Origin of the sequence: Micromonospora sp. DT41 (genome assembly GCF_049841715.1) — a bacterium.
GTDB lineage: Bacteria > Actinomycetota > Actinomycetes > Mycobacteriales > Micromonosporaceae > Micromonospora > Micromonospora profundi.
In genome coordinates this window covers 1-57,671 of sequence record NZ_JBNCKU010000015.1, presented here as the reverse complement: position 1 = coordinate 57,671, position 57,671 = coordinate 1, and the positions used below count along the sequence as shown (strand labels likewise).

Here is a 57,671-nt window from a genome sequence, read left to right as displayed (position 1 = left end):
TGCGACGCCGACGGTGAGGTCTACATCGGCGGCGTGATGGAGCACATCGAGGAGGCCGGCATCCATTCCGGCGACTCGTCGTGCGCGCTGCCGCCGATCACCCTCGCCGGGTCGCACCTGGCCGAGGTCCGCCGCTACACCGAGGCCATCGCCCGTGGCGTCGGCGTCCGGGGCCTGCTCAACGTGCAGTACGCGCTCAAGGACGACGTGCTCTACGTCCTGGAGGCCAACCCGCGCGCCTCGCGGACAGTTCCGTTCGTCTCGAAGGCGACGGCGGTGCCGCTGGCCAAGGCGGCGGCCCGCATCGCGCTCGGCGCGAGCATCGCCGAGCTGCGCGCCGAGGGAATGCTCCCGGCGACCGGCGACGGCGGCACGATGCCCGCCGACGCGCCGATCGCGGTCAAGGAGGCGGTGCTGCCGTTCAAGCGTTTCCGGACCCGCGCCGGCAAGGGGATCGACTCGCTGCTCGGGCCGGAGATGAAGTCCACCGGCGAGGTGATGGGCATCGACACCAACTTCGGGCACGCGTTCGCCAAGAGCCAGTCAGCCGCGTACGGCTCGCTGCCGACCGCCGGGAAGATCTTCGTCTCGGTCGCCAACCGGGACAAGCGCGGCATGATCTTCCCGATCAAGCGGCTCGCCGATCTGGGCTTCGAGATCGTGGCGACCGCCGGCACTGCCGAGGTGTTGCGCCGGCACGGCATCGCCTGCGAGCAGGTCCGTAAGCACTACCAGGCCGGTGAGGGCGACGACGCGGTGTCGCTGATCCTCGGTGGCCACGTGGCCCTGGTGATCAACACGCCTCAGGGCTCGGGTGCCAGCGCCCGTTCCGACGGCTACGAGATCCGCAGCGCCGCCGTCACCGGTGACATCCCCTGCATCACCACGGTCCCCGGCGCTGCCGCCGCGGTGATGGGCATCGAGGCGCGGATCCGCGGCGACATGCAGGTACGCCCCCTGCAGGACCTGCACGCCACCCTGCGGGCCGCCCAGTGACGCTGTTCGAGCGGGCGGTACGGCCCTGGCTGTTCCGGCTCGGCGGTGGCGACGCGGAGGCCGCGCACGAGTGGACGCTGCGGCGGCTGGCCGCGCTGTCCCGGCGGCCCGCCGCGCTCGCTGCCCTGCGCACCCGGTACGCGGTGAACGCGCCGCGCACGGTCTTCGGAGTCCGGTTCCCGAACCCGGTCGGGCTGGCCGCCGGCATGGACAAGGACGGCGCGGCGCTGGCGGCCTGGCCGGCGCTCGGCTTCGGCTTCGTCGAGGTGGGCACTGTCACCGCACATGCGCAGCCGGGTAATCCCCGGCCCCGCCTGTTCCGGTTGCCGGCCAGCGAGGCGGTGGTCAACCGGATGGGCTTCAACAACGCCGGTGCCGCCGCGTTGGCCGCCCGGCTGGCCGCGCTGCCGCGCCCGATCGGTGTGCCGTTGGGCATCTCGCTCGGCAAGTCCAAGGTGACGCCGCTCGACGAGGCTGTCGAGGACTACCTCACCTCGTACCGTGCGCTGCGCGGGCACGGCGACTACTTCGCCGTGAACGTCTCCTCGCCGAACACGCCGGGCCTGCGCTCGCTGCAGGACCGTACGCACCTGGACGCGCTGCTCGCCGCCCTGGTGGGGGAGAAGCCGGTGCTGGTCAAGATCGCCCCTGATCTGACCGAGGCGGCCATCGCCGAACTGCTGGAGGTCTGCCTGGCCCGGGGTGCGGCAGGGGTGATCGCCACCAACACCACGCTCGGCCGTGACGGGCTTGCCCCGACGGACGCGCAGCGCGGCGCGGAGACCGGCGGGCTCTCCGGCCGTCCACTGACCGGTCGGGCCCGGGAGGTGGTCGCCTTCGTCCACCGGGAGACCGGTGGCCGGCTGCCGATCATCGGGGTCGGCGGAGTGCTGGACCCGGACGACGCCGCTCGCATGTTCGACGCCGGAGCCGCCCTGGTGCAGCTCTACACAGGCTTCATCTACCGGGGCCCCGCCCTGGTCCGGGCCGTCGCCCGCGCGAAGGCCACCACGGGAGCACCTGACCCGGTCGCCGGCCGGTGACCGCAGGGGCGGTCGAGCCGACTGCGGCCTCCGTTTCCGGTGGCCTGGTCGTGCGTCGTGCCGCCCCGGCTCTGGTGTCGGTTGGCGTGGTCGTGCGCCCTGCCGCGCCGGCCGCTGACCTGTCCCCGCGTCCTTTGCTCTGCTTCAACCCACGCAACGGCCAACGTCCGGTATCCGGACACCGGGTGTTGCGTCGGGTGAAGCAGAGCAAAGGACGCGCACAAGTGGTCCGGCACCGCGCAGCGGCGCGTGCCGTCGGCGGCGATCGAGCCGTCCCGGCCTGGAAGGAACGCGCGTGACACCCGAGGAGATCCTGGCCGCCGACCGGGCGCACGTCTGGCACCCGTACACGGCGCTGCCATCGGCGCACCAGCCGTACGTGGTGAGCAGCGCCGAGGGAGTGCGGCTGCGGCTTGCCGACGGCCGGGAACTGGTGGACGGGATGTCGTCCTGGTGGGCGGCGATCCACGGCTATCGGCACCCGGTGCTGGACGCGGCGGTTACCGACCAGCTCGGCCGGATGAGCCACGTGATGTTCGGCGGCCTCACCCACGAGCCGGCGGTCCAGCTCGCCCGGACCCTTGTCGAGCTGGCCCCGGAGGGTCTGGAGCACGTGTTCCTGGCCGACTCCGGCTCGGTGAGCGTCGAGGTGGCGATGAAGATGTGCCTGCAGTACCAGCGGGCGGTCGGCAGGCCGCAGCGGCGCCGGCTCGCGACGTGGCGGGGCGGCTACCACGGTGACACCTTCCACCCGATGAGCGTCTGCGACCCGGAAGGTGGGATGCATCACCTCTGGGGCGACATGCTGCCCCGGCAGGTCTTCGCCCCGGTCCCGCCGGGCGGGTTCGCCGATCCGCCGGACGAGGCGTACGTGGCCGCGTTGGTCGACGCCGTCGAACGGCACGCCGACGAGCTGGCCGCCGTGATCGTGGAGCCGGTGGTGCAGGGCGCCGGCGGGATGCGCTTCCACCATCCCGGGTACCTGCGGGTGCTGCGCGAGGTGACACGCGCGCACGGGGTGCTGCTGATCTTCGACGAGATCGCCACCGGCTTCGGCCGTACGGGCACGATGTTCGCCGCCGAGCACGCCGGGGTGTCCCCGGACGTGATGTGTGTGGGCAAGGCGCTCACCGGCGGATACCTGACGCTTGCCGCGGCCCTGTGCACCCCGGAGATCGCCCGGGGTATCTCCGCCGCGGGTGTCCTGGCGCACGGGCCCACCTTCATGGGCAACCCGCTGGCCTGTGCCGTCGCCAACGCCTCCCTCGGGCTGCTGCGGGAGGGGGACTGGGCGGGACAGGTCGCCAGGGTCGGCGCGGGCCTGCGCGCAGGTCTGGAGCCGCTGCGGGGCATGCCGGGCGTGGCCGACGTACGGGTGCTCGGCGCGATCGGGGTGGTCCAGCTCGATCACGAGGTGGACCTCGGTGCGGCCACCGCGGCGGCCGTCGACCGGGGCGTGTGGCTGCGACCGTTCCGCGACCTGATCTACACGATGCCGCCGTACGTCACCGACGACGCCGACCTGGCCCGAATCGCGGCCGGGGTGGCGGCGGCGGTGGCGGCCGGCTGAGAGGGCCCGTCACCGGGCCGACGGTGTGATCCGGGCGGGGCCGCCGCCCGGACGAGGAGAGGAGAACACTCCGATGGAGACCTTCGGCACCCGGCTGCACCGGGCGATCACCGAGCGGGGGCCGCTCTGTGTGGGCATCGATCCGCATCCCGGTCTGCTGGCCCGTTGGGGCCTCGCCGACGACGTCGACGGTCTTGACCGGTTCACCCGGACAGTCGTTGACGCCCTCGGTGACCGGGTTGCGGTGGTGAAGCCTCAGTCGGCCTTTTTCGAGCGGTTCGGGTCCCGCGGTGTGGCGATCCTTGAGTCAACTATCCGACAGTTACGGGAAGCCGGTTCGCTCGTTTTGTTGGACGTCAAGCGTGGCGACATCGGCTCAACGGTCAGCGCGTACGCCTCCGCGTACCTCGATCCATCCAGCCCCTTGTATGTCGACGCCGTCACCGCGAGCCCCTACCTGGGAGTAGGTTCGCTGGCCCCGATGTTCGACCTCGCTTCCCAGCACGGTGGCGGCGTCTTCGTGCTCGCCCTCACCTCGAACCCCGAGGGCGCCGCCGTCCAGCGCGCCCGTACGGCCGACGGGCGCACCGTCGCGCAGACCGTGATTGACGAGATTTCCCAGCTCAACAGGGGTGCAGACCCCCTCGGAAGCTTCGGTCTGGTGGTCGGCGCGACCATCGGCGACACCGGTCACGACCTCTCCGGCGTGGGGGGTCCGCTGCTCGCGCCGGGGCTCGGAGCACAGGGTGCCGGGGCTGCGGACCTACGGACCGTGTTCGGTTCGAGCCTCTCTGCGGTGCTCCCGTCGTACTCCCGGGAGGTGCTTTCGGCAGGCCCCGACGGCACTGCCCTGCGGGCCGCCGCGGACCGGGTGCTGGCCGAGTGCCGGGCCGTTCTGGCTGCCCGGTGACTGACTGACGGCTCGGTCACTCTCCGATGATCATCGCGTGCCCACGTTGCCGAAAGTTCCGTTGACCGCTAGTTTTCCCCGCGCTGGGAACCACGGACCCCTTGGTTCACAGCGACACCACGTTTCACAGATGCGGCGGTGCGCCCCGCCCGCCGCGATAGGGACCTGAGGAGAACTGGTGCCGCTCCCGTCACTGACCCCCGAACAGCGCGCTGCCGCGCTCGAGAAGGCTGCGGAGATCCGCAAGGCCCGTGCCGAGCTGAAGGAACAGCTCAAGCAGGGCAAGACCACCCTCGGTGCCGTCCTCGAACGGGCCGAGAGCGACGACGTCGTCGGCAAGCTCAAGGTTTCGGCCGTCCTCCAGGCGATGCCGGGCATTGGCAAGATCCGGGCTACCCAGATCATGGAGAAGCTCAAGATCGCCGACAGCCGTCGCCTGCGCGGCCTCGGTGAGCAGCAGCGCAAGGCACTGCTTGGAGAGTTCGCCGCCAACTGAACCTGGCAGCGTGTAGAAACAAGCAGTGAGCACGGATGACGAGGCGCGCCCGGCGGCTCGGCTCACTGTCCTGGCTGGACCTTCGGGTTCCGGCAGGGAGAGTGTCGTCGAGCTCGTCCGGGCGCGTTCTCCGTCCGTGTGGATCCCGGTGCCGGCAACTAGCAGGCCGCGCCGGGAGCCCGAGATCGACGGGGAGGACCGGGTCTTCCTCGCCGCCGCGGAGTTCGAGCGCCGGGCGGCCGCAGGCGACCTGCTCGAGTGGTCCCGGATCGGCCCGTACCGCCGGGGCACCCCGTACCCCCCGCTGCGCGCCCGGCTCGACGCCGGGCAACCGGTCCTGCTTCCGCTGGACGTGGCAGGCGCCCAGCTGGTCCGGGCGAGACTGCCCGACGCCCGGCTGGTGCTGCTGAGCCCGCCGGGGCACCGGCCCGACGCCGCCGTGGCGGCGGCCTTCGGCCACGCCCTGACGCACGACCACACCGGGCGGGTGGCTGACGAGCTGGTAGGCTTGCTCGGTTCTTCTTATCCGGATCCGGCCTGGTCGCGCGTGCGTGGCTGACGGCCGGCCGCCGTTGAGACTCAGCACCGCGTCCGCGCGGCTCGAAAGACGCAGAGGTTAATTCGTGGGATCCATCGCCAACCCCGAAGGCATCACCAACCCGCCGATCGACGAGCTCCTCGAGAAGACGACGTCGAAGTACGCGCTTGTGATCTTCGCCGCCAAGCGGGCGCGTCAGGTAAACGCCTACTACAGCCAGCTCGGTGAGGGCCTCCTGGAGTACGTCGGCCCGCTCGTCGAGACCACCCCGCAGGAGAAGCCCCTCTCCATCGCCATGCGTGAGATCAACGCGGGCCTGCTCACCGCCGAGCCGACCGACCAGCCGTAAGCGTCGGCACGTCGATGTCCGCCGGGATCGTCCTCGGGGTCGGCGGTGGCATCGCCGCCTACAAGGCGTGTGAGCTCCTGCGGCTCTTCACCGAATCAGGTCATCGGGTCCGCGTCGTACCGACCGCGTCGGCGCTCCGGTTCGTCGGAGCGCCGACCTGGGCGGCGCTGTCCGGCCAGCCGGTAGCCGACGACGTCTGGTCCGACGTCCACGAGGTGCCGCACGTCCGGCTCGGCCAGCAGGCCGACCTGGTGGTGGTCGCACCGACAACAGCGGACCTGCTCGCCAAGGCCGCCCACGGGCTCGCCGACGACCTGTTGACCAACACGCTGCTGACCGCGCGCTGCCCTGTGCTGCTGGCCCCGGCCATGCACACGGAGATGTGGGAGCACCCGGCCACTGTTGCCAACGTCGCCACGCTGCGCTCCCGGGGCGTCCGGGTCATCGAGCCGGCCGTCGGGCGGCTCACCGGCGTCGACACCGGCAAGGGCCGGCTGCCCGATCCGGCCGAGATCTTCGCCGTCGCCCGCCGGATCCTGGCCCGTGGCGGCACCACCCCTGCCGACCTGACCGGTCGCCGGGTGGTGGTCACCGCGGGCGGCACCCGGGAACCTCTGGACCCGGTCCGTTTCCTCGGCAACCGCTCGTCGGGCAAGCAGGGCTACGCGTTCGCCCGCGCGGCGGTCGCCCGTGGCGCCCGGGTCACGCTGATCGCGGCGAACGTCTCCCTCGCCGACCCGGCCGGGGTCGACCTGGTCCGGGTGGGCTCCACCGCCGAGCTGCGGGAGGCCACACTGAAGGCCTCCGTCGAGGCCGACGCTGTCGTGATGGCGGCGGCTCCTGCCGATTTCCGGCCGGCGACGTACGCGACTGGCAAAATCAAGAAGTCGGACGACGGTGTCGCGCCCACCATCGAGCTCGTCACGAACCCGGACATCGCGGCGGAGCTCGGCCAGCGCAAGCGACCGGACCAGGTGCTTGTGGTGTTCGCCGCCGAGACCGGCGACGCGGAGGCCAACGCGCGGGCGAAACTCGCCCGCAAGCGGGCCGACCTCATCGTGGTCAACGAGGTCGGGCCCGACAAGGTCTTCGGCGCCGACACCAACACGGTGACGGTCATCGGAGCGGACGGCTCGGTGAGCCGCCTGCCGGAGCAGGTCAAGGAGGCTGTGGCCGACACCGTGTGGGATCTCGTCGTGGCGCGGCTGGCCGACCGCTCCTGACGGGTGGAACAGGACGCGACCGATCCCGACACAGGCCGCAGTGGTGACTAGACTGCCGCGGAATGACTTCACACGCTTAGGAGTGCCGTGACACGCCGCCTCTTCACGTCCGAATCGGTCACGGAAGGCCACCCGGACAAGATCGCCGACCAGATCAGCGACGGCATCCTCGACGCGCTGCTCACCGAGGATCCGCACAGCCGGGTTGCGGTGGAGACCATGATCACCACCGGCCAGGTGCACATCGCCGGTGAGGTCACCACCAAGGCGTACGCCGACATCCCGACGATCGTGCGCCGGACGATCCTCGACATCGGCTACGACTCGTCGAAGAAGGGCTTCGACGGGGCGTCCTGCGGCGTCAGCGTCTCCATCGGGGCGCAGTCCGAGGACATCGCGCAGGGCGTGGACAACGCCTTCGAGCTGCGTACCGGGGCGTCGGAGAGCGCGTTGGACGCGCAGGGCGCCGGCGACCAGGGCATGATGTTCGGCTTCGCCTGCTCGGAGACCCCCGAGCTGATGCCGCTGCCCATCGCCCTCGCCCACCGGCTGGCCCGTCGCCTCGCCGCGGTGCGCAAGGACGGCACGATCCCGTACCTGCGCCCGGACGGCAAGACCCAGGTGACAATCGAGTACGAGGGGCTGCGCCCGGTCCGGCTGAACACCGTCGTCGTGTCCAGCCAGCACGCCGCGGACATCTCGCTGGAGTCGCTGCTCACCCCCGACGTGCGCGACCACGTCATCGCCCCGGAGCTGGAGAGCCTCGGTCTGGACACCGACGGCTACCGGCTGCTGGTCAACCCGACCGGCCGGTTCGAGATCGGCGGCCCGATGGGTGACGCCGGCCTGACCGGTCGCAAGATCATCGTCGACACCTACGGCGGGTACGCCCGGCACGGCGGCGGTGCCTTCTCCGGCAAGGACCCGTCCAAGGTGGACCGCTCCGCGGCGTACGCGATGCGGTGGGTGGCCAAGAACGTGGTAGCCGCCGGCCTGGCCGAGCGGTGCGAGGCGCAGGTCGCCTACGCCATCGGCAAGGCCCACCCGGTGAGCCTGTTCATCGAGACGTTCGGCACCGAGACCGTGCCGGTGGCCTCGATCGAGAAGGCCGTCGGCGAGGTGTTCGACCTGCGTCCGGCCGCGATCATCCGCGACCTCAACCTGCTCCGCCCGATCTACCAGCAGACCGCCGCGTACGGCCACTTCGGCCGGGAGCTGCCGGATCTGACCTGGGAGAGCACCGACCGGGCCGCCGACCTCAAGTCGGCCGCGGGAGCCTGACCGCCACCAGGCGTAGCGACCGGCGACCCGCAGAGGGGTCGCCGGTCGCGCGCGTCTGCGTGGACGTCGGCCTGGCGCACCTGGACCGGCCGTTCGACTATCTGGTGCCGGCCGACCTGGACGAGGTGGCGGTGCCCGGCACCCGGGTGAAGGTGCGCTTCGCGGGGCAGCTCGTCGACGGGTGGCTGCTGGCCCGCGCCGACGACTCCGGGCACACCGGCCGGCTCGCCTACCTGGAGAAGGTGGTCTCGCCGGAGCCGGTGCTGTCGCCCGAGGTCGCCCGGCTGGCGCGGGCGGTCGCCGACCGGTACGCGGGCAACCTCGCCGACGTGCTCCGGCTCGCCGTCCCGCCCCGGCACGCCCGCGTGGAGAAGGAAGCCCGCGCCGACCAACCTCCGCCCCCCGCCGATCCTGCGACCCCACCGACTGTGGATCCGCGCGGGTGGCGTGACTATCCGACCGGGCCGGCGCTGCTGGCGGCGCTCACCGACGGTCGGGCGCCCCGTGCGGTCTGGTCGGCGCTGCCCGGCGAGGACTGGGCCGCCCGCTACGCCGACGCGGTGGCCGCCACCGTCGCCGGGGGGCGCGGCGCGGTGGTCGTGGTGGCCGACGCCCGTGACCTCGACCGGCTGGACGCCGCGCTGACAAGCGTGCTCGGCCCGGGCCGGCACGTCAGCCTCTCCGCCGCGCTCGGGCCGGCCCGGCGCTACCGGGCGTTCCTCGCCGCCCGGCTGGGGGAGGTGCCGGTGGTGATCGGCACCCGCGCGGCAATGTTCGCCCCGGTGGACCGCCTCGGCCTGGTCGCTGTCTGGGACGACGGCGACGACCTGCACTCCGAGCCCCGGGCACCCTATCCGCACACCCGCGACGTGCTGCTCACCCGGGCCCAGCTGGCCGAGGCCGGCGCGCTTGTCGGCGGGTACACCCGCACCGCCGAGGCGCAGCTGCTGCTGGAGACCGGGTGGGCGCGGGAGGTGGTCGCCGACCGGGCGACCGTACGAGCACGGGTGCCGGCGATCGCGCCGACAGGTGACGACCCCCAGTTGGCCCGTGACCCGGGTGCGGCCACCGCGCGGCTGCCCAGCCTGGCGTGGACGGCTGCCCGCGACGCCGTCCGGGCGGATCTGCCGGTGCTGGTGCAGGTGCCCCGACGCGGCTATCTGCCATCGATCTCCTGCGCGGACTGCCGGACCCCGGCCCGCTGTGCGCACTGTGCCGGCCCGCTGGCGCTACCGTCGGCCGGTGGCACCCCGGCGTGCCGCTGGTGCGCCCGGGTGGCCGCCGCGTACGCCTGCCCGCAGTGCGGTGGGCGGCGGCTGCGCGCGGCGGTGACCGGCGCCCGGCGTACGGCCGAGGAGTTGGGGCGGGCGTTTCCCGGCGTGCCGGTGCGCACCTCGGGCCGGGAGGAGGTGCTGACCGACGTGCCGGGTGGCGCGTCCCTGGTGGTGGCCACGCCCGGGGCCGAGCCGGTCGCCGAGGGCGGCTACGGCGCGGTGCTGCTGCTCGACTCGTGGGCCCTGTTGACCCGGGCGGACCTGCGCGCCGGTGAGGAGGCGTTGCGTCGCTGGATGGCGGCGGCGGCTCTGGCCCGCCCGGCCCCGGCGGGACGGGTGGTGGTGGTCGCCGACGGCGCGCTCGCTCCGGTCCAGGCGCTGCTGCGGTGGGATGCGGCCTGGTTCGCCGGCCGGGAGTTGGCCGAGCGCCGGGAGCTGGGCTTTCCGCCTGCGGTGCGGATGGCGAGCGTCACCGGCCCGGCCGAGGCGGTGGCCGACCTGCTCGCCGCGGCCCGGCTGCCGGGCGACGCCGAGGTGCTCGGTCCGGTGCCGGCCGACGAGGGCCGGGAGAGGATGCTGGTCCGGGTGCCCCGTGCCCGGGCCGCAGCGCTCGCCGAGGCGCTGCACTCGGCCGCCGGTACGCGCGCCGCGCGTAAGGCCGCCGACCCGGTCCGTCTCCAGGTCGACCCGCTGAGCCTCTTCTGACCTTTTCCGGTGCGCGCCGAGGGCGCCGGGCCTGGCCCGGGAGCGTGTCTTCGCACACTGCGTCCGGCAAAGTGGTGGCGTCACAGTGGTAGCATCGCCCGTCATGCCATGGCGTACGACGGCTCCAGGTCGCGACGGGGCGTCAGACGCGCCGAGCTGGATCCTCGCCCGATGGTGGGAACGCGTCGGTCGGACGCGATGTCGATGATGTCTTTGAGCCGGTGATCAGGGGTGGACCAGTCGTGACCGTTCGACAATCGATCGTCTTCAACGGCGACCTCGGCAGCGGCAAGAGCACGGTTTCGGTGGAGATCGCCAAGCGGCTCGGGATGCGCCGGGTCAGTGTGGGCGACCTCTATCGGGAGATGGCCCAGCAGCGGCAGATGACCGCCCTGCAACTCAACCTGCACGCCGAGCTCGACCAGGCCGTCGACGGCTACGTCGACCAGCTCCAGCGGGACATCGCCGCCTCCGGCGAACACCTGATCATGGATTCCCGGCTGGCGTGGCACTTCTTCACCGACGCGCTCAAGGTGCACATGATCACCGAGCCGGGGGAGGCCGCCCGTCGGGTGCTGGCCCGGCCGTCCGGCCCGGCGGAGAGCTACGCCTCGCTGGAGGAGGCCAAGGCCAAGCTCCGGGAGCGCAGCGAGAGTGAGCGCAGCCGGTTCATCGTCCGCTACGGGGTGGACAAGGCCCGCCTGCGCAACTACGACCTGATCTGTGACACGACCCGGGCGTCCGCCGCCGACGTGGTCGAGCACATCATCGCCGCGTACGAGGGCACGCTCGGTGCGGACGTGCTGCGGGATGCCCCGCCGCTGCTGCTGCTGGACCCGGCTCGGGTCTACCCGACCGAGGACATCGCCACCCTGCGCGACCTGTGGGACAGCGAGTTCGTCGGTGACGTGGCCGAGGCCGGTGACGAGGCGCTGGAGCCTTTGAAGATCGGCTTCACCGGTGAGTACTTCTTCGTCGTCGACGGGCACCGCCGCCTCAGCGCCGCCCTCCAGAACGGCTTCTCCCTCGTTCCGGCCCAGCTCGTCGCGGAGGTCGACGAGCCGGTCGTGGGTGGGATGAGCGCCGTGGACTACTTCGCCGCGCAGGTGCGTCCCGGCCTGGTCTACGACTGGGAGTCCGCACACAAGATCCAGTTGCCGCTGCCGGAGCCCGCGCTGCTTCGCGGCACCGCTGTCCTCGCCGGGGAGCCGGGCGTCAGCGCCTGACGTCAGCGGGCGGCCGGGCCGGCGCACGGACTGCGCACCGACCCGGCCACCAGAGGTGAGACGGTCGCCTCAGCCGAGGATCACGCCCGAGGCGCCGACACCGGCCATGCCGGAGAAGATGTCCTCGTAGTACATCCGCCAGGCGCAGACCCGACCCGTTGTCACGTAGCCGGTGCACGTCGTCGCGGTGTTGGTGTCGTCGATGGCGGTGTTGGTGCCTGTCGCCCAGACCTGGAGCGTGTTCGCCGCGTTGACGATCTCCACGGGGCCGCCGCTGTCACCCTGACCGACGGCGTTGGTGCGGGTGGTGCTCTCGGCCTGCACCTGGCCGCAGACAGTGCCGAAGTTGCGCACGTTGATGCACAGGTTCCGGGCCTTCACCTGGATCGAGCACCGGGTGCCGGAGTACGCGCCGGAGGTGCACACGAAGTTGCCGACCTGGCTGGCCTGCGCGCCGATGACCTGGTTGCTGAACTCGCTTACCACCCCGCCGGCGGCGTTCGTGCTGTTGTTGAAGACCCGGCCGCCCGAGCTGCCCGCGATGAGCAGGGTGTCGGTGCCGGTGTTGCGGGTTCCGACGACGCCGATCGTCTGCCCGGTCGGGTCGGCCGCCACGACGTTGAGGTTGGCGCAGTGCGCGGCGGAGAGCATCCGCGCCACCCCGCCCTGGAAGACCCCGAAGCCGGTCGAGCAGCCGCCTCCGGTGGCGGTGTTGCGCCAGGCGGCGCCACCCCACCACGGCGCCGTGTCGTCCCACCGGGTTGCGGGTGCGGCGGCGACCCCGGTCTGCACTGTCACCGGAACGCCGGCGAGGCTCGTGGCGCCGAGCAGCCCGTCCTGCGTACCGACGAGCAGGCCGGCGCCGTCGGCACGCGGCCCGACTGTGGTGATCCTGTCGCCGGCCGCGGCGCGCAGCCGGGCGGCGGCGGCGACGAGTTCCCGCTGGGAGTACGGGGCGGGCAGCACCCGGGTCGCGACGGTGGCCCGGGCGGTGGCCACCAGGTTTGCCGGCGGCTCACCCTTCCAGTAGACCTGGAGTTGCCGGGTGGTGGGGTCGGCCACGACACCGGCGAAGCCGGAGCTGGCGCTGCGCTGGGCCGCGTTGGTGATCCGCGCGGCGGCGGTGTTCATGCGCTGCTGCAGCCGGAGCAGCTCCGTCCAGGAGGCGAAGCCGCCGGGCACCGGCGTGCTGTCGACGAACGATCCGGTGGTGGTTGCCTTTCCACCGGGTGCTGCGGCGGCCGGTGCGGCGTTCATGCCCGTGACGAGCAGCGCGAGGCCGCACGCGGTGACGGCGATGCGACGCAGCGTCGCCGAGGACCGTCGGGCGGTCTGTTGTGGACGGATCATCAGGTACCCCTTCCCCAGGGTTGGTGGTGCGGGCCGAACCCGCACCGGGACGGTGGCACGTGACGCCGGATCAACGCGGTGGATCCTGGACGCGACTGGACACCGCCGGACACCGCTGGACGGGCAATGGTCTGATGTGGATCTGTCAGACATCGGCGCGTACCTATCTCACAGCCCGAGGTCGGAACTAGCCTGCCCGTGTCGGCATCCGGGGCGGCCGGGTGACCGCGACGGGGGGTGGGTTGCCGCATGTCCGACCAACGGGTGCCACCTGGCGCGCGTCAGGCGTCGCAGGGATCGCCCGGAGCGTTCGAGGTGGCCCGCGGCGGCGCCGAGGCGCAGACACTGCACGACCTGGCCGGGCTGCTGCGCCAGCTGCGCCGCCGGGAGGCCCGTCAGCAGGGCGAAACCCGGCTGACGTACCGCCAGTTGGCGGCTAAGACCGGTTGGTCGCGGGGGATCATCGGGGAGTACTTCGCCGGCAACATCCTGCCTCCGCCGGAGCGGTTCGACGCCCTCATCCGACTGCTCGGGGCGACGCCGCCCGAGCAGGGCGTGCTGGCCACCGCTCGGGACCGCGTCGAGGAGTTGCGGCGACGCCCGAACCGGGATCCGGTGCCTACGGGGCGGCCGGGGGCCGGTACGACGTCCACCCGGTTTCCCGTGCCCCGCCAACTGCCCCCGGCGCTGCCCGGATTCGTCGGACGTATCGCCCAGCTCGCCCAGCTCGATGCCGCGTCCGGGGCCTGCGGCGACGCCGGGATCGCTCCGGTCACTGTGATGACGCTGTCCGGCACGGCAGGGGTCGGCAAGACGACGCTAGCCGTGTACTGGGCGCACCGGGTGGCCGACCGCTTCCCGGACGGCCAGCTCTACGTCGACCTGCGCGGGTTCGACTCCACCGGTTCGGTGACGACCCCCGTCGAGGCGGTACGCGGCTTCCTCGAAGCCCTCGAAGTGCCACCCGAGCGGATCCCCACCCACCTGCCCGCGCAGGTGGGCCTCTACCGCAGCCTGCTCGCCGGCCGGCGGATGCTGGTGCTGCTCGACAACGCGCGAGACGCCGACCATGTCCGACCCCTGCTTGTCGGCAACCCGAGCTGCGTGGTCCTGGTCACCAGCCGCAACCGGCTCGCCGGCCTGGTCGCCGCCGAAGGCGCCCGGCCGATCGGCGTCGACCTGCTCAGCACCGCCGAGGCGTGGCAACTGCTGGCCCGCAGGCTCGGCACCGACCGGCTGGCCGTCGAGCCGAGTGCGGTGGACGAGATCATCGAGCGGTGTGCACGGCTGCCGCTGGCGCTGGCGGTGCTCGCCGCCCGGGGCGCGGCGAACCCGGCGTTCCCGCTGACCACCCTCGCCGCCGAGCTGCGCGAGGCGCCGCGCCCGCTGGACTCGCTCGACGGTGGGGACGCCGGCACCGACGTACAGGCCGTCTTCTCCTGGTCGTACCGGAGTCTGACACCCGCGGCGGCCCGCCTGTTCCGGTTGTTCGGCTGCCACCCGGGCCCGGAGCTGGGGGTTGCGGCAGCGGCCAGCCTGGCGGGCCTGCCCCGGGACCAGGTTCCTCGGCTGCTGGCCGAGCTGGCTCACGCGCACCTCGTCACCGAGCACGCCTCCGGCCGGTTCGGCGCGCACGACCTGCTCCGGGCGTACGCGGCCGAGCAGGCCGAACGCCTCGAACCGGCGCAGGAACGGCTGGCCGCGATCCGGCGCGGGCTCGACCACTACCTGCACACCGCCCACGCCGCCGCGCTGCTGCTGCAACCGGGCCGGGATCCGGTCGCCCTTGCCGCCGCCGCGCCGGGAGTGCTGCCCGAGGAGATCACCGACCACCCTCAGGCGCTGGCCTGGTTCACCGTCGAGTACCCGGTGCTCCTGGCGGCGGTCACCCACGCGCGGCGGGCCGGTTTCGACGGCCACGCCTGGCAGCTGGCCTGGACCCTTGTCGACTTCCTGCAACGACGGGGACGCTGGCCGGACCTGGCAGCCGCGCAGCGGACGGCCCTGGCCGGGGCGGTCCGGGCCGGTGACCGACACGGGCAGGCCAACGCGCACCGCGACCTCGCCCGGGTGCTGTCCCGGCTGGGTCAGGTGGACGAGGCGGCGAGAAACTACCGGCAGGCTCTGGTGATCTCCGAAGGGCTCGGTGACCACACCGGGCAGGCGCGTACCCACCGCGCGTTCGGCGCGATGCTCGACTGGCTCGGCCGGTACGCCGAGTCGCTGGACCACGGGCAGCGGGCCCTGGCGCTGTACCGGGCTGCCGGTCACCTGGCCGGCGAGGCCAGCGCCCGCAACGCGGTCGGCTGGGCGCATGCCCAACTCGGCCAGTACGGCCCGGCGCTCGCGCACTGCGAGCAGGCGCTGGCGCTGCTGCGCCGGACCGGTGACCGGCACGGCGAGGCGAACACCTGGGACAGCCTCGGCTTCATCCACGCCCGGCTGGACGACCACCACCAGGCGATCCGCTGCTACGGGCGGGCGCTCGCCCTGTACCGGCGGATCGGCGACCGCTACGACGAGGCGGACACCCTGTCCCGGTTGGGCGAGAGCCGACACCTGGCGGGGGACGTGGCCGGCGCCACCCGTACCTGGTGGCGTGCTGTCGGCATCTTCGACGATCTGGGCCACCCCGACGGCAAGCGGGTCCGCGACCTGCTGGCCCGGACCGCGCCCGAGCCTCGCCCGGGGTCGGGCCGGTGACGCTGGGCACACCGGTGGCTGCCGATCGAGGTACGCCGACCGGCGCGCGACCGCGCACTCCGTAGACTGGTACGGCACTGCACGTCCCACCCATGAAGGAGCCGTCCCGCGTGACCGTCCAGCCCATCCGTCTGTTCGGGGATCCGGTGCTGCGCACGCCGGCCGATCCGGTGGTCGATTTCGACGTCGAGCTGCGGAGGCTCATCGCCGACCTGACCGACACCATGCGTGAGCAGAGCGGCGCCGGCCTCGCCGCCCCGCAACTCGGTGTGGGTCTGCGGGTGTTCACCTTCGACGTCGACGACGTGCTCGGGCACCTTGTCAACCCGGTGCTCGAATTCCCCGACGAGGAGGAGCAGGACGGCCCCGAGGGCTGCCTGTCCATCCCCGGGCTCTACTTCGACACCAAGCGCCGCCAGAACGTCATCGCCAAGGGCTTCAACGGCTACGGCGACCCGTTGCAGATCGTCGGCACCGGGCTGATGGCCCGCTGCGTGCAGCACGAGACCGACCACCTCGACGGTGTGCTCTTCGTGGACCGGCTGGACGCCGCCGGTCGCAAGGAGGCGATGAAGGCGATCCGCCAGGCCGAGTGGTACGACGCCGCCGCCCCGCCGGTGGTCAAGGTCAACCCGCACGCCGCGGACAGCCCGTTCGGTCTGGGGCGTTGACCGGGATGCGCGTGATCTTCGCCGGTACGCCGGCCGTTGCCGTTCCCGCCCTGGCCGCCGTGGCGGCCTCCCAGCACGAGCTGGTGGCAGTGGTCACCAGGCCCGACGCGCCCGCCGGGCGGGGGCGCGGCCTGTCCCGCTCCCCGGTCGGCGCCTGGGCCGACGAGCACGGCGTCGAGGTGCTCACCCCGGCCCGCCCGCGCGACCCCGAGTTCCTCGACCGGTTGCGCGAGCTGGCACCGGACTGCGTGCCGGTGGTCGCCTACGGCGCGCTGGTGCCGCCGGCCGCGCTGGAAATCCCCACGCACGGCTGGATCAACCTGCACTTTTCGCTGCTGCCCGCCTGGCGTGGCGCCGCGCCCGTGCAGCACGCGGTGCTGCACGGCGACGAGCTGACCGGGGCCAGCGTCTTCCAGCTGGAGCAGGGCCTGGACACCGGGCCGGTCTTCGGCACCCTTACCGACGAGATCCGTCCCGCCGACACCTCCGGCGACCTGCTGGAGCGGCTCGCCGAGTCCGGCGCGGGCCTGCTGGTGGCGGTGCTCGATGCGATCGCCGACGGCACCGCGCGGGCCGAGCCGCAGCCCGCCGACGGTGTGTCGCTGGCGCCGAAGCTGACAGTGGAGGACGCCCGGGTGCGCTGGGCTGACCCGGCCTTCGCCGTGGACCGGCGGATCCGCGCCTGCACTCCGGCACCGGGGCCGTGGACGACCTTCCGGGACGAGCGGGTGAAACTCGGCCCCGTCGTGCCGGTGCCCGACGGCCCGGACCTGAAGCCGGGGGAGCTGCTCGTGGAGAAGTCCCGGGTGCTCGCCGGCACGGCCACCGTGCCGGTGCGCCTCGGTGAGGTTCGTGCCGCGGGCAAGCGGGCCATGCCGGCGACGGACTGGGCGCGCGGCGTCCGGGTCAGCGCTGGCGAGGCCCTCGCGTGACGGCCCCCGAGGGCACCCGCCCGAGCCGTGGAGGCCCGTCGGCCGGCCGCGGTGGGGACCGCCGGCCCGTCCGGCCCCCGCTGGACCGGCCACGGCGTGCGGCGTACGAGGCGGTGGCCGCCGTGCACCGCGACGACGCGTTCGCCAACCTGGTGCTGCCCATCATCCTGCGTGACGAAGGGCTGTTCGGTCGGGACGCGGCCTTCGCCACCGAGTTGACCTACGGCACCCTGCGACACGTTGGCACGTTGGACGCGATTCTCAGCGACGCGGCCGGCCGGGACGTGGAGCGCATCGACCCGCCGGCCCGCGACGCGCTGCGGATCGGCGCGTACCAACTGCTGCACACGCGGGTGCCCGCCCACGCGGCTGTCTCGTCGACAGTGGACCTGGTCCGCTCGGTCGCGCCGGGTGCCACCGGGTTCGCCAACGCGGTGCTGCGGGAGGTGTCCACGCTCGACTCCGACGGGTGGGTGGCCAAGTTGGCCCCGCCGATGGAGACCGACCCGGTCGGGCACCTGGCGCTGGCGTACAGCCACCCGCAGTGGATCGTGCGGGCGTTCTCCGAGGCGCTCGGCGGTGACCTGGGCGAGACGGCCCGGCTCCTGATCGAGGACAACGAGCGCCCGCCGGTGCACCTGTGCGCCCGCCCCGGCCTCATCGACCCGATCGAGCTGGCCGACCAGGTGGGCGGTGCGCCGGGCGCCTTCTCGCCGTACGCGATCTATCTGCCCGGAGGCGCGCCGGGTGACGTGTCGGCGGTGGCCGACGGCCGCGCCCATGTCCAGGACGAGGGCTCCCAACTCGTGGCCGCCGCGCTCGCCGACGCGCCGCTGGACGGCCCGGACGGGCGCTGGCTGGACCTGTGCGCCGGCCCGGGTGGAAAGGCCGGTCTGCTCGGCGCGCTGGCCGCGCAACGCGGCGCCCGGTTGACGGCGGTGGAGGTGGCCGAGCACCGGGCCCGGCTGGTGTCCCAGGCGACCCGGGGCCTGCCGGTGACGGTGCTTGCCACCGACGGCCGTGAGGTCGGCGCGGACCCGAAGCTGCCGGAGGAGCACTTCGACAGGGTGCTTGTGGACGCCCCGTGCACCGGCCTGGGGTCGCTGCGCCGCCGGCCGGAGTCGCGGTGGCGTCGTCAGCCGTCGGACCTGCCGCAGCTGACCCGGCTGCAACGGGAGCTGCTCGGCGCGGCGTTGCGGGCGGTCCGCCCCGGTGGGCTCGTCGCCTACGTCACCTGCTCGCCGCACACCGTGGAGACGCATGTGACGGTGACCGAGGCGGCGCGTCGCAGCGGCGTGTCGGTGGATTTCGTCGACGCCCGGCCGCTGCTGCCGGCGGGCATGCCCGGCCTGGGTGATGGCCCCACGGTGCAGCTCTGGCCGCACCGGCACGGCACCGACGCGATGTTCCTGGCCGTCCTGCGCCGAGGCTGAGTCCGCGCCAACGCGAAAGGAAGGGTCCCTTGTTAACGCTGCGCGTTAACAAGGGACCCTTCCTTTCAGCTCAGCTTGAAGCTCAGGTGACCGGGAGGCCCTTGGTGCCGGCGTTCTTCATCGAACGGGTCAGTGCCCGGTCGCTGATCCAGAGGAAGCACTGCACGCCCCGGTTGCCGTTCTTCCACTCCTGCTCGTACGGCTGGTAGAAGATCGTTCCGACGCGGAAGTCGAGCTGCGAGTTGTCCGGCACCTTCGCGTACTTGGCGGTCATCGACTGGCAGGCCCGGTGGGTCCGCTTGGCGGTGCGGTTGAACTCGGCGTAGCTGATGTCCGGGGCCTGCCAGATCCCGACGAACTCGGCGTGGTGCTTGGCGGTGCAGGAAACCGCCACCATCTCCTCGATCTTGTCCTTGACGAGCTTGGGGTTGAAGCAGCGGTACGCCAGCGGCGCCGCGCCGGTCAGTGACCCCCGGAGGCTGCCGGTGCGAAGGTCGACGGCGGTGTCGTCGATGCTGGCGATCTCCGCGACGTCGCAGCGGTACCAGCGCGCGCCGCCGGCCCAGGCGGGTTCGGACGGCAGGACGACGGTCAGGCCGAGGCGACCGCTGCGCCGGTCGGCGCCGACGGCTTTGCTGACCTCGGCCTCGCAGGCGTCCTGCGCGGCCCGCATGCCTGCCGAGCCGGGCGGCGGGGGCGTGCCGCGTTCGGCGGCCGGGCCGGTGAGCGTGCCCACGTGCATGGTCTCGATCCGGTGCGACTCGTCGCATCCCGTCGGGTTGTAGCCGCTGAGGAAGCCGACCTGCTGGGAGGCGTGGTGGCAGACGCCTGCCTCGGGTACGAACTGCTGCGCGGCGACCGGTGCCGGCCAGTCGTCGACGAGGTCGCGGTCGACTCCGGCGGGTGCGCCACAACCAGCGAGGCCCAGGGCCAACGCCGCGCCCCCGGCCACCGCCGCCAACCACCGTCGCATCTCCGACCTCCCGCCGCTGGTGGCCTCCGCCAGCCCTCAGCCGGCCGGTAGCGCCACGGCGCAGCAGCATACGGCACCGTGGCTCAGATCGCGGGTAGTCCCTCGGGGCCGGCGCCGCGCATGGAGCGGGTGAATTTGCGGTCGTCCGTCCACAGGAAACACCGGACGCCACGGTCACCCTCCTCCCACTCCCGCTGCGACGGTGGGTAGTAGATGGAACCGGCCCGGTACGGCAGGTCGCTGTTGTTCGGCACGGCGGCGTACGTGGCGATCAACTCCATGCAGCGCTGGTGCGCCCGCTCACCGGAGCGGGCGAACTCCGCCCAGGTCATGTTCTCTTCCTCGTAGACGCCGACGAACTCGGCGCGGTGCGGCTCGGTGCAGAGCACCGGTGCCATGTAGTTGAGGTTGTCGCCGATCAGCTTGGGGTCGAAGCAGCGGTGGAACAGGGGAGCGTCGCCGATCAGCGCGCCGCGCAGGCTGCCGACGCGGTTCACCGGACGGGTGTTGTCGATGCTGTCGGTCTCGGCGAGTTCGCAGCGGAACCAGCGCGCCCCGCCCGACCACGCGGGAGCCGAGGGCAGCGAGACCGACAGGGTGAGCCGCGCCGTGTGCCAGTCACCGCCGAGCATCTCCCGGGCCCGCTGGTCGCATTCGGCGCGGGCCGCCCGCAGTGCCGCCGAGCCGGGCCCCGGGCGGGCGGGGGCCAGCGCGGCGGGGCCGGTGAAGGTGCCGACGTGGATCGCCTCGGCGAGGTGGCTGCGCGCGCAGTCCACCGTCTCGTACGTGCTTGCCTGCACGATCGAGGTGACCCGGGGCAGGCAGGTGTCGCTGGCCGGGGTGAACGGGCGCGGAGCGCTCAGCGCGGGCCAGTCGTCGGTGAGGTCACCGTCCGCGCCGCGCGCCTGCCCGCAGCCGGCCAGCAGCATCGCGGTGACGCCGGCCAGCGCCAGCGCTGGAAGCCACCGTCGCATCGTCCGCCCTCCCGGAGCTGGCGGCCGGTCCCCGCGTCCCGCGGCGAGTCCCCGGCGGGCGTGCAGCCTATGGCACCGTCCCCGTTGGAGTGTCGTCGCGTTTCCGTCGATCGGCCAGCCACTGATGTCTGTTCGTCCGGATTTGATGGTCCGGGTCAGCCAGTTCTGCACTGTTGGTCACTGCCAGGTCACAACGCGCTCCAGGTGGTGCCGCGATGCGGGCAACGGATGGCCGCGTTCGTACACTGGCCCCGTGACCGTACCGCCGCCGATCGTCGCGCCGAGCATCCTGGCCGCCGATTTCGCCCGCCTCGCCGAAGAAGTCCGCGCCGTCGAGGACGCCGCGGACTGGTTGCACGTGGACGTGATGGACAACCATTTCGTGCCGAACCTGACCATCGGGCTGCCCGTGGTGCAGAGCCTGCGTGCCGCCACCACGATGCCGTTCGACGTGCACCTGATGATCGAGGACCCGCGTCGGTGGGCCCCCGGCTACGCCGACGCCGGCGCCTACAACGTCACGTTCCACGCCGAGGCGGCCGACGACCCGGTGGCGCTCGCCAAGGACCTGCGGGCCGCCGGCGCCAAGGCCGGGCTCGCCATCGACCGGGACACGCCGATCGAGCCGTACCTCGACCTGCTGCCCAGCTTCGACACCCTGCTGATCATGACGATCAAGGCTGGCTTCGGCGGGCAGCGGTTCATCCCGCAGATGCTGGACAAGGTCCGCGCCGTACGCCGGCACGTCGACGCCGGGCACCTGGAGCTGCGCATCGAGGTGGACGGCGGGATCGCCGCCGACACCATCGAGCAGGCCGCGGCCGCCGGCGCCGACGCGTTCGTGGCCGGCACCGCCGTCTACGGAGCCGCCGACCCGGCGGAGGCGGTCCGGCACCTGCGGGCGTTGGCGGAGCGCGCGGCCCCCGGCGCCTGAGGTGGAGCCCGACGGCGACCGTAAGGACGTCATCCTCGTCGTCGACGACGACGAGGACATCGCTCGGTTCGTCGAGTTCAACCTGCGCGTGCACGGCTTCGAGGTGATCCTCGCCAGCGACGGCCAGGAGGCTCTGGACGTCATCGAGCGGGAGCGACCCGACCTGGCGGTGGTCGACCTCATGATGCCCCGGATCGACGGTCTGGAGCTGACCCGGCGGCTGCGCGCCGACCCGATGACCTCCGCCCTGCCGGTGATCATGTTGACGGCCAAGGGGATGACCGTGGACAAGGTCCACGGGCTCAGCGCGGGGGCCGACGACTACCTCGTCAAGCCCTTCGACACCGCCGAGCTCGTGGCCCGGGTCTCCTCGACGCTGCGCCGCAACAAGGAGTTCCGCGAGGTCTCCCCGTTGACCGGGCTGCCCGGCAACAGCAGGATCCGCCGGGAGATCAGCGACCGGGTCCGGCAGGGGGTGGACTACGCGGTCGGCTACGTCGACATCGACCGGTTCAAGAGCGTCAACGACAGGTACGGCTTCGTCCGCGGCGACGACTTCATCTCCACGCTGGCTCGCAGCCTGCACCGAGCGGTGGTGGCGGTCGGGTTGCCGCCGGCCTTCCTCGGCCACGTCGGCGGCGACGACTTCGTCATCGTCTGCACCCCGGGCCAGGTGCGCCCGCTGACCTCCCGGGCGGTTGTCGACTTCGAGAACTCCGCCGACACGCTCTACGACCCCACCGACCGCGAGCGCGGTTTCGTCGAGCTGAAGGACCGCCGGGGCACCATCCGCAGGGCAGCCCTGGTCACCCTCTCCATCGGCGTCTCTCTCTCCGACGCCGGCAAGCGATTCACCGACCCCCTTGAGGCCATCGCTGTGGCCTCGGAGATGAAGACGGTCGCCAAGAGCCAACCCGGGTCGTACGTCGCTGTCGACCGCCGCCGTGGCGTCCCGTGAGCGTGACGAGGCTGTGAAGTAGCTCGCCTGGAGGAAGACGGAACCCCGTCGGCGTGTAAGACTTCGGAGTACCCACCACGCGCTGGCGGGACTCGGTGAAATTCCGAACCGGCGGTGATCCACGGTCCAGACCGTGGTCAGCCCGCGACCCGGACGGCTCTGCCGCCCGGTGGACCTGGTGAAACTCCGGGGCCGACGGTTGGGGGCGGCTCGTCTGCCCCCAGACAGTCCGGATGGGAGACAGCGCGCGGGACGGACGGGTCCGAGCCGGCCGCTGGCTTCAGCGTGCCGTGCCGACCTCCCGGGGGCGGCTGTGCCGTTCCCGGAATCCGCCGCCGCCTGCCCGCGGCCCCATGCCGCCTCCCGACCCGCCGCGCGCACTGGCGAGCGAGAGGGCAGGGCAGGACGATGGCCAGCGTCTCCGTCGATGAGGCGATGCGGCGTGCGATCGAACTGGCGGCGCGCGGTCTGGGCACCACAAGCCCCAACCCCGTGGTCGGCTGTGTGCTGCTCGACGCGGACGGCGAGGTCGTCGGGGAGGGCTTCCACGCCTACGCCGGCGGGCCGCACGCCGAGATCGTCGCGCTGGCCCAGGCCGGGCGGCGGGCCAAGGGCGGCACCGCTGTCGTCACACTGGAACCCTGCGACCACACCGGCCGCACCGGCCCCTGTAGCTCCGCGCTCGTCCAGGCCGGGGTGGCCCGGGTGGTGATCGCCGTACCCGACCCGAACCCGGTGGCCTCCGGTGGCGCCGCCACGTTGCGCTCCGCCGGGGTCCGTGTCGATCTGGGGGTACGCCGCGACGAGGCCGAGGCCGGAAACGTCGCCTGGCTGACCTCGATGCGCCGGGGCTGGCCGTACGTCATCTGGAAGTACGCCGCGACGGTGGACGGGCGGTCCGCGGCGGCCGACGGCACCAGCATGTGGATCACCTCGGAGGCGGCCCGGATGGACGTGCACGCGTTGCGCGGCACTGTCGACGCCGTCGTCGCCGGGGTCGGCACCGTGCTCGCCGACGATCCCCGGCTGACCGCCCGCAACCTGCGCGACGGCAGCCTGGCCATCCGGCAGCCGCTGCGGGTGGTGGTGGACAGCTCGGGGCGTACCCCCTCCGACGCCCAGGTCCGCGACGGCGCCGCACGGACGTGGATCGCGACCGCCGCCGAGGTGGGCACCGGCCCGGACGGCCGGGTCGACCTGCCGGCGCTGCTCGCGGAGCTGCACCAGCGCGGGGTCCGCGCGGTCCTGCTGGAGGGCGGCCCCCGGCTGGCCGGCGCGTTCCTGGCCGCCGGCCTGGTCGACAAGATCGTCGGGTACGTCGCGCCCCGGCTGCTCGGCGCCGGCCCGACCGCCCTTGTCGACGCGGGAGTGACGACCATCGCTGAGGCAATCGATCTGGAGTTCGTCGACGTTACGCAGATCGGTCCGGATCTCCGGATCACCGCTTTGCCCCGGAAGAGGGAGGGCTGACATGTTCACCGGCATTGTCGAGGAGCTGGGCGAAATCGTCGGAGTGACGCCGACTGCTGACGATTCGGCGCTCGTCGCCGTACGTGGCCCGCTCGTCACGTCCGACGCCCGGCACGGCGACTCCATCGCCGTCAACGGTGTCTGCCTGACAGTCGTCGAGGCGGCCGACGGCGTCTTCACCGCCGACGTGATGGGCGAGACGCTCCGCCGCTCCGCGCTTGGCGCGCTGCGCGCCGGTGACCCCGTCAACCTGGAGAGGGCCGCCGCGCTGGGCAGCCGCCTCGGCGGGCACCTGGTGCAGGGCCACGTCGACGGTGTCGGCGAGCTGATCTCCCGGGAGCCGGCCGAGCAGTGGGAGACGGTCCGGTTCCGGCTGCCCGCCGCCCTGGCCCGTTACGTGGTGGAGAAGGGCTCGATCACCATCGACGGCGTCTCGCTGACCGTTGCCGAGGTGGGCGCGGACGAGTTCGCCGTCGGGCTGATCCCGACCACCCTGAAGCTCACCACCCTCGGCGCCAAGGGCGTCGGCGACCCGGTGAACCTGGAGGTCGACGTGGTGGCCAAGTACGTCGAGCGGCTGCTCGGCGCCCGGCTCACCGACACCGCCGCCGGGCTGACCGGCAGCACGGGCGAGGTGGCCTGATGGGCCCGCTCGGTTGGCTGCTCGACGCCCAGGTGCAGGTGGCCGGCTCGCCGGTGCTGGTCCGGGAGATCGTCGGCAACGGCTTCGGACTGCTGTCGGCGCTGCTCGGGCTCCGCCGGGTGGTCTGGGCCTGGCCGGTCGGCATGATCGGCAACGCGCTGCTGCTCACCGTCTTCCTCGGCGGGGTGTTCGCCACCCCGCAGGCCCACGACCTGTACGGGCAGGCCGGCCGGCAGGTGTTCTTCTTCTCGGTGAGCGTCTACGGGTGGTGGCGCTGGCGGCGCAACCGCCGTACCGACGCAGGGCAGGCCGCTGTGGTGCCGCGCTGGGCCACCGGCCGGGAGCGCCTGGCGATGCTGCTGGCCGCCGTGGTGGGCACCGCGCTCGCGTACCCGGTGCTCGCCGCCCTGGGCTCGTGGGGCCCGCTGCCGGACGCCTGGATTCTCACCGGCAGCCTGCTGGCCACCTACGGCATGGCTCGCGGCTGGGTGGAGTTCTGGCTGGTCTGGATCGCTGTCGATGCGGTGGGCGTGCCGCTGCTGCTGCGTGGCGGTTTCTACCCGTCGGCTGCCATGTACCTGGTCTACGGCGCCTTCTGCGCCTGGGGTTTCGTCGCCTGGTGGCGCACGTCGCGCGTGACCCGGCCGAGAACCGTACTCCCGCCCACCTACACGGAGGCCGTCGCATGAGCGAGCGCAGCGAGCGAATCAGCAGCTTCGGCAGCATCGAGCAGGCGATCGCCGAGATCGCCGCCGGGCGGCCGGTCGTCGTGGTCGACGACGCCGACCGGGAGAACGAGGGCGACCTCATCTTCGCGGCCGAGTTGGCGACGCCGGAGCTGCTGGCGTTCATGGTGCGCTACACCTCCGGGTACGTCTGCGTGCCGCTGACCGAGAGCGAAGCCGACCGGCTCGACCTGCCGCCGATGCACCACACCAACCAGGACCGGCGGGGTACCGCGTACACGGTGACGGTTGACGCCCGGGAGGGTGTCAGCACCGGCATCTCGGCTGCCGACCGCGCGCACACCATCCGGCTCCTGGCCGGCGCGACCACCGACCCGACCGATCTGGCCCGACCGGGGCACGTGGTGCCGCTGCGGGCCCGCGAGGGTGGGGTGCTGCGCCGGCCGGGGCACACCGAGGCGGCGGTGGACCTGACCCGGCTGGCCGGACTGCGTCCCGCGGGCGTGCTCTGCGAGCTGGTTAACGACGACGGCACCATGATGCGCCTGCCGGACCTGGAGAAGTTCTGCGCCGAGCACGGGCTCACCCTCGTCACCATCGCCGACCTGGTCGCCTACCGGCGACGTACCGAAAAGCAGGTCGAGCTGGTCGCGGACGCCCGGATGCCGACGCGGCACGGGGTTTTCCGGGCGCTCGGCTACCGCGCCGAGCACGACTCGGCCGAGCACATCGCGATGGTGCTGGGTGACCTCGGCGACGGCCAGGACGTGCTGGTCCGGGTCCACTCCGAGTGCCTGACCGGGGACGTGTTCGGCTCGCTGCGCTGTGACTGCGGCCCGCAGTTGGACGCCGCGCTGGCCCGGGTCGGGCGTGAGGGCCGGGGCGTGGTGCTCTACGTGCGCGGGCACGAGGGGCGCGGCATCGGGCTGCTGCACAAGTTGCAGGCGTACCAGTTGCAGGACCAGGGTCGGGACACTGTGGACGCGAACCTCGACCTGGGTCTGCCTGCTGACGCCCGCGACTATGGCACCGGCGCGCAGATCCTCTACGACCTGGGCGTGCGGTCGATGCGGTTGTTGACGAACAACCCGGCCAAGCGGGCGGGTCTGGAGGGCTACGGGCTGACCATCACCGGCCGGGAGGGGCTGCCGGTCGGCGCGCATCCGGAGAACCTGCGCTACCTGCGCACCAAGCGGGACCGGATGGGTCACCTGCTGGAGGAGTTGGACGAGATGTCCGAGGCGCCGTTGGGGCGTCCGGTCGTCGACGACGAGATCGGAGCATGACGATGGCGGGTTTCGGTGAGCCGGGAGTCGACGCGGTGGACGCCGCGGGGCTGACCGTCGGGGTGGTGGCCGCCCGGTGGCACGGCGAGCTGACCGACCACATGCTGGAGCGCGCGGTCGCGGCGGCGGAGGCGTGCGGAGCGCGGTCCGTGGTGGCCCGCGTCGCCGGCTCCGTCGAGCTGCCGGTGGTCGCGCAGGCTCTGGCGCGCCGCTGTGACGTGGTGGTCGCCCTCGGCGTGGTGGTGCGCGGCGCCACCGCCCACTTCGACTACGTGTGCCGGTCGGTCACCGACGGTCTGACCCGGGTGGCGCTCGACGAGGGCAAGCCGGTGGCGCACGGTGTGTTGACAGTGGAGACCATCGAGCAGGCCCGGGACCGGGCCGGGCTGCCCGGCTCGGCGGAGGACAAGGGCTGGTCGGCGACCGTGGCGGCCCTCGACGCGGCGCTGGCCGTGCGGAGCGTGGCCACTGGCAACGTCCAGCGGGTCGGCTTCGGCGGCTGACCCTGGGCCGTCACAGGCGGCCGGCTTCGATGATCCGGCGCAGGAACTGCCTGGTACGCGGCTGGGTCGGCTCGCCGAGCACCTGCTCCGGCGGGCCGCTCTCCACGACCCGTCCCGCGTCGAGGAAGCAGACCTCGTCGGCGACCTCCCGGGCGAAGCCCATCTCGTGGGTGGCCAGCACCATTGTCATCCCGTCGGCCTTCAGGTCCCGGATCATCGACAGGACCTCACCGACGAGTTCCGGGTCCAACGCCGAGGTCACCTCGTCGAGCAGCATCAGTCGGGGCGAGTTGGCCAGCGCCCGCACGATCGCCACCCGCTGCTGCTGCCCGCCGGAGAGCCGGTCCGGGTAGGCGTGCGCCTTGTCGCCCAGCCCCACCCGGTCGAGCAGATCCCGGGCCTGGGCCTCCGCGTCGGCCCGTTCCCGCCGATGCACCCGCCGGGGCGCGAGGGTGATGTTCTCCAGCACGCTCAGGTGCGGAAACAGGTTGTACGCCTGGAACACCATGCCGATGCGCCGCCGGACCTGGTCGGGGTCCACCCGGGGATCGGAGATGTCCTCCCCGTCCAGCTCGATGGTGCCGTCGTCGAGGTCCTCCAGCAGGTTCACACACCGCAGCAGTGTCGACTTACCCGAACCGGATGCGCCGATCAATGCCACCACCCGGTGCTCGGCGACGCTCAGGTCCAGCCGGTCCAGGACGACGTGGCCGCCGAACTCCTTGCGCAGTCCGCGGCAGCGCAGCAGCTCCACGGTCAGCCTCCCGACTGTCGACGGGCCGAGCGCAGCGTCACCCAGTCGGTGACCGCGATCAGCGGGATCGCCAGCAGCACGAAGAGCACCCCGGCCACGACGTACGGCGTGTAGTTGAACGACTGGGCGGTGGCGATCTGGGCGGCGCGTACCGCGTCGATCGGCCCGGCGAGCGACACCAGACCGACGTCCTTCTGGAGGGCCACCACGTCGTTGAGCAGCGGTGGGGCCACCCGGCGGACGGCCTGCGGCAGGACGACGTGCCGCATCGTCTGCCGGTAGGTGAGACCCAGCGAGCGGGCCGCGGCGAGCTGGCTGGGGTGCACCGACTCGATGCCGGCCCGGAACACCTCGGCCAGGTAGCCGCCGTAGGTGAGGACCAGCGCGAGCCCGCCGAGCACCAGCACCGGTGGCATGCCCTGCAGGCGCAACCCGGGCACGCCGAGGGTGAGCAGGTACAGCACGATGATCAACGGCAGACCACGGAAGGTGTACGTGTAACCGGCGGCCAGCGCCCGTACCGGGAAGAAGATCGGCCCGCGTAGCGTCCGCAGCACGGCGATCGCCAGCCCGAGCAGCAGGGCGCCCGCCGCGCAGCAGACAAGCAGCCGGACGTTGAGCCAGAGTCCGGTCAGCACGGCCGGCAGCGCGTCCCGGGCGATCTCCGGGTCCAGGAACGACTGCCGCACCCTGTCCCAGCCCGGCGCGCCGGTCACCGCCACCACCAGCAGCGTGCCGAGCGCCGCCGTGGAGGAGGCAGCGACCAGCACGCTGTACACGGTCTGCCGGCGGCGGTACGCCGAGCGCCGCAGCTGCGCCTCGGACGGGGTGTGCTCCAGCAGGGTCACCGGAGCTCGGTCGCTCCCGCCACCTGCGCGAGCCACTTGCGCTCCAACTCGCCGAGCGTGCCCGCCTCGCTGAGCTGCCCGACAGCGGTGCTCACGCAGGACGTCAGCGGGGAGTTCTTGTCCAGCAGCAGTCCGAACGCCTCGGGCACCCCGACCTGCGGCACCTGCCCGATGACCATCGCGTCGGTGATCTCCGCGCCGGTGATGTAGAAGGCGGTCGGCAGGTCCACCACGAGACCGTCGATCTGCCCGTTCTGGAGGGCCTTCTTGGCGTCGTCGTTGCTGTTGTAGACCTGCGGTTTGGTCGTCGGCTTGACCACGTCGGTGATCGCCTGGTAGCTGGTGGTGCCGACCTGGGCGCCGAGGCGGGCGTCGCGGAGGTCGGCAAGCGACGTCTTGCCGGCGATCTTCGAGGACTTCAACGCGATGACTGTCTGCCGCACCAGGTAGTACGGCGCGGAGAAGTCGACAGCCTGCTTGCGCTCCTCGGTGATGGAGAACTGGTTGATGTCGAAGTCGAAGCTCTTCGGGCCGGGTGCGATAGCCGTGTCGAACTTGACCCGGGTCCAGGTGACGTCGGCGCGGGAGTAGCCCAGCTTCTCGGCCACCGCGTACGCGACGGCGGCCTCGAAGCCCTCACCGTTGTCCGGCTTGTCCTGCCGGAACCACGGCTCGTAGGCGGGCTGGTCGGTGGCGATGGTGAGTTTGCCCGGCGTCCGCGTGGGCAGGCTGTCCTTGGTGCAGGACCCCGCGGCGGTGACGGTGGGGGTGGGTTCCTCGTCCTGGGGAGCGCATCCGGCGGTGGCGGCGACGACGAAGCCGGCGAGGGTGAGCGCGAGGAGACGTGAGCGGCTGGCCATGGCGGTCAGCGTAGAGGCATCGACAGGCCTGCTTGAAGATCTTCCCACCATCCTGATGGGGAATTGTTCCCGGCGTCGCCCTCCGGGCGTCCGGGAGGTGGACCATTCGGACCCGGGGGCGGTACCCGGCTGGGGCGGCTGGAAGAATCGCCTTCCGTGAAGACGTTCGAGGAGTTGTTCGCCGAGCTGCAGGCCAAGGCCGCTGCCGGCACCCCGGGCTCGGGCACCGTCGCCGCCCTCGACAAGGGTGTGCATTTCATCGGCAAGAAGGTCGTCGAGGAGGCGGCCGAGTCGTGGATGGCCGCCGAGCACGAGGGGCCGGAGCGTACCGCCGAGGAGATCTCCCAGCTGCTCTACCAGGTCCAGGTGCTGATGCTCGCCACCGGTCTCGACCTCAAGGACGTCTACCGACATCTGTGAGTGCGCCCCGTCGTTGATCACATCCGATCTGAAGGAGCACTCCGTCATGCTGCGTGTCGCCATTCCCAACAAGGGCACCCTGGCCGAGCCGGCCGCCCAGATGCTGCGTGAGGCGGGCTACCGCCAGCGCACCGACCCCAAGGACCTCGTCTGCCGCGACGAGGCCAACGACGTCGAATTCTTCTACCTGCGTCCCAAGGACATCGCGACCTACGTCGGCTCCGGTGACCTCGACCTCGGCATCACCGGCCGGGACCTGCTCATCGACTCGGCCGCACCGGCCGAGGAGGTCGTCGACCTCGCGTTCGGCCGGGCCACCTTCCGCTTCGCCGCCCGCCCCGACGACATCGCCTCCGTACAGGACCTCGGCGGGCACCGGGTCGCCACCGCGTACCCGGGGCTCGTCGAGCGGCACCTCAGCGAGCTTGGCGTCAAGGCCGACGTGATCCGCCTCGACGGCGCTGTCGAGAACGCCGTCCGACTCGGCGTCGCCGACGTCGTCGCCGACGTGGTGGAGACCGGCGCCACACTGCGTCAGGCCGGCCTTGTGGTGTTCGGCGAGCCGCTGCTGCGCTCGTCGGCCGTGCTGGTCCGCCGGGCCGGCGCGCCGTCGCACGCACAGGCCGAGCAGCTGCTGCGCCGCCTGCACGGCGTCCTGGTGGCCCGCCGCTACGTGATGCTCGCCTACGACGTACCGGCCGGTCTGCTGGACCGCGCCAGCGGGCTGACCCCCGGTATCGAGTCGCCCACCGTGTCGCCGCTGCACCGCGAGGGCTGGGTGGCCGTGCAGGCAATGGTGCTCCGCGACGACGTCCACCGGATCATGGACGAGCTGTACGACCTGGGCGCCCGCGCCATCCTCGTCACCAACATCCACGCCTGCCGCCTCTGACCCGTCGCCGGCTGGTTCGCCGTCGGCGGGACGAATCACACGATCCAGGATGCAGTGGCCTCCGGGTGCCGCCGAGCCCACTGCATCCTGGATCGAGCACGATCACCGCTGCGCCTGCGGCGTGCGGGTCCCGACGCGGATGGCTCGACGGCGGCTGTGTCGACGCTCGGCGGGTGGTGCGCTTCTCCCGCTGAGGTGGATGGCAGACTGGTGGGGTGAGTGAAACAGAGCTGGTCCGCCTGAAGCCCCGCCGCATCCGGGTGGTCTGCTGGTCTGCGGCGGTCGCCCTGGTGGTGGTGTTCGGGGCGGTTGCCACATCGCTGAGCGGCCCGACGGGCAACGGCTACGGCACCTTCCAGCGCGGCGACCAGCTCGCCATGGTCGGCCTGGGCGTGTTCGGCGCGCTGGGCTTCCTGCTCTTCACCCGCCCACGGGTGGAGGCCGACGCGCACGGCGTGCGGGTGCGCAACGTCATCAGCTCGTACCAGCTGCCCTGGGAGGTCATCCGGGGTGTGCGCTTCGACCGGGGTGCGCCCTGGGCCAGCCTGGAGCTGCACGACGACGACCTGCTGCCGCTCATCGCCCTTCAGGCCGCCGACAAGGAGTCGGCAGTCGAGGGCGTCCGCGCCCTGCGCCGGCTGCACGAGGCACACCAGTCCCGCCTCGCCGAGCGCGCCGACCGCTAGTCGGGCGTGCCCGGTTTGGGGGTGACCAGGGCGGCGGTGTAGTCTTGTCAAGTCGACCAGGCTGTCTCCGCATGCGAGCAGACAGCCACGAAAGCGGAGCGCCTGCTCCCACCCGAGTCGCCGCCACGGTGGCCGGGTCCGGTCCCCGATTCCGGGCATGTCCCGGCGTCGGATGCGCGATCCTGTGATCGTGCCGACCGGTCGAGCGGGCCCTGGCATCTGCCGGGGCCTTCTGCTTTCCAGGATGACCCCCACCCGGGGGCCGCAGGGGTCGGCAACTGAGCAGAAACGACTCGAGGAGGCCCCATCAGCGTCGAACCACGCGTGAACGAGCAGATCCGGGCACGTGAGGTCCGACTGGTCGGCCCCGAGGGTGAGCAGGTGGGCATCGTCCCGCTGGAGCGCGCCCTTCAGCTGGCCGCGGACGTCGATCTGGACCTGGTCGAGGTTGCGCCGATGGCGCGCCCGCCGGTGTGCAAGCTCATGGACTTCGGCAAGTTCAAGTACGAGAGCGCACTCAAGGCGCGCGAAGCGCGGCGTAACCAGCAGCAGACCGTCATCAAGGAAATGAAGCTTCGGCCGAAGATCGACCCGCACGACTACGAGACCAAGAAGGGTCACGTGGTGCGATTCCTCAAGGCGGGCGACAAGGTCAAGGTGACGATCATGTTCCGCGGTCGCGAGCAGAGCCGCCCTGAGCTGGGTTACCGGCTCCTGCGTCGGCTCGAATCGGAGATCACGGAACTGGGATACGTCGAGGCCGCCCCCAAGCAGGACGGCCGAAACATGATCATGGTTCTCGCTCCGCACCGGGCCGTCAAGGCCTCCGCGGTCGCCGCTACGGCGTCCCGTGGTGCACCTCGGGAGCGGGCAGGGGACGAGTCTGCCCCGGCAGCCGACGAGACCGCAGCGGCGGGCGAGACCGCAGCAGCCGTTGACAGCGGCACCGCCGCTGACACCAGCGGCCAGTAACAGGGGAGAAGACGTTCCACATGCCGAAGATGAAGAGCCACACGGGTATGGGTAAGCGGGTCAAGGTCACCGGCAAGGGCAAGATCGTTGCCCAGCAGGCCGGCCTTCGCCACAACCTGGAGAAGAAGCCCTCCACCCAGACCCGCCGGCTGACCGGCACGGTCGTGCTGGCCAAGGCCGACGTCAAGCGCATCAAGAAGCTGCTCGGCCGCTGACGCGCGCCACCTTTACGTAATAAGGAGTTGAGATGGCACGCGTCAAGCGGGCTGTGAACGCCCAGAAGAAGCGTCGTACCCTGCTGGAGACCGCGAGCGGTTACCGCGGTCAGCGCTCCCGGCTGTACCGCAAGGCCAAGGAGCAGGTGCTGCACTCGATGCAGTACGCCTACCGGGACCGTCGTGACCGCAAGGGCGACTTCCGGCAGCTGTGGATCCAGCGGATCAACGCGGGTGCCCGTGCGAACGGGATGACCTATAACCGCCTGATCCAGGGCCTGCGTCTGGCCGGCATCGAGGTCGACCGCAAGATCCTGGCCGACATGGCTGTCAACGACGCCGCTTCCTTCGCGGCGATCGTCGAGCTGGCCCGGGCCGCGGTCACGGCCGAAGGCACCGGCGGCGCGGCGGCTCAGGCCGCCTGATCCCCACGCACCAGAGCGAGGCGTCTCCCGTGTCGGCACCGCCGTCCGGGGGGCGCCTCAATCGTGCCGGAGGAACCCACACCATGGCCTTCACCCCGCGTACCCCAAGGGTTGTCGCCGCCCGCCGGTTGCAGCGCCGCCGGGACCGCGACGCCGCCGGCCGGTTCCTGGCCGAAGGGCCGCAGGCGGTCCGTGAGGCCCTCGCGCGGCCGGGGGTGGTCACCGAGTTGTTCGGTACGCCCGCAGCCCTCGACCGGTACCCGGAGCTGGCTGCCACGGCGGCCCGTGCCGACGTGCCCGTCTCCGAGGTGACCGACGACGCGCTCGCCGCGCTTGCCGAGACCGTCGCCCCGCAGGGGCTGGTCGCCGTCTGCCGGCACCTGGACGTGTCGTTGGAGCAGGCCCTCGCCAGCGCGCCGCGCCTGGTGGCGGTGCTCGCCGAGATCCGCGACCCGGGCAACGCCGGCACCGTGCTGCGCACCGCCGACGCCGCCGGGGCTGGCGCGGTGATCTTCGCGGGCGACGCCGTCGACCCGTACAACGGCAAGTGCGTGCGGGCGTCCGCCGGCAGCCTCTTCCACGTCGACGTGGTCCGCGCGCCCGATTCGGTCGCCGTTGTCGACGCGCTGCGCGCCGCCGGGCTGTCGATCTTCGCCACCACGGGGTACGGCGACAGCGACCTGGACGACCTTACCGACTACGGGCGGCTCGTCGGGCCCACCGCCTGGCTGTTCGGCTCGGAGGCGCACGGCCTGCCCGAGGAGTTGACCGCCGCCGCCGACGCCCGCGTGCGGGTGCCGTTGTACGGGCGCGCCGAGAGCCTCAACCTGGCTGCCGCCGCGGCGGTCTGCCTGTACGCTTCAGCGAGAGCACAGCGCTGACCGGTGACTGGTCGCGCGAGATCACAGGGGAGAGCCTCACTCGATGAACGCGCAACGGCGTTCGTTTAGCCAGCCCGCCGGTGTCGGCGGGCGGCGGGCCTGACCTGCTCCCTGCGTAACTCCTACCGGCGGGCTGCGGCACAGCCGCGCGTCCGTAGACTCGCCTAGCCGCCCCGGTGAGGGCTGGCGCCGCCGTGAGGGAGTGCCCGTACGCCATGAGCTACCGCAACGATCCGTACGACCCGAAGCAGGTCGCCCTGCTCGACCCGACCGCCCTGGCCGAGGCCGTCGACGACGCCGCGAAGGCGTTCGCGGCCGCCGCCGACCCGGACGCGTTGACCGCGCTGCGCCCCGCGCACCTCGGCGACCGGTCCCCGGTGTCCCTCGCGCGCCGGGAGATCGGCGCGCTGCCGCCGGCTGCGAAGTCCGACGCCGGTAAGCGGGTGAACGAGGCCCGCCGCGCCATCGAGGCCGCCTACGCCGAGCGTGCCGAGGTGGTGGAGCGCGAGCAGGCCGAGCGGGTGCTGGTCGAGGAACGGGTGGACGTCACCCTGCCGTACGACCGGCGTCCGCGTGGTGCCCGGCACCCGCTGAGCACACTGATGGAGTCGATAAGTGATCTGTTCGTCGGGATGGGCTACGAGGTGGCCGAGGGTCCCGAGGTCGACCTGGAGTGGGTCAACTTCGACGCGTTGAACATCCCCGCCGACCACCCGTCGCGTGGGCTGATGGACACCTTCCACATCGCACCGCAGGGCTCGGGCCTTGTTCTACGGACGCACACGTCGACGGTGCAGACCCGCACGATGCTCAGCCGCAAGCCGCCGATCTACGTGATCGTGCCCGGCCGCGTCTACCGCACCGACGAGATCGACGCCACCCACAGCCCGGTGTTCCACCAGGCTGAGGGCCTGGTGGTCGACAAGGGCATCACGATGGCGCATCTGCGGGGCACGCTGGACCACTTCGCTCGCGCCATGTTCGGCCCGGAGGCCAAGACCCGGTGGCGGCCGCACTACTTCCCGTTCACCGAGCCGTCGGCGGAGTTCGACGTGTGGTTCCCCGAGCACCGCGACGGCCCGCAGTGGGTCGAGTGGGGCGGCTGCGGCATGGTCAACCCGCGGGTGCTGCGCGCCTGCGGCGTCGACCCGGAGGTCTACTCCGGGTTCGCCTTCGGCATGGGCATCGACCGGACCCTGATGATCCGGCACGGGGTCAGCGACATCCGCCACCTCTTCGAGGGCGACGTGCGGTTCAGCCGGGCGTTCGGGACCGGAGCGTAGGGCGATGCGGGTACGAGACACGGGAACGGTGGTCTGAAGTCATGCGAGTTTCTGTCAGCTGGCTGCGGGAGTACGTCGACCTGCCCGCCGACCTGCCGACCGGCGATCTGGAGCAGGCCCTTGTCGACCTGGGCATCGAGGTCGAGTCCGTCGTGGACCTGCGCGAGTCGGTCACCGGTCAGCTCGTCGTCGGTGAGGTCCGCGAGATCGAGGAGCTCACCGGCTTCAAGAAGCCGATCCGGTTCTGCCGCGTCGACGTGGGTCACGCCAACGGCACCGGTGAGCCGCAGGAGATCGTCTGCGGGGCGCGCAACTTCGCCCCCGGTGACCGGGTGGTGGTGATCCTGCCCGGCGGTGTGCTGCCCGGCGGGTTCGCCATCGGCGCGCGCAAGACGTACGGGCACAACTCGGCGGGCATGATCTGCTCGGCGAAGGAGCTGGGCCTGGGCGACGATCACTCCGGCATCATCGTGCTGCCGCCGGACGTGGCCGCCAAGCCGGGCGACGACGCGCGGCCCGTCGTGGGCCTCGACGACGTGGTGTTCGACCTGGAGATCACCCCGGACCGGGGGTACGCGCTGAGCCTGCGCGGCCTGGCCCGGGAGTTGTCGCACGCGTTCGACGTGCCGCTGCGCGATCCGGCCCTGGTGCCGGCCCCGGGTGGCACGGAGGAGCCGGCGTACCCGGTGGAGGTGCGCGACCCGGTCGGCTGCGACCGGTTCACCGCCCGCCTGGTCCGCGGTGTCGACCCGACCGCGCCCACCCCGTCGTGGATGCAGCAGCGGCTCGTCACCGCAGGCATCCGCAGCATCTCCCTGCCTGTCGACATCACCAACTACGTGATGCTGGAGCTGGGCCAGCCGATGCACGCCTTCGACGCCGACCGGATCGCCGGCGCGCTCGTGGTCCGCCGCGCCGTGCCGGGGGAGAAGCTGACCACCCTCGACGGCGTCGACCGGGTGCTCGCCGCCGACGACATGGTGATCTGCGACGCCGGGCTGCCCAGCGCCGTGGCGGGCGAGGGCGCTGGCACGCCGATCTCTCTCGCGGCGGTGATGGGTGGGGAGACAAGCGAGGTCGTCGCCGGCACCACCACAGTGCTCTTCGAGGCGGCGCACTGGGACCCGGCGATGGTCGGGCGGACCGCCCGCAGGCACAAGCTGTTCAGCGAGGCCGCGAAGCGCTGGGAGCGGGGCGTCGACCCGGCCGTGGCGCTTGTCGCGCTGGAGCGGGCCGTGCGCCTGCTCACCGAGCACGGCGGCGGCACACCGAGCGTGGAGATCCTGGACATCGACCACGTCCGTCCGCGTACCCCGATCAGCCTGCCGGCGGATCTGCCCACCCGGCGGATCGGCGTCGAGTACCCGCCGGCGCGGGTGGTGGCCCTCCTGGAGCGGGTCGGTTGCACTGTCGCGCAGGGCGCGGACCGGTTGGCCGAGGACCCGGGAGCGGTCGGCACGGCCAGCGGGGCGGGCGTGGCGCTCAGCGTCACCCCGCCGTCGTGGCGGCCTGATCTCACCGACCCGGCCGACCTGGTCGAGGAGGTCGTCCGCCTCGACGGGTACGACAAGGTGCCGTCGGTGCTGCCCACCGCGCCGCCCGGGCGCGGCCTGACCCCGGCCCAGCGTCGGCGTCGGGCGGTCGCCGGGTCGCTTGCGGCTCGGGGGTACGTCGAGGTGCTCGCGCACCCGTTCGTGTCGCCGCAACTGGCGGACCTGCTCGGCCTGCCGGCCGACGACCCGCGCCGACCTGCGGTGCGGCTGGCCAACCCGCTGTCGGAGGAGGAGCCGCTGCTGCGCACCACGCTGCTCGGCCCGCTGCTCGGCATCCTCAAGCGCAACATCGGTCGGGGTCACCGCGACCTGGCGCTCTACGAGATCGGTGCGGTCTTCCACCCGCGCCGGGACGCCGGCAGCCCGCCGGAGATGGGCGTGGACCGGCGTCCCACCGACGCCGAGTTCGCCGCCGCCGACGCGGTGGTGCCGGCGCAGCCCGTGCACGCCGCAGTGGTGCTCGCCGGTGAGGTGGACCCGGCCGGATGGTGGGGTCCGGGCCGGCCGGCCGGCTGGGCGGACGCCATCGAGGCGGCCCGGGACACGCTGGCCGCCGCCGGTATCCCCGACGAGTGGGTCGAGGTGCGTGCCGCCGAATACGCCCCGTGGCACCCCGGCCGCTGCGCCGAGCTGCGGGTCGACGGTGTGGTCGTCGGGCACGCCGGTGAGCTGCACCCGACGGTGGTGGCGGCGTTGGAGCTGCCCCGGCGTACCTGCGCCATGGAGTTGAGCCTTGACGCGTTGCCGGTGGCGCCGGTGACGCCCGCCCCGGCGGTCTCCGGCTTCCCGCCGGCGCTCATCGACGTGGCACTGGTTGTGGACGAGTCGGTGCCGGCGGAGCAGGTGCGCCGGGCGCTGGAGGCCGGCGCGGGGGAGCTGCTGGAGGACGTGCGGCTCTTCGACGTGTACTCCGGCGCGCAGCTCGGCGAGGGTCGCCGGTCGCTTGCGTACAAGCTCACGTTCCGCGCACCGGACCGGACGCTGACGGTCGAGGAAGCGGTGGCAGCCCGCGACGCGGCGGTAGCCGTAGCGGCGGAACGCCTAGGAGCAACCCTCCGCGGAGCCTAGCGAAGCTGACAGGCACCTTTCCGGCTATGCGGAAGGGTGCCTGTCAATCGTCGCTGGATTCCAGGTTGCCAAGCCTGCGCAGGCTCGGCAGATCGCGGACGGTGATCCGGCGATAGTCGGTCTCGACCAATCCGTCCGTCCGTAGCTCCCGCAGCGCTTTCTGAATGGACGTCTCGGAGGCGCCGCAGATAGTGGCCAGGTCGGGCTGTGTGAGACGAACGTCGATGATGATGCCGTCCAAGCCTTGCCGACCGTGGGTGCGGCAGAGTTCGGCGACCACTCGGGCGACACGCAGTTTCACCGGGTACGAGGTGAAGTCGATCCGGCGCCGATTGGACCAGCGCAGCCTGTCGGACACCATCGCGGCGAGTTCGAGGGCAGCATCGGGATGTTCCTTGAGGAATCGCTTGAACCGGTCTGGCTGGATCACGCTGTACTTCGCCGGTCCGCAGGTCGTGACGGTGGCCGAGCGGGGCTCGTCGTTCAGTGCCGACATCTCACCGACGAGATCACCTCCAACCCGGAGCGACAGCAAGGCGGACCGACCGTCTGGCAAGGTAGCCGTGATCTTGGTTAGGCCCTCTTCGAGGAGCACCAGGTGCGATTCTCTTAAACCCTCGTGGATCACGATCTGACCGGCCGGAACTTGACGACGGACGCCCAGCCCCAGCAGCGTCGCCCGAACTGGCGGAGCGAGCCGTTGAAGGAACGTGCCGTAGGGCCACTCGCCGCCGGACATCTCGTGTGGTTGTCGCATCTGCAGCCTCCTTATCCATGGACGGCCGCCGAAGCGTAGCCGCTCCTGTGCGTAGCGCGATGCCCCAGTTCTGGCGGCCGCCTCAAGCAAGAGCCGAACGGCTATCAGTGCCAGCACCGTCATCGGCGACCATTCCAGGGTGAGCAGCAGTTCCACCAGATTCGCCCTCATACGACAAGGACATCGTGCGAAGGTGTGGCGGACTCCCCAGCCGGACGGGATGACTGATTTTCGACTTCGGCCGTGATGCCGTACTTCTACGGGATCCCGACCGGCCCTCACCGGTTCGATGGTTCCTGCGGTGCTTGCCCGCTGGGTGAGCCGAGTGGAGAGGGCGGGAGCTTGATGCAACATCCCGAGCGGCGATTGTTGATATCTGTGGATATGGAGAGGTACAGCCGACGGAGCAACCTCCAGCAGTATGAGGCGCAGCGGCATTTCCGAGAGTTGCTGCACGAGGCTGCTGGTGCTGTGGGCTTGGATCGCGTGGCCTGGACAACTCAGCAGGCGGGCGACGGTGAACTTGCAGTCGTGCCGCGCGAGGTGTCCGAGTCCCGGGTCATCGGTCGGTTCGTACCGGAGCTGAACCGGCGGCTGAGAACCCACAACAGCAGCCGCCTGCCGACCGCCCGGATCCGGCTCAGGGTGGCGGTACACCAGGGTTTGGTTCACCTGGATGGTGCGAACGGCTTCCCTGGCAACGCCGTCGTTTTCGTCTGCAGGCTGTGCGAGGCCGAGCCCGTCAAGAAGGCATTGGCCACCTTTCCGGACGCAGGCGTGGCGCTTGTCGTCTCGACCGAGATCTTTCGTGACGTGGTCACGGAGTATCCGGAGGAGATGCGACCCGAGCGTTTCGTGCGGATCGAGGTGGCACACCCCGACAAGGATTTTCGTGAGTACGCCTGGCTATGTGTGGTGGACGAGGATCTCACTGCCGTCACGGTCCCGGGCGTCTCTCCGGCCTCCGGTGAAAGTGCTGGCCAGGCAGCGAAAAAGCTGGTGGACGGCACGGAGGGGAAGCCGGCGAACAGCGCGACGGAGCACAGTGGAATTCGTACCGGCGATGTCCGCGTCAAGGGGCAGAGTGCGATCGGCCCGGGTGCGACGGCGATCGGCTCAATCGGTCGCGATGCGAACTCCGGCAAGAGGAGAGGCAATCGCCGATGAGCGGTCGATACGCACCTGTCGCTGCCGGCAGGGAGCGGGACCTGGACAACCTCTGGCACGACGTGTTGGAGGAGTCCTCTGGCGATGACCCCCTCGACGAAGCCGATGGGGGTGTGGTTCGCGGACCCCAGGACGGATCACCAACAGCTGCGGAGTCCGCCGACGGCGAGGGTGAGCCCGGCTCGGCGACGGCACCAGCCGTGGAGCCACCGGAGGAGGATGAGCCGGACGACCTCATAGACCCTGGGGACGTGCTGCGCAGGCTGGCTGGCTTGCTGGGCGGTTCAACGATCGACGTTGGCGATGTTCGGGTTCAGGGACAGAACGCCACCGGTCCTGGCGCTGTCGCCATCGGAACGGTCAATGTCACCGCCGGACGATCCAACGGGGCCGGCCGCGTCTGGTTCGAGACCCTAGTCGAGGCCAGTGTCCGTGAGACTGCGAGCGGATACGCGTACGCACCGAGCGACCAGCGGCTCGACCACCATCTCCAGCATCGTCACCTCGTCTGCCTCTCCGGCCTGGTCGGGAGCGGTCGGTTCACTTCGGCCACCCTGGCTGTGGCTCGGAGACACGGCTTCGAGCGGGTCCGTGTGCTTGGTGTCGACCAGTTGGCCGATCTGCTCAGGGCGGAGGCACCGTTGCCCGCTGGGTACGGCTACGTGCTTCGGCTGAGTGAGGCGGCTCTCCTCAAGGTCGACGGGTTCACACTCGTGGCGCTGGCTGCCAGGGCCGAGAGCTCCGCCACGACGCTGATTCTGGTCGGGGACTTCTCCCGGCGGAACCACGACCTTGTCGGTCATATCGTTGAACACCGCTCGGCCCCGGCGGCCGAGGTGTTTCGGGCGCAGCTTCGCAATCAGATCAGAGGACAGTGTGTCGGCTGGTGCACAGGCACATGCGTCGGCCGTTGCGTGGAGCGATACGTAGATGAGGACTGCGTCCAGAGTTCACTGCTGTCGGCCTACCTAGCCAGCGAACCTCGCCCCGGCGAAATCCTCGCGGTCGTCGCGACGATTGCCCGGACGGTTCCCAAGGGCGACGCACTGGCCGAGCGGCTCGAGCAGTTTCTGCCGCTTCAACTACGGGAGCGAGCGGTCGAGATCCTCGACGTGCAACGCGGCGGCGAGGATCTCGACGCGTTTCTTCACGATGAGGTGCGGGCCTTTCGTCTCTCGTGCGCCGTTCTTGCCGGGCAGCCTGTGACCGAGATACAGCAGGCAGCTCAGCGTCTGGCCCGATCCGACTTCCAGCAACCCGCATTGGGCAGCACTCCTTTTCGGGGGTCGGCGCTCGACGCACTGTTAGGGCCGACGCTGGGCCAAGCCGTCACACGGCTGAACGACGCGCGGTTGCCGGGTGGATGCCGAATCGACTTCGCTGCCGGCGCCGAACCACTCCGGTCGGCCTTGCTGGACGTCGCGTGGACAGAATGGTGGTCCCCCAAGCACCTGTTGAACTGGTTGGCAGACCTGATCCGCGGGGACGTTCCGGCGGTCCGACAGGCCGCAGCCGGCGCCATCGGTTGGTCGGCGACACGCGACGTGCAGTCAGCCCTCGACACCGTGGGGGAACTGGCCCGGGAACGGCGGGCAGGGGTTCGGCAGGCCGCGGCGATCGTACTCGTCGCCATGGCGATGCAGCCCGCGTTGCGCACTCGGGTTCGCACCGAACTCGGTCAGTGGGCAGCCGGTTCGGCAGCTCACCTGCGGGACACCGTTGCGCGTGCGTACAGTCTCGGACTGGCCCGGCTCTGGCCAGAGTCGGCGTTGGTCCAGTTGCGCCAGGTGGCGCAGGCCCGAATGCAGCGGCGGAACAACTCCGTCGTCCGAGGGCTGGTCGAGGTGTACCGCAACGGTCACGCGGCGAGCGTTGTGCCGACGCTTGTGGACTGGACGGTGTCCGTCGATCCTGAGGTGCAACTCCACGCCGCACGCACGCTGCGGGTGCTCGCGGACCGCTGGGCAGAACCGCCACGAGAGCACTGGCCGGAATTGCTGCACCTGGTGGACCAGCAAACGATCGATCTGGCAGACCTGTCCATCCTCTGGGCCACCGCCCTCAGCCTGCCGAAGACGGCGTACCGATCGTGGCGGACTCTCGGCTTTTGGCTGGACCGGGCGGACCAGCAGGCAGCCGTCGCCGGCCATTGCCTTCAACTCGTGAGTCACGTGATCGCTGGACATCCTTCCCTGTGTCATCGCCTCGACCATCAACTCCGCCATGTGTGGCGTCCCGTAATGCCCCACAACGACCTGCTAGATGACGTACGACGACTGATCGATGAGGAGACGCGATGACCACGGATCCCGCCGGTGGTCCCGGCACGAGGCCATCCCTACCTAGACAGCTACAACGCCGTCGGTGGTGGCATGCCATCTTCCCGCCGACCGAACTCCCGTTGCCCCCCGCCCCGCCACCGAGGGTTGTACCCGCCACAGTGACATTCCGCCAGGACGCCCCGGTGCCGATCCTGGTGCCGGCGAAGGGGGATGCGTTCGACTTCCGCCTGCACGTCGTCTACAACTGGACGGCGCAGAACATGATCTACGAAGAGCTTCGGCTCCGCGCCGAACGCTACCTGGGCTGGGCTGCCGGGATTGTTCGGGAGCGGGCGGTGGATCTGGCACGCGAACACGAACCGCATCGCTCGCACGACCTTGAGCGTGCCTTGAACAGTCGTCTCAGTGGCCAACGCTGGCCGCGGGAGGGTGCCCCGCCGCACTTCGGCGTGCTTATCCGCGTCAGCCCGGACGAGCGGGTCCGGGAGCGGCTCCGGCCGTACTGGGAGGAGCGCATCAGGCTTGAGTGTGATCACGAGTTGCAGAAGATCAAGGCGACGCAGGCGGATGAACTGACTCGACGCTGGTGCGGGGTGCTGCAGAGCCTTGAGGACGATCCGGCCACATCGCATGCCGCACGGTTGACCGGCGAGCAGTTCGCTGAGGTGTTCCGTCGGTACGTGGAGGAACGCCGGGAAACCGTTCCCGATCTCGTGAAGCTCCTACGCGAGGCGGTCAGGGGGCACGGTGATCTCGGTATGGGGCCGAGCGAATACACGGAGGCGTGGGATGCGGCCCTGAGGACGTATGAGCGGCAGCACGGACTGTCCGAGCGGGTGAACTGATTCTTGGCGTCCTCTGACGGACAATCGAGGCAGAGGACGCCCCACCCGTCCGCGAGAGGAATCCACCCCTCATCACCATGCATGGGGCTGTATTAAGTTGCAGGTGACCTGCGCCGCTGCTAGCCTTCGCTGCATAGTCATGCGGAGGTGGGTATGGGGATTCGAGTCGCGGTCGCCGGGGCGAGCGGTTACGCCGGAGGTGAGCTGCTGCGCCTGATCGCCGGGCATCCGGAGTTCGATCTTGTCGCCGCCACCGCCCACAGCCAGGCCGGGCACCGCGTCGACGTGGCGCACCCGCAGCTCACCGGGCTCGACCTGGTGTTCGGCGCGACCGACCCGGCGATCCTGGCCGACGCGGACCTGGTCTTCCTGGCCCTGCCCCACGGCGAGTCGGCGACCCTCGCGGCCCAGCTCCCGCCCGAGGTACGCGTCGTCGACCTGGGCGCGGACCACCGGCTCGCCGACCCGTACGCCTGGGCGCAGTACTACGGCGGCACGCACGCCGGCCGGTGGACCTACGGCCTGCCCGAGCTGCCCGGCCAGCGGGAGCTGATCGCCTCTTCCACCCGGGTCGCCAACACCGGCTGCTACGCCGCCGCGATCACTCTGGCGCTCGCACCGCTGATCGCCGACGGCGCGGCCGACCCGGCCGACGTGGTGGTCGTCGCAGCCTCCGGCACGTCCGGGGCGGGCCGGGCGGCGAAGCCGCACCTGCTGGCCAGCGAGGTGCTGGGCGACCTGTCGCCGTACCGGGTGGGCACCCACCAGCACGTGCCGGAGATCAAGCAGGCCACCGGGGCGACGAGCCTGTCGTTCACGCCCGTTCTGGCGCCGATGCCGCGCGGCATCCTGGCCACTGTCACCGCCGTGCCGGCGCGCGGTGTCGACCCGCAGCAGGTGCTGGCTCAGGCGTACGCCGACGCGCCGTTCGTGCAGGTGCTCCCGGAGGGCAGATGGCCGCACACCGGCGCCACGCTGGGGTCGAACTCCTGCCACCTGCAAGCCACAGTGGACGTCGACTCCGGTCGACTGATCGTGCTCAGCGCCCTGGACAACCTGGGCAAGGGCGCCGCCGGCCAGGCCGTGCAGAACGCCAACCTGATGCTCGGCCTGCCGGAGACGATGGGCCTGTCGATCTGGGGGGTCAGCCCGTGAGCGCGAGGAGGGCAGCGCAGCGGAGCCCCGCGGTCGCGAACGAAAGGCAGGCATCGTGAGTGTCACCACCCCTCGTGGGTTTCGGGCGGCCGGGGTGGCCGCCGGTCTGAAGGCCAGCGGCGGCGCGGACGTCGCGCTGGTGGTCAACGACGGTCCGGACGCCGGTGTGGCTGGCGTCTTCACCACCAACCGGGTGAAGGCCGCGCCGGTGCTCTGGACGCAGCAGGTCGTGCAGGGTGGTGTGGTCCGCGCGGTGGTGCTCAACTCCGGTGGGGCCAACGCCTGCACCGGCCCGGCCGGTTTCCAGGACACGCACGCCACCGCCGAGCACACCGCCGCCGCGTTGACCTCGGTGAGCCCGCGGTTGATTCTCGGGGCCGGTGAGGTGGCGGTCTGCTCGACCGGCCTGATCGGTGAGCGGCTGCCGATGCCGAAGCTGCTGCCGGGCGTCCGCTCGGCGATCCGTGGGCTGTCCCGTGACGGCGGGGTGGCCGCCGCCGAGGCGATCATGACTACGGACACGCGGGCGAAGACGACTGTGGCCCAGGGCAGCGGCTGGACGGTCGGCGGGATGGCGAAGGGCGCGGGGATGCTCGCGCCGGGCATGGCCACCATGTTGTGTGTGCTGACCACCGATGCGGTGGCGGGGTCTGCCGTGCTGGACGAGGCGTTGCGTGCGGCCACCCGGGTCAGCTTCGACCGGGTCGACTCCGATGGCTGCATGTCGACGAACGACACCGTGCTGCTGCTGTCCAGCGGCGCGAGTGGCATCGAGCCGACTCCTGCCGAGTTGGCCGCAGCCGTCACCGCGGCCTGTCACGACCTGGCCCAGCAACTGGTCGCCGACGCCGAGGGCGCCACCAAGCAGATCGCCATCGACGTTGTCGGCGCGGCCGACGAGGACGACGCGGTCGAGGTGGGCCGGTCGGTGGCGCGCAACAACCTGGTCAAGACCGCGCTGTTCGGCAACGACCCGAACTGGGGCCGGATCCTCGCCGCGGTCGGCACCACCGCTGCCGCGTTCGAGCCGGACGAGGTGGACGTGGCCGTCAACGGGGTGTGGGTGTGCCGGGGCGGTGCTGCCGCCGAGGACCGGTCGAAGGTCGACCTGACCGGTCGGGACGTGACCATCCGGATCGACCTGCACGCCGGTGCGGCGGAGGCGACGATCTGGACCAACGACCTGTCCCACGCGTACGTACACGAGAATTCGGCCTACTCCACGTGAGCGCGAGGAACGCAGCGCAGCGGAGTCCCGCAGTCGCGATCGAAAGGCTGGTCCGGTGAGCGCGAGGAACGCAGCGCAGCGGAGTCCCGCAGTCGCGATCGAAAGGCTGGTCCGGTGAGCCTCAGCACCGATCTCACCCGTGCCCAGGTCAAGGCGGAGACGCTTATCGAGGCGTTGCCGTGGTTGGCGCGTTTCTCCGGCTCCACAGTTGTCATCAAGTACGGCGGCAACGCCATGACCGACCCCGCGTTGCAGCAGGCGTTCGCCGCCGACATGGTGTTTCTGCGCTACGCCGGTCTCAAGCCGGTGGTGGTGCACGGCGGTGGTCCGCAGATTTCCGCCATGCTGGGCCGGTTGGGCATCGCCAGCGAGTTCCGTGGCGGCCTGCGGGTGACCACTGCCGAGGCGATGGACGTGGTCCGGATGGTGCTTGTCGGGCAGGTCGGTCGCGAGCTGGTCGGGCTGATCAACTCGCATGGCCCGTTCGCTGTGGGTCTCTCCGGTGAGGACGCCCGCCTGTTCACGGCGGTGCGCCGCCCGGCGTACGTGGATGGGCTGCCTGTCGACGTGGGTCAGGTCGGGGACGTCGAGTCGGTCGACGTGTCGGCGGTGACCGACCTCATCGAGGCGGGCCGGATTCCGGTGATCTCCACGGTGGCGCCGGACGTCGACGGGGTGCTGCACAACCTCAACGCGGATACCGCCGCCGCCGCGCTCGCGATCGCGTTGCAGGCCCGCAAGCTTGTCGTGCTCACCGACGTGGCGGGCCTGTACGCCGACTGGCCGGACACCAGCAGCCTGATCTCGGAGATCGTCGCGGACGACCTGGCGAAGCTGCTGCCCAGCCTGGAGTCGGGGATGGTGCCGAAGATGGAGGCGTGTCTGCGGGCGGTGCGTGGGGGAGTGCCCGCGGCGCACGTCGTGGACGGCCGGGTGGCGCACTCCACGCTGCTGGAGGTCTTCACCTCGGAAGGGTTCGGAACGATGGTGGTGCCGGGAGACGGGACGGACGGGGCATGAGCAGCCTGGCGCAACGCTGGACGCAGTCGATGATGGACAACTACGGCACGCCGCCGCTGGCGCTGGTGTCCGGCTCGGGTGCCGTGGTGGTCGACGACGCCGGCCGGGAATATCTGGATCTGGTCGGCGGGATCGCGGTGAACGCGCTCGGGCACGCCCACCCGGCGGTGGTGGCCGCCGTGTCGAAGCAGGTCGCCACCCTCGGGCACGTCTCCAACCTCTTCATCGCCGAGCCGCCTGTCGCTCTCGCGGAGCTGCTGCTGGCGCTCGCCGGTCGACCGGGCCGGGTGTTCTTCGCCAATTCGGGCGCGGAGGCGAACGAGGCCGCGTTCAAACTCTCCCGGCGTACCGGGCGCAGTCACGTGGTGGCCACCAACGGTGGCTTCCACGGTCGCACCATGGGCGCCCTCGCGTTGACCGGGCAGCCGGCCAAGGCCGATCCGTTCCGGCCGCTGCCCGGCGACGTGACCCACGTCGACTACGGCGACGTGGCGGCTCTCGAAGCGGCGGTCACCGACGCCACCGCGATGGTGATCCTGGAGCCGATCCAGGGCGAGAACGGTGTGGTGGTTCCGCCTGCCGGCTATCTCACCGCGGCCCGGCGGATCACCGACCGGCACGGTGCGCTGCTGGTGCTCGACGAGGTGCAGACCGGCATCGGGCGTACCGGTCACTGGTTCGCCCACCAGGCCGAGGGCGTGGAGCCGGACGTGATCACCCTGGCCAAGGGGCTCGGTGGCGGGCTGCCGCTCGGCGCCACGCTCGCTTTCGGCCGGGCCGCCGACCTGCTGACCCCCGGCTCGCACGGTACGACCTTCGGTGGCAACCCGGTCAGCTGCGCCGCCGCGCTCGCCGTGGTGTCGACGATCGCCCACGAAGGGCTGCTCGACCACGTCAAGCGGGTGGGGGAGCGGCTGCGTCGGGGGATCGAGGCGCTGGGGCATCCGCTGGTCGGCGACGTACGCGGGGCTGGGTTGCTGCTCGGTGTGGTGCTCACCGCGCCGGTGGCGGCGGCGCTCGCCGCGTCACTGCGGGAGGCCGGTTTCCTGGCCAACCCGGTGCAGCTGGGCGTGCTGCGGCTCGTACCGCCGCTGATCCTCACCGCTGACCAGGCCGACGCCTTCGTGGCTGCCCTGCCCGCCGCCCTGGCCGCGGCGACGCCGACCGGCGCGGACCCGGCTCGACCGGGGTCCGAGACGTCGGGGATTCCGGCGCCGTTGACCTCACCCACCATCACCAGTACGGGGACGACCGCATGATCCGGCACTTCCTGCGTGACGACGACCTTTCGCCCGCCGAGCAGTCCACGGTTCTGGACCTGGCGGCGCGGATGAAGGCCGACCGGTTCGGCCACCGGCCGCTTGCCGGCCCGCGGTCGGTGGCGGTGCTCTTCGACAAGCAGAGCCTGCGGACGCGGTTCTCGTTCGACGTCGGCATCGCCGAGTTGGGCGGGCATCCGCTCGTCGTGGACACCCAGGTCACCCACTTCGGCCGGGGCGAGACCCTCATCGACGCCGGGCGGGTGTTGTCCCGCTACGTCGTCGCGATCGTGCTGCGTACCCACGGCGACGACCGGATCGCCGAGGTCGCGGCGGGGGCGAGCGTGCCGGTGGTGAACGCGCTCACCGACGGTTTCCACCCCTGCCAGTTGCTTGCCGACCTGCTCACCATCCGCGAGCGGTGTGGTGGCACGGCCGGCCGCATCCTGACCTACGTGGGGGACGGCGCGAACAACATGGCGCAGTCGTATCTGCTGGCCGGTGCGATGGCCGGGATGCACGTGCGGATCGCCGGGCCGGAGGGTTTCGTTCCGGATCCGGACGTCGTGGCGCGGGCGGCGGAGATCGCCGCCGGCACCGGCGGGTCGGTGCGGGTCCTGACCGACCCGGTCCAGGCGGTACGCGACGCCGACGTGGTGGCCACTGATACGTGGACGTCGATGGGGCAGGAGGCCGACGGGTTGGACCGGATCACTCCGTTCCTGCCGTACCAGGTGAACAAGGAACTACTCGGCCAGGCCGCGCCGGACGCCGTCGTGCTGCACTGCCTGCCCGCGCACCGCGGCGAGGAGATCACCGACGAGGTGCTCGACGGGCCGCAGAGCGCGGTCTTCGACCAGGCGGAGAACCGGCTGCACGCCCAGAAGGCGCTCCTGACGTTCCTCCTGAACGCGAACGCCAACGCCGCCGACACGGCCGGCGCGAACGACGACGCCGTCAGTAGCACGGCCGGGGTGGCGCGGTGACCGCCCCGCTGACCCGCGCTGCCCGGCACGCCCGCATCGTGGAGCTGATCCGCGACCGGGCGGTCCGTTCGCAGACCGAGCTGGCCGACCTGCTCGCAGCCGACGGGGTCGGTGTCACCCAGGCCACCCTCTCGCGGGACCTGGAGGAGTTGGGCGCGGTAAAGGTGCGCGGCGGCGACGGCCCGGCCGTCTACCTGATCCCCGAGGACGGCCACCGGCCGCTGCGTGACGCCGAGGCCGCGCCGGCCCGGCTGGTGCGGCTGCTGCGCGAACTGCTCAACGGCGTCGACTCCAGCGGCAACATCGCCGTGCTGCGCACCCCGCCGGGGGCAGCCCAGTACCTGGCCAGCGCGTTGGACCGGGCGGGTCTGCCCGAGATCGTCGGCACCATCGCCGGCGACGACACCATCCTCGTCGTGGCCCGCGAGGCCGTCGGCGGGGCCGCGCTCGGTGAGAAGCTCACCGGTTGGGCCCGCCGGGAAGACACCGTTGAAGGGAACACAGCATGACCGAGCGGGTCGTCCTCGCGTACTCCGGAGGGTTGGACACCTCCGTGGCCATTCCCTACCTGGCCGAGCAGACCGGCGCCGAGGTGATCGCTGTGGCGGTCGACGTCGGGCAGGGCGGCGAGGACCTCGACGCGATCCGGCAGCGGGCGCTCGACTGCGGCGCCGCCGAGGCCGAGGTGGTCGACGCGCGCGACGAGTTCGCCGCCGAATACTGCGTGCCGGCGATCCGGGCGAATGCCCTCTACATGGACCGTTACCCGCTGGTCTCGGCGCTGTCCCGGCCGCTGATCGTCAAGCACCTGGTGGCGGCGGCGCGCCAGCACGGCGGCACCATCGTCTCGCACGGCTGCACCGGCAAGGGCAACGACCAGGTCCGGTTCGAGGTGGGCCTGAACGCGCTCGCCCCCGACCTGAAGATCATCGCCCCGGCCCGGGACTTCGCGTGGACGCGCGACAAGGCCATCGCGTTCGCCGAGGAGAAGGGCCTGCCGATCGACGTGTCGGCCAAGTCCCCGTACTCGATCGACCAGAACCTGTGGGGCCGCGCCGTGGAGACGGGCTTCCTGGAGGACATCTGGAACGCCCCGATCGAGGACCTCTACTCGTACACCGAGGACCCGGCGCAGAGCCGCGACCCGGACGAGGTCGTGATCACCTTCGACGGTGGCGTGCCGGTGGCGCTCGACGGCGAGACCGTCACCCCGTACCAGGCGATCCGGGAGCTGAACCGCCGCGCTGGCGCGCACGGCGTGGGCCGCCTCGACATGGTCGAGGACCGCCTCGTCGGCATCAAGAGCCGCGAGGTGTACGAGGCGCCGGGCGCCATCGCGTTGATCACCGCCCACCAGGAGTTGGAGGCGGTGACAGTGGAGCGGGACCTGGCCCGGTTCAAGAAGGGCGTCGACCAGCGGTGGGGTGAGCTGGTCTACGACGGCCTGTGGTTCTCGCCGCTGAAGGAATCGCTTGACGCGTTCATCGACGACGCGCAGCGGCACGTGAGCGGCGAGGTGCGCATGACGCTGCACGGCGGTCGTGCCACAGTCACCGGCCGGCGCTCCGAGGCGAGCCTGTACGACTTCGGGCTGGCCACGTACGACACCGGGGACACGTTCGACCAGTCCCTGGCGAAGGGTTTCGTGCAGCTTTGGGGGCTGCCGAGTGGAATGGCCGCGGCGCGTGACGCCCGGCTGGGCGGGTGACGAGCATGGGGACCACAATGGGCGGGGTGGACGACAAGAGCTTGACCGAGAACAGCGCGGCCACCAATCGGACAAGCCTGTGGGGTGGCCGGTTCGCCGGTGGCCCCGCCGAGGCGCTCGCCCGCCTGTCGGTGAGCGTGCAGTTCGACTGGCGGCTGGCCCCGTACGACATCGCCGGTTCCCGGGCGCACGCCCGGGTGCTTGCCGGCGCCGGCCTCCTCGACCCGGAGGAACTGGGCCGGATCCTGGCGGCCCTGGACGACCTGGAGGCGGCGTGCGCCTCGGGGGCGTTCCGTCCCACCGTCGACGACGAGGACGTGCACACCGCGCTGGAGCGGGGCCTGTTGGAGCGGCTCGGCAGCCTCGGCGGCAAGCTGCGCGCGGGCCGGTCCCGCAACGACCAGGTGGCCACGGACCTGCGGCTCTACCTGCGCGATCACGCCCGGGGCGTGGCGAGCCGGCTCGTCGAGCTGGCCGAGGCGCTCATCGAGCAGGCCGAGCGGCACATCGACACCGCCGCCCCGGGCATGACCCACCTGCAGCACGCCCAGCCGGTCACGTTCGGGCACTGGCTGCTGGCGCACGTGCAGCCGCTGCTGCGCGACCTGGAGCGGTTGCACGACTGGGACCACCGGGCGGCGATCAGCCCGCTCGGCGCTGGCGCGCTTGCCGGCTCCGGCCTTCCGCTGGACCCGGTGGCGGTGGCCAAAGAGCTGGGGTTCCGCACGTCGTTCGCCAACTCGATGGACGCGGTGGCCGACCGGGACTTCGTCGCCGAGTTCCTCTTCACCACCGCGATGATCGGGGTGCACCTGTCCCGCCTCGGTGAGGAGGTGGTGCTCTGGACCTCGCACGAGTTCGGGTGGGTGGAGCTGGACGACGCCTTCGCGACCGGTTCGTCGATCATGCCGCAGAAGAAGAACGCGGACATCGCCGAGCTGGCCCGGGGCAAGTCCGGTCGGCTCGTCGGTGGCCTGATGACGGTGCTGACGATGCTCAAGGGCCTGCCGATGACCTACGACCGGGACATGCAGGAGGACAAGGAGCCGGCCTTCGACGCGGTCGACACCTTGGAACTGCTGCTGCCGGCCCTGGCGGGAATGATCTCGACGATGACGGTCCGGGTGGACCGCCTCGTCGCCGCCGCGCCGGTCGGGTTCTCGCTCGCCACGGAGGTCGCCGACTGGCTGGTGCGGCGCAACGTGCCGTTCCGCGACGCGCACGAGATCACCGGCCGTCTGGTGGCGCTCTGCGCGGCCCGCGAATGCGAGCTGGAGGAGGTCTCCGACGCCGACCTGGCCGCCGTCAGCGAGCACCTCGATCCGTCGGTGCGCGACGTGCTGTCGGTCCGCTCGGCGCTCGCGGCCCGGACCACCCCCGGCTCGACCGGCCCCGGCCCGGTCGCCGACCAGCTCGCCGCCGCGGCGGACCGGGTGGCCGGCTGGCGGGACTGGGCCACCGAGCGGGTCGTCCCCCGCTGACCTCGCCGTGGCGCCGGAGCTCCCCGCTTCCGGCGCCGCGGCCGGCTCAGGCCGTCGGGCGCTCGCGCTTCGGGAGCTTCGCCACCACCATGTCGTACGACGAGTCGACGGCCTCGGTCAGCTCGTCGGCGTCGATTCCGCCGTCGAGTTGCAGCGTGTTCCACCCGGACCGGCCGATGTACGCCATCGGACGGGCGTCGTCGGGGTGACGGTGCAGCCACTCATCGGCGATCTCGCGTGTCGCGCCGCACTTCAGACCGACAGTCGGCTGGCCGTCGCCGTTGCCGAGGAACGCGAAGATCCGGCTGCCGACCTTCACCACCTCGTCGTTCTCCCACTGCCGGTCCAGCCACGCTCCCGGCTTGGCCAGGCAGTACGCCAGCATCTCCGCGCGGTCCATGAAGCTCCTCCGGAATCGTCGTGCGCACAGTGTGCCCGCCCGAGCATCACCCGCGTGCCGCCCTCGCTGGCCGGCGTGCCGGTCAGCCCTCGTGTCGCGGTGCGGGATCGGTGGTCTGCACGGCTGACCGGGCGGCGACCCGCTCGTAGCGCTGCCGGGCGGCCTGCGCGCTGCCCAGCCCCAGCCCGTACGCGATGGACTGCCAGGTGAGCCCCCGGTCGCGGGCCAGGGTCAGCAGCCCCGCCTCCAGGGCGTCGAGTTCGGCGCGTACGTGCGGCAGCAGCGTCAGCGCGGCGGTGAGGTCGGCCGTGTCGACCGGTTCCTCCGTCGGCTCCCGCTCGGCCCCGCCCACGGCCAGCGCGGTGACCAGTGCCACCGCCTCCCACGGGTCCAGCACGGACGGGTGTGCCCAGCGCTGCCGCCGGTCGGCGGTGCCGGCGTGCCGCTCGCTGATGCGGTACAGCGCCTCGTAGGTGCGGTGAGCGCGGGCTCGGGCGGGGTCGGGCGCGGTGAACGGGTCGTCGGTGGTTGTCATACCTCGAGCACACCTCATCAACGTCAGATTGTCAACAGATCGTTGAAGATGCCGGATGTGTCGATCCCGATTCCTGACGTTCATGCACGGTTGGAAGCTAAGTTGCGGGCTGATGCTCGGGGCAGGTGCCGCGCCGAGAGCTCTAACGCCCGGTATAGGCTGTCGCTCTGTTCTGCAACATCCCACTCAATCGGGAGGTATAGCGGTGAGCGACCGGGTCATCGACAACCCGATCATCAACTCACCGTACGGGCGTCCGAACCGCCACTTCGCCTTCGATCACGACGGCATCACCGACCGGATTGAGGAGCAGAGGCGCCCGTCGAGCTTCTTCATCCCGGTGCCCCGGCCCCGCAAGCGGGGACAGCAGCTCGAGTTGCAGGTCTTCACCGAAGACGACATCAAGCCCAACAAGCAAGTCAACGACGTCCGTGAACGTGTGGACGCCTGGCGGGAGGCCGGCTGGCCCAACGTCACGCCGGTGACCCGGCGCCTGCTCGAATACTGGAGTGATCTGGAGCGGGACAACAAGGTCCTGTTCTGTCAGCTTGAGGCAGTCGAGACGGCGATCTTCCTGGCCGAGGGCGCGACCAAGTGGCACGGAAGCTGGATCAACAACGACCTGAACGCGCACAACGCCGAGTACAACAACGGGATGCCGCGCGTCGCGTTGAAGATGGCGACAGGTACCGGCAAGACGGTTGTGATGGCGATGCTGATCGCTTGGCAAACCATCAACAAGGTCCATGCGCCGTATGACAAGACGTTCGCCAAGCGGTTCCTGGTGGTTACGCCTGGCCTCACCATCCGCGACCGGTTACGGGTGTTGCTCCCTGAGGACGCCGGCAACTATTACCGCGAGCGGGACCTGGTGCCGGTCGAGTTCGCCGACGATCTCGGTCAGGCGAAGATCGTCATCACCAACTTTCACGCCTTTCAGCTCCGCGAGACCCGGTTCGGTCGCAACGCGACCGGGAACACGAAGCTTCTGGTCGCGCCTGGTCGACCTGACCCCTTCCGGGAGACACCCGCGCAGATGGTCAGCCGGGTGCTGCGCGAACTCGGCGGGTCCTCGGAGATCGTCGTCTTCAACGATGAGGCGCATCACTGCTACCGAGGACGGACCGGCGACCCGGAGCCGGACGCCGACACCGTCGAAAACCTGCGGGGCGAGGACCGTAAGGAAGCCGCCGACCGGGCCGAGGAGGCTCGGGTCTGGTTCAGCGGGTTGGAAGCAATCCGGGCCAAGATCGGCATTAAAAAGGTGTACGACCTCTCCGCGACGCCGTTTTTCCTGTCCGGCTCCGGCTACCGCGAAGGCACGCTCTTCCCCTGGGTGGTCAGCGACTTCTCCCTGATCGATGCCATCGAGGCCGGCATCGTCAAGATTCCCCGGGTGCCGGTGGACGACGACCGGGTCGCCAACCGGGTGACGTACCTGGATCTGTGGCAGGAGGTGCGGGACGCCCTGCCCAAGGGCGGACGTAGGTCCAACCAAGGCTTCACTGCAATGGATCTGCCAGGCACGTTGACAGCCGCCCTGCATAGCCTCTATGGCTCCTACGTGACGGCCTTCGAGGCATGGGAGAAGTCGGCGGCAGCAGCGTACGGGCAACCGCCGCCCGTGTTCATCGTCGTCTGCAGTAACACGACGATCTCGAAGGCAGTCTACGAGTGGATCGGCGGTTACGACCGTGAACAGGGTGGCGCCCTGCTGCCGACGGCCGGACAGCTCTCCCTGTTCAGCAATGTGGCCGAGGGGCAGTGGCTGAATCGACCGAAAACGATCCTCGTCGACGCCGCGGAGTTCGAGTCCGGCAGCCTGTCACCGGAGTTCCGGCGCGCGGCGACCCGTGAGATCGCCGAGTTCAAGCAGGAGTACGCCGAGCGGTTCCCCGGTCGGACCGCCGACGACATCGGCGATGCGGAGCTGATGCGAGAGGTGATGAACACTGTCGGGAAACCCGGAAAGCTCGGTGAACCCGTGCGGTGCGTCGTCAGCGTCTCCATGCTGACGGAGGGATGGGACGCCAACACGGTTACCCACATCCTGGGAGTGCGAGCCTTCGGCACTCAGCTGCTGTGCGAACAGGTGGTCGGCCGGGGCCTGCGGCGACGCTCGTACGTTGCCGACGAGAATGGCATGTTCACCCCCGAATACGCGGATGTCTACGGGGTTCCTTTCCAGTTCATCCCCACCGTGGCTGTGAGCCGCGAACTGCCGATGAAGCCGGTTCGCAACGTGCGGGCCGAGCCGGATCGGGACGCGCGCAAGCTGGAGATGAGCTTCCCCAGGGTGGTCGGTTACCACCTGGAAGTGCCGGACGAACGGCTGGTGCCCGTTTTCTCGGACCCGGGTCTGCGAATGACCCTGTCCCGGGCCGACCTGCCGACAAAGACCACGGTGGCGGGGCAGATTGGCGAGGAGGACGTCCACGACCTCGAAAGGCTGAAGAGCCACCGAGGACAGTTTGTGGCATATCGGCTGGCCAGCGAGGTCCTCAAGCGAAAGCTGCGCACCGAGGAGGGCGATCTGCGGCCGTGGTACTTCCCGCAGGTGCTGGAGATTGCTAACGAGTGGCTGCGGCGCTGTGTCGACCTCCGTGACGACCAGGCGATTGGTCTCATCCTGCTGCGCGAGGCCGAGGCGGTGGAGAAGATCTGGCAGTCGATCACGTGGCAGGGCGGCCGGCGGGAGCGCTGGGTGCTGCCGGTGCTGCGGACGACCGATCCGATCGGCACTACCTCCAGTGTGGACTTCCGAACGACCCGCGAGGTCTGGCCAACAGACCCGAGACGGTGCCAGGTCAATCTCGTGACGCTGGACGGCAAGGACGGCAACGCCTGGGAGCGGGCGGTGGCACAGGCGATCGAGTCGTTACCCGAAGACCAGGTTGCCGCGTACGTCCGCAACGATCATCTCGATTTCTTCATCCCATACGAGCATGCCGGCCGGAGCCGGCGATTCTACCCGGACTTCCTGGTGAAGCTGGCCGATGCCGGCGATGGGATACCCCGCACTCTGATCGTCGAGGTCTCCGGAGGCCGCAAGTCGCAGGCCGAGGCCGCGCAGAAGGCGTGGGCCGCACGCAAGCTCTGGGTGCCGGCGGTCAACAACAGCGGCACCTTCGGGCGCTGGAGCTTCTGCGAGCTTCGTGACCCGACCACCGCCAAACGGGATCTCCGGCCCGCGATCGAAGCACTCTTCAACCTGCAAGGCGCGTCGGCGCTCACGGATGTCGTATCCGCCGAGGAGGAGTTGGTCTGATGCCCCCGAGAAGTCGTAAGCCTGTCGCCAGCGTCCCCGTGCAGGCGATCGCGCACCCGACCGACCGGCGAGTGCACCTGCCGACAGCGGACGGTCAGGAGTTCCTCTCGCCCGATGCCGCCCGGATCGAGCAGGTCGTCAAGGAGCGCGACCCGAGTCTGGACCCTCAGCTCGTCTGGATCGGCAAGGAGGAGCAGGACGCCGAAGACCTGGTAGTCGAGGCCCCGCCGATCTACATCCAGGAGAAGATCGCCCCGCGCACCCTCATCGAGGAGGTACGGAGAGCCAGCGAAAAGTCCCGCCCTCGCGAGAACGAACAACTCGGCCTCTTTGCGGACGACTACGCAAACTTCGACGGCTTGGACGACTGGCAGTCGGTCGAGTACTACCAGCACGAGGCCAACTGGTCGAACCGGATGATCCTCGGCGACTCGCTGCGGGTCATGGCGTCGCTGGCGGAGAAGGAACGGCTGCGCGGCAAGGTCCAGATGATCTACATCGACCCTCCGTACGGCATCAAGTTCGGCTCCAACTGGCAGATGTCGGCGCGCAAGCGAGACGTCAAGGACGGCAACCTCGCCGACGTGACCCGCGAGGTCGAGCAGATCAAGGCATTCCGGGACACCTGGGAGTTGGGGATCAACTCCTACCTGGCGTACCTGCGCGACCGGCTGCTGATCGCCCGCGACCTGCTCACCGAGTCCGGCAGCATTTTCGTTCAGATCGGCGACGAGAACGTCCACCTGGTCCGCTGTCTCCTCGACGAGGTCTTCGGACCGGACACCTTTGTCTCGCTGATTACTTACAAGAAGACGACTAGCTCTACAGGTGACTATTTAGGTGGAGTAAACGACTACATCCTCTGGTACTGTTTGGACCGAAATAGAGTCAAGTACCGACAGTTGTACAAAACTCGCGAATACGGAGGTCAAGGCTCGGGTCAGTACAATTGGATAGAAGAACCCGACGGTGTCCGAACTCCGGCAGACCAGGATGCTCGCCTCGGAAAACGAGCTGGGCGCCTTTTCAGGCGTGATCAGCTCACGAGCCAGAGCGCCGGACGGGCCAAGGGGGAGGGGGCGTCATCATGGTTCGAAGTGCGAATAGAAGGACGCACTTTCACCCCTGGAATGCAGGCAAGGTGGAAGACCAACGATGAAGGTATGGCGCGGCTCAAAATTGCCGATCGTCTCATGCCCGTCGGCAACACACTGACCTACATCCGGTACTTTGACGATTTTGCAGCCTTTCCATTTAGTAACCTATGGGACGACACCGTCACGTCTGGTTTCGGAGATCCCAAAGTCTACGTCGTTCAGACCAATACCAAGGTGGTAGAGCGGTGCATGTTGATGTGCACGGACCCGGGGGACCTGGTATTGGATCCAACCTGTGGCTCGGGGACCAGCGCCTACGTGGCCGAGCAGTGGGGGCGGCGGTGGATCACCATCGACACCTCCCGGGTCGCGATCACGCTCGCGCGGCAGCGGTTGATCGGCGCGAAGTATCCCGCCTACCTGCTACAGAGGTTGAAAGGCTGACGGTCGTCGGCGTGTCTGCGTGATCTGCGTCGATGGTTTCGGTAGGCCGGAGGTA

At 71.0% G+C, this 57,671-nt stretch carries 53 protein-coding genes and 1 riboswitch (1 of these 54 running past the window's edge); of the genes, 44 read left to right on the top strand and 9 right to left on the bottom strand.

All coding sequences use genetic code 11. From position 1 onward, the window contains the following. The 11 genes from carB to ACLQ23_RS24710 form a co-directional block, all read left to right on the top strand. Positions 1–996 carry the 3' portion of a carbamoyl-phosphate synthase large subunit gene (carB, locus tag ACLQ23_RS24760; RefSeq protein WP_355596700.1) on the top strand. 2,352 nt of this gene lie to the left of the window's left edge, so the window shows 996 of its 3,348 coding nt (coding positions 2,353–3,348); its start codon lies beyond the left edge, outside the window; its stop codon occupies positions 994–996. Further along, positions 993–2,039 carry a quinone-dependent dihydroorotate dehydrogenase gene (locus ACLQ23_RS24755; RefSeq protein ID WP_355596702.1) on the top strand — a complete coding sequence of 349 codons (1,047 nt, stop codon included), beginning with the start codon at positions 993–995 and terminating at the stop codon, positions 2,037–2,039. The genes carB and ACLQ23_RS24755 overlap by 4 nt, the downstream gene beginning before the upstream one ends. 295 nt (positions 2,040–2,334) lie before the next feature. Further along, positions 2,335–3,609 carry an adenosylmethionine--8-amino-7-oxononanoate transaminase gene (locus ACLQ23_RS24750; RefSeq protein ID WP_355596704.1) on the top strand — a complete coding sequence of 425 codons (1,275 nt, stop codon included), beginning with the start codon at positions 2,335–2,337 and terminating at the stop codon, positions 3,607–3,609. Positions 3,610–3,682: 73 nt separating this feature from the next. After that, on the top strand, positions 3,683–4,519 hold the full coding sequence (gene pyrF / locus ACLQ23_RS24745) for an orotidine-5'-phosphate decarboxylase (RefSeq protein ID WP_355596706.1): 837 nt from the start codon (positions 3,683–3,685) through the stop codon (positions 4,517–4,519). Between the two features lie 178 nt (positions 4,520–4,697). Then, positions 4,698–5,015, top strand: coding sequence for an integration host factor, actinobacterial type (gene mihF, locus ACLQ23_RS24740; protein ID WP_007458370.1), 318 nt, complete (start codon positions 4,698–4,700; stop codon positions 5,013–5,015). A 25-nt stretch (positions 5,016–5,040) separates the two neighbouring features. Next, positions 5,041–5,574 (top strand): guanylate kinase, encoded by a 534-nt coding sequence (locus tag ACLQ23_RS24735; protein ID WP_425881179.1) that lies wholly within the window; start codon positions 5,041–5,043, stop codon positions 5,572–5,574. Between the two features lie 64 nt (positions 5,575–5,638). Further along, positions 5,639–5,902, top strand: coding sequence for a DNA-directed RNA polymerase subunit omega (gene rpoZ / locus ACLQ23_RS24730; protein ID WP_007075826.1), 264 nt, complete (start codon positions 5,639–5,641; stop codon positions 5,900–5,902). A gap of 14 nt (positions 5,903–5,916) precedes the next feature. Next, complete coding sequence (gene coaBC / locus ACLQ23_RS24725) at positions 5,917–7,125, top strand: bifunctional phosphopantothenoylcysteine decarboxylase/phosphopantothenate--cysteine ligase CoaBC (RefSeq protein ID WP_425881178.1); 1,209 nt, start codon at positions 5,917–5,919, stop codon at positions 7,123–7,125. Positions 7,126–7,212: 87 nt separating this feature from the next. Then, positions 7,213–8,406, top strand: coding sequence for a methionine adenosyltransferase (metK, locus tag ACLQ23_RS24720; protein WP_355596711.1), 1,194 nt, complete (start codon positions 7,213–7,215; stop codon positions 8,404–8,406). Between the two features lie 59 nt (positions 8,407–8,465). Next, the gene (locus ACLQ23_RS24715; protein ID WP_425881177.1) at positions 8,466–10,385 is read left to right on the top strand and encodes a primosomal protein N'; all 1,920 of its coding nucleotides are present in this window, start codon (positions 8,466–8,468) and stop codon (positions 10,383–10,385) included. A gap of 242 nt (positions 10,386–10,627) precedes the next feature. Beyond that, on the top strand, positions 10,628–11,611 hold the full coding sequence (locus tag ACLQ23_RS24710; RefSeq protein ID WP_355596715.1) for an AAA family ATPase: 984 nt from the start codon (positions 10,628–10,630) through the stop codon (positions 11,609–11,611). Positions 11,612–11,680: 69 nt separating this feature from the next. Here ACLQ23_RS24710 and ACLQ23_RS24705 read toward each other — a convergent pair whose 3' ends face one another. Then, complete coding sequence (locus tag ACLQ23_RS24705; RefSeq protein WP_425735834.1) at positions 11,681–12,961, bottom strand: hypothetical protein; 1,281 nt, start codon at positions 12,959–12,961, stop codon at positions 11,681–11,683. 249 nt (positions 12,962–13,210) lie between these two features. Here ACLQ23_RS24705 and ACLQ23_RS24700 point away from each other — a divergent pair, with 249 nt between their 5' ends. The 4 genes from ACLQ23_RS24700 (at position 13,211) to ACLQ23_RS24685 (ending at position 18,700) form a co-directional block, all read left to right on the top strand. Continuing rightward, a complete protein-coding gene (locus ACLQ23_RS24700; protein WP_425881176.1) occupies positions 13,211–15,664 on the top strand; it encodes an ATP-binding protein in 2,454 nt (817 codons plus the stop codon). A 110-nt stretch (positions 15,665–15,774) separates the two neighbouring features. Beyond that, complete coding sequence (gene def, locus ACLQ23_RS24695) at positions 15,775–16,335, top strand: peptide deformylase (protein WP_355596721.1); 561 nt, start codon at positions 15,775–15,777, stop codon at positions 16,333–16,335. A 5-nt stretch (positions 16,336–16,340) separates the two neighbouring features. Continuing rightward, positions 16,341–17,267, top strand: a complete 927-nt coding sequence (gene fmt, locus ACLQ23_RS24690; protein WP_355596783.1) for a methionyl-tRNA formyltransferase — start codon at positions 16,341–16,343, stop codon at positions 17,265–17,267. After that, entirely contained in the window at positions 17,222–18,700 is a 1,479-nt protein-coding gene (locus ACLQ23_RS24685; RefSeq protein ID WP_425881198.1) for an RsmB/NOP family class I SAM-dependent RNA methyltransferase, read from the top strand. Before fmt ends, ACLQ23_RS24685 begins: the two co-directional genes overlap by 46 nt. 82 nt (positions 18,701–18,782) lie before the next feature. Here ACLQ23_RS24685 and ACLQ23_RS24680 read toward each other — a convergent pair whose 3' ends face one another. Both ACLQ23_RS24680 and ACLQ23_RS24675 read right to left on the bottom strand, forming a co-directional pair. Then, positions 18,783–19,673: a septum formation family protein gene (locus tag ACLQ23_RS24680; protein ID WP_425881175.1), complete on the bottom strand. Its 891-nt coding sequence runs from the start codon at positions 19,671–19,673 to the stop codon at positions 18,783–18,785. An 83-nt stretch (positions 19,674–19,756) separates the two neighbouring features. Beyond that, entirely contained in the window at positions 19,757–20,647 is an 891-nt protein-coding gene (locus ACLQ23_RS24675) for a septum formation family protein (protein WP_355596727.1), read from the bottom strand. Between the two features lie 253 nt (positions 20,648–20,900). Between ACLQ23_RS24675 and rpe the strand changes: the two genes are divergently transcribed. From rpe to ribH, 7 genes are all read left to right on the top strand, one after another. Further along, on the top strand, positions 20,901–21,581 hold the full coding sequence (gene rpe, locus ACLQ23_RS24670) for a ribulose-phosphate 3-epimerase (protein WP_053655481.1): 681 nt from the start codon (positions 20,901–20,903) through the stop codon (positions 21,579–21,581). A gap of 1 nt (position 21,582) precedes the next feature. Continuing rightward, positions 21,583–22,539, top strand: coding sequence for a GGDEF domain-containing response regulator (locus tag ACLQ23_RS24665; protein ID WP_053655482.1), 957 nt, complete (start codon positions 21,583–21,585; stop codon positions 22,537–22,539). Positions 22,540–22,616: 77 nt separating this feature from the next. Beyond that, positions 22,617–22,788, top strand: a riboswitch (FMN riboswitch). Between the two features lie 159 nt (positions 22,789–22,947). Continuing rightward, positions 22,948–24,009, top strand: a complete 1,062-nt coding sequence (gene ribD / locus ACLQ23_RS24660; protein WP_355596729.1) for a bifunctional diaminohydroxyphosphoribosylaminopyrimidine deaminase/5-amino-6-(5-phosphoribosylamino)uracil reductase RibD — start codon at positions 22,948–22,950, stop codon at positions 24,007–24,009. A 1-nt stretch (position 24,010) separates the two neighbouring features. Then, positions 24,011–24,652, top strand: coding sequence for a riboflavin synthase (locus ACLQ23_RS24655; protein ID WP_355596731.1), 642 nt, complete (start codon positions 24,011–24,013; stop codon positions 24,650–24,652). Continuing rightward, a complete protein-coding gene (gene pnuC / locus ACLQ23_RS24650; RefSeq protein WP_355596733.1) occupies positions 24,652–25,341 on the top strand; it encodes a nicotinamide riboside transporter PnuC in 690 nt (229 codons plus the stop codon). The genes ACLQ23_RS24655 and pnuC overlap by 1 nt, the downstream gene beginning before the upstream one ends. Before the next feature lie 17 nt (positions 25,342–25,358). Then, positions 25,359–26,624, top strand: a complete 1,266-nt coding sequence (locus ACLQ23_RS24645; RefSeq protein WP_355596785.1) for a bifunctional 3,4-dihydroxy-2-butanone-4-phosphate synthase/GTP cyclohydrolase II — start codon at positions 25,359–25,361, stop codon at positions 26,622–26,624. 2 nt (positions 26,625–26,626) lie between these two features. Further along, a complete protein-coding gene (gene ribH / locus ACLQ23_RS24640) occupies positions 26,627–27,127 on the top strand; it encodes a 6,7-dimethyl-8-ribityllumazine synthase (RefSeq protein ID WP_053655487.1) in 501 nt (166 codons plus the stop codon). 10 nt (positions 27,128–27,137) lie between these two features. Here the strand turns inward: ribH and ACLQ23_RS24635 are convergent, their stop codons facing one another. From ACLQ23_RS24635 to ACLQ23_RS24625, 3 genes are read right to left on the bottom strand one after another with little or no spacing between them, the layout of a single operon-like run. Continuing rightward, positions 27,138–27,881 carry an amino acid ABC transporter ATP-binding protein gene (locus tag ACLQ23_RS24635; protein ID WP_355596735.1) on the bottom strand — a complete coding sequence of 248 codons (744 nt, stop codon included), beginning with the start codon at positions 27,879–27,881 and terminating at the stop codon, positions 27,138–27,140. A 2-nt stretch (positions 27,882–27,883) separates the two neighbouring features. Then, positions 27,884–28,729: an amino acid ABC transporter permease gene (locus ACLQ23_RS24630; RefSeq protein WP_355596737.1), complete on the bottom strand. Its 846-nt coding sequence runs from the start codon at positions 28,727–28,729 to the stop codon at positions 27,884–27,886. Next, positions 28,726–29,589 carry a transporter substrate-binding domain-containing protein gene (locus ACLQ23_RS24625; protein WP_425881174.1) on the bottom strand — a complete coding sequence of 288 codons (864 nt, stop codon included), beginning with the start codon at positions 29,587–29,589 and terminating at the stop codon, positions 28,726–28,728. The genes ACLQ23_RS24630 and ACLQ23_RS24625 overlap by 4 nt, the downstream gene beginning before the upstream one ends. A 156-nt stretch (positions 29,590–29,745) precedes the next feature. On the opposite strand from ACLQ23_RS24625, the gene ACLQ23_RS24620 reads away from it, so the two are divergent. The 9 genes from ACLQ23_RS24620 to pheT all read left to right on the top strand — a co-directional run bounded on the left by ACLQ23_RS24620 (position 29,746) and on the right by pheT (position 37,984). Next, a complete protein-coding gene (locus ACLQ23_RS24620) occupies positions 29,746–30,009 on the top strand; it encodes a phosphoribosyl-ATP diphosphatase (protein WP_053655491.1) in 264 nt (87 codons plus the stop codon). A gap of 46 nt (positions 30,010–30,055) precedes the next feature. After that, positions 30,056–30,901, top strand: a complete 846-nt coding sequence (hisG, locus tag ACLQ23_RS24615; RefSeq protein WP_355596740.1) for an ATP phosphoribosyltransferase — start codon at positions 30,056–30,058, stop codon at positions 30,899–30,901. A 215-nt stretch (positions 30,902–31,116) separates the two neighbouring features. Further along, entirely contained in the window at positions 31,117–31,587 is a 471-nt protein-coding gene (locus ACLQ23_RS24610) for a PH domain-containing protein (protein WP_355596742.1), read from the top strand. A gap of 324 nt (positions 31,588–31,911) precedes the next feature. Continuing rightward, positions 31,912–32,559 carry a translation initiation factor IF-3 gene (gene infC / locus ACLQ23_RS24605; protein ID WP_053655494.1) on the top strand — a complete coding sequence of 216 codons (648 nt, stop codon included), beginning with the start codon at positions 31,912–31,914 and terminating at the stop codon, positions 32,557–32,559. A 20-nt stretch (positions 32,560–32,579) separates the two neighbouring features. After that, on the top strand, positions 32,580–32,774 hold the full coding sequence (gene rpmI / locus ACLQ23_RS24600; RefSeq protein ID WP_007458415.1) for a 50S ribosomal protein L35: 195 nt from the start codon (positions 32,580–32,582) through the stop codon (positions 32,772–32,774). Positions 32,775–32,806: 32 nt separating this feature from the next. Continuing rightward, a complete protein-coding gene (gene rplT, locus ACLQ23_RS24595; RefSeq protein WP_007458417.1) occupies positions 32,807–33,199 on the top strand; it encodes a 50S ribosomal protein L20 in 393 nt (130 codons plus the stop codon). Between the two features lie 83 nt (positions 33,200–33,282). Continuing rightward, positions 33,283–34,080, top strand: coding sequence for a TrmH family RNA methyltransferase (locus ACLQ23_RS24590; protein ID WP_425881173.1), 798 nt, complete (start codon positions 33,283–33,285; stop codon positions 34,078–34,080). 215 nt (positions 34,081–34,295) lie between these two features. Next, positions 34,296–35,363, top strand: a complete 1,068-nt coding sequence (gene pheS, locus ACLQ23_RS24585) for a phenylalanine--tRNA ligase subunit alpha (protein ID WP_355596746.1) — start codon at positions 34,296–34,298, stop codon at positions 35,361–35,363. A gap of 41 nt (positions 35,364–35,404) precedes the next feature. After that, on the top strand, positions 35,405–37,984 hold the full coding sequence (gene pheT / locus ACLQ23_RS24580; protein WP_355596748.1) for a phenylalanine--tRNA ligase subunit beta: 2,580 nt from the start codon (positions 35,405–35,407) through the stop codon (positions 37,982–37,984). A gap of 43 nt (positions 37,985–38,027) precedes the next feature. On the opposite strand, the gene ACLQ23_RS24575 is transcribed toward pheT, so the two are convergent. After that, on the bottom strand, positions 38,028–38,897 hold the full coding sequence (locus tag ACLQ23_RS24575) for a Crp/Fnr family transcriptional regulator (protein WP_355630297.1): 870 nt from the start codon (positions 38,895–38,897) through the stop codon (positions 38,028–38,030). Positions 38,898–39,086: 189 nt separating this feature from the next. Between ACLQ23_RS24575 and ACLQ23_RS24570 the strand changes: the two genes are divergently transcribed. The 11 genes from ACLQ23_RS24570 to argH all read left to right on the top strand — a co-directional run bounded on the left by ACLQ23_RS24570 (position 39,087) and on the right by argH (position 51,872). Further along, positions 39,087–39,908, top strand: a complete 822-nt coding sequence (locus tag ACLQ23_RS24570) for a hypothetical protein (protein WP_355630294.1) — start codon at positions 39,087–39,089, stop codon at positions 39,906–39,908. 251 nt (positions 39,909–40,159) lie between these two features. After that, positions 40,160–42,208 carry a hypothetical protein gene (locus ACLQ23_RS24565; protein WP_355630291.1) on the top strand — a complete coding sequence of 683 codons (2,049 nt, stop codon included), beginning with the start codon at positions 40,160–40,162 and terminating at the stop codon, positions 42,206–42,208. Between the two features lie 164 nt (positions 42,209–42,372). Next, positions 42,373–43,035 carry a hypothetical protein gene (locus ACLQ23_RS24560; RefSeq protein WP_355630288.1) on the top strand — a complete coding sequence of 221 codons (663 nt, stop codon included), beginning with the start codon at positions 42,373–42,375 and terminating at the stop codon, positions 43,033–43,035. Between the two features lie 153 nt (positions 43,036–43,188). Continuing rightward, on the top strand, positions 43,189–44,190 hold the full coding sequence (argC, locus tag ACLQ23_RS24555) for an N-acetyl-gamma-glutamyl-phosphate reductase (protein ID WP_355630286.1): 1,002 nt from the start codon (positions 43,189–43,191) through the stop codon (positions 44,188–44,190). A 55-nt stretch (positions 44,191–44,245) separates the two neighbouring features. Then, positions 44,246–45,418, top strand: coding sequence for a bifunctional glutamate N-acetyltransferase/amino-acid acetyltransferase ArgJ (gene argJ, locus ACLQ23_RS24550; protein WP_355596756.1), 1,173 nt, complete (start codon positions 44,246–44,248; stop codon positions 45,416–45,418). Between the two features lie 114 nt (positions 45,419–45,532). Further along, complete coding sequence (argB, locus tag ACLQ23_RS24545) at positions 45,533–46,438, top strand: acetylglutamate kinase (protein WP_355596758.1); 906 nt, start codon at positions 45,533–45,535, stop codon at positions 46,436–46,438. Beyond that, positions 46,435–47,697, top strand: a complete 1,263-nt coding sequence (locus tag ACLQ23_RS24540; protein WP_425881172.1) for an acetylornithine transaminase — start codon at positions 46,435–46,437, stop codon at positions 47,695–47,697. Before argB ends, ACLQ23_RS24540 begins: the two co-directional genes overlap by 4 nt. Continuing rightward, positions 47,694–48,683 (top strand): ornithine carbamoyltransferase, encoded by a 990-nt coding sequence (gene argF / locus ACLQ23_RS24535; RefSeq protein WP_425881171.1) that lies wholly within the window; start codon positions 47,694–47,696, stop codon positions 48,681–48,683. Before ACLQ23_RS24540 ends, argF begins: the two co-directional genes overlap by 4 nt. Then, positions 48,680–49,192, top strand: a complete 513-nt coding sequence (locus ACLQ23_RS24530) for an arginine repressor (RefSeq protein ID WP_377670201.1) — start codon at positions 48,680–48,682, stop codon at positions 49,190–49,192. Before argF ends, ACLQ23_RS24530 begins: the two co-directional genes overlap by 4 nt. Continuing rightward, positions 49,189–50,391: an argininosuccinate synthase gene (locus tag ACLQ23_RS24525; protein WP_425881170.1), complete on the top strand. Its 1,203-nt coding sequence runs from the start codon at positions 49,189–49,191 to the stop codon at positions 50,389–50,391. The genes ACLQ23_RS24530 and ACLQ23_RS24525 overlap by 4 nt, the downstream gene beginning before the upstream one ends. 17 nt (positions 50,392–50,408) lie before the next feature. Beyond that, the gene (gene argH / locus ACLQ23_RS24520; RefSeq protein WP_355596788.1) at positions 50,409–51,872 is read left to right on the top strand and encodes an argininosuccinate lyase; all 1,464 of its coding nucleotides are present in this window, start codon (positions 50,409–50,411) and stop codon (positions 51,870–51,872) included. A 46-nt stretch (positions 51,873–51,918) separates the two neighbouring features. On the opposite strand, the gene ACLQ23_RS24515 is transcribed toward argH, so the two are convergent. Both ACLQ23_RS24515 and ACLQ23_RS24510 read right to left on the bottom strand, forming a co-directional pair. Continuing rightward, complete coding sequence (locus ACLQ23_RS24515) at positions 51,919–52,272, bottom strand: MmcQ/YjbR family DNA-binding protein (RefSeq protein ID WP_425881169.1); 354 nt, start codon at positions 52,270–52,272, stop codon at positions 51,919–51,921. Between the two features lie 82 nt (positions 52,273–52,354). Next, positions 52,355–52,807, bottom strand: a complete 453-nt coding sequence (locus ACLQ23_RS24510; protein ID WP_425881168.1) for a DNA-binding protein — start codon at positions 52,805–52,807, stop codon at positions 52,355–52,357. Between the two features lie 205 nt (positions 52,808–53,012). Between ACLQ23_RS24510 and ACLQ23_RS24505 the strand changes: the two genes are divergently transcribed. Both ACLQ23_RS24505 and ACLQ23_RS24500 read left to right on the top strand, forming a co-directional pair. After that, complete coding sequence (locus tag ACLQ23_RS24505) at positions 53,013–56,075, top strand: BPTD_3080 family restriction endonuclease (RefSeq protein ID WP_425881167.1); 3,063 nt, start codon at positions 53,013–53,015, stop codon at positions 56,073–56,075. A gap of 38 nt (positions 56,076–56,113) precedes the next feature. After that, a complete protein-coding gene (locus ACLQ23_RS24500; protein ID WP_425881166.1) occupies positions 56,114–57,616 on the top strand; it encodes a site-specific DNA-methyltransferase in 1,503 nt (500 codons plus the stop codon). Positions 57,617–57,671 lie beyond the last annotated feature (55 nt).

Bases quoted from the DNA above. Each gene is read 5' to 3' on its own strand.
- pyrF (WP_355596706.1), top strand. From the start codon at position 3,683: ATGGAGACCTTCGGCACCCGGCTGCACCGGGCGATCACCGAGCGGGGG.
- coaBC (WP_425881178.1), top strand. From the start codon at position 5,917: ATGTCCGCCGGGATCGTCCTCGGGGTCGGCGGTGGCATCGCCGCCTAC.
- ACLQ23_RS24705 (WP_425735834.1), bottom strand. From the start codon at position 12,961: ATGATCCGTCCACAACAGACCGCCCGACGGTCCTCGGCGACGCTGCGT.
- ACLQ23_RS24700 (WP_425881176.1), top strand. From the start codon at position 13,211: ATGTCCGACCAACGGGTGCCACCTGGCGCGCGTCAGGCGTCGCAGGGA.
- fmt (WP_355596783.1), top strand. From the start codon at position 16,341: ATGCGCGTGATCTTCGCCGGTACGCCGGCCGTTGCCGTTCCCGCCCTG.
- ACLQ23_RS24680 (WP_425881175.1), bottom strand. From the start codon at position 19,673: ATGCGACGGTGGTTGGCGGCGGTGGCCGGGGGCGCGGCGTTGGCCCTG.
- ACLQ23_RS24675 (WP_355596727.1), bottom strand. From the start codon at position 20,647: ATGCGACGGTGGCTTCCAGCGCTGGCGCTGGCCGGCGTCACCGCGATG.
- ribD (WP_355596729.1), top strand. From the start codon at position 22,948: ATGGCCAGCGTCTCCGTCGATGAGGCGATGCGGCGTGCGATCGAACTG.
- ACLQ23_RS24655 (WP_355596731.1), top strand. From the start codon at position 24,011: ATGTTCACCGGCATTGTCGAGGAGCTGGGCGAAATCGTCGGAGTGACG.
- pnuC (WP_355596733.1), top strand. From the start codon at position 24,652: ATGGGCCCGCTCGGTTGGCTGCTCGACGCCCAGGTGCAGGTGGCCGGC.
- ribH (WP_053655487.1), top strand. From the start codon at position 26,627: ATGGCGGGTTTCGGTGAGCCGGGAGTCGACGCGGTGGACGCCGCGGGG.
- ACLQ23_RS24625 (WP_425881174.1), bottom strand. From the start codon at position 29,589: ATGGCCAGCCGCTCACGTCTCCTCGCGCTCACCCTCGCCGGCTTCGTC.
- hisG (WP_355596740.1), top strand. From the start codon at position 30,056: ATGCTGCGTGTCGCCATTCCCAACAAGGGCACCCTGGCCGAGCCGGCC.
- rpmI (WP_007458415.1), top strand. From the start codon at position 32,580: ATGCCGAAGATGAAGAGCCACACGGGTATGGGTAAGCGGGTCAAGGTC.
- rplT (WP_007458417.1), top strand. From the start codon at position 32,807: ATGGCACGCGTCAAGCGGGCTGTGAACGCCCAGAAGAAGCGTCGTACC.
- ACLQ23_RS24590 (WP_425881173.1), top strand. From the start codon at position 33,283: ATGGCCTTCACCCCGCGTACCCCAAGGGTTGTCGCCGCCCGCCGGTTG.
- pheS (WP_355596746.1), top strand. From the start codon at position 34,296: ATGAGCTACCGCAACGATCCGTACGACCCGAAGCAGGTCGCCCTGCTC.
- pheT (WP_355596748.1), top strand. From the start codon at position 35,405: ATGCGAGTTTCTGTCAGCTGGCTGCGGGAGTACGTCGACCTGCCCGCC.
- ACLQ23_RS24570 (WP_355630294.1), top strand. From the start codon at position 39,087: ATGCAACATCCCGAGCGGCGATTGTTGATATCTGTGGATATGGAGAGG.
- argC (WP_355630286.1), top strand. From the start codon at position 43,189: ATGGGGATTCGAGTCGCGGTCGCCGGGGCGAGCGGTTACGCCGGAGGT.
- ACLQ23_RS24540 (WP_425881172.1), top strand. From the start codon at position 46,435: ATGAGCAGCCTGGCGCAACGCTGGACGCAGTCGATGATGGACAACTAC.
- argF (WP_425881171.1), top strand. From the start codon at position 47,694: ATGATCCGGCACTTCCTGCGTGACGACGACCTTTCGCCCGCCGAGCAG.
- ACLQ23_RS24525 (WP_425881170.1), top strand. From the start codon at position 49,189: ATGACCGAGCGGGTCGTCCTCGCGTACTCCGGAGGGTTGGACACCTCC.
- argH (WP_355596788.1), top strand. From the start codon at position 50,409: ATGGGCGGGGTGGACGACAAGAGCTTGACCGAGAACAGCGCGGCCACC.
- ACLQ23_RS24515 (WP_425881169.1), bottom strand. From the start codon at position 52,272: ATGGACCGCGCGGAGATGCTGGCGTACTGCCTGGCCAAGCCGGGAGCG.
- ACLQ23_RS24510 (WP_425881168.1), bottom strand. From the start codon at position 52,807: ATGACAACCACCGACGACCCGTTCACCGCGCCCGACCCCGCCCGAGCC.